Source organism: Streptomyces sp. NPDC036764, assembly GCF_055609385.1.
On sequence record NZ_JBVJPT010000001.1, the window covers coordinates 1,862,100 to 1,918,078 of the forward strand.

The window sequence follows — 55,979 nt, forward strand, 5'->3', positions numbered from 1 at the left end:
CCTGCTGCTCGTCGGGCTGACCCTGGCCAGCGTCTACGGCGGCTACTTCGCGGCCGCCCAGGGCATCATCTACGTCGCCCTGATGGGCATGCTCCTCGACGACGGCCTGCAACGCCTCACCGCGGTCAAGAACGTGCTCGTCGCCGTGGTCAATTCCGTCGCCGCGCTGTTCTTCCTCGTCGTCGCCGACTTCGACTGGACGGCCGTGGCGCTGCTAGCGGTCGGCTCCGCGGCCGGCGGCCACTTCGGAGCCACCCTGGGCCGCCGGCTGCGTCCCGCCGTTCTGCGCGCGTTCATCGTCGTGGTCGGCACGGTCGCGATCGTCCAGCTTGTGGTGCGCTAGGAGGAGCGGGGCTCGCGCGTGTGCACCACGCGGCTCAGCCGCCGTCCCAGCAGCAGGTAGCCGACCAGCGCACCGGTCGTGTTGAGAATGACGTCGTCGACGTCGAAGGCCCGCCCCGTCACCAGCGCCCCCTGCGCGAACTCGACGAGGAGCATCACCGTCGCCGTCAGCAGCAGCACGCGCAGGACGCCGCGCGTCCTCGGGGCCACAACGGGAACCAGGACGCCGAACGGAACGCCCAGCAGCACATTGCCGCCGATCTGCCGCACCGCGTCACGCAGTTCGGGCTGGTCCAGATAGGCCCGCAGCGTGCTTCCCGGCCGCAGGTTGGTGTGTGTCAGGGCCTCCGACGCGGGCGAGGGCTGAAGGGTCAGCTTCGCCAGTACGACGGCGAAGGCGACCATGAACGTGAAGGCGCACAGCATCGCCAGCGCACGCGCCACGAAGCGCAGCGGACCCATCCCGGAACGCCGGGCGGGCCGGGACTTGTCCGGGCGAGCGGACTTGGCCGAGGTTTTCGACGGCTTGGCGGCGCCCTTCGACGGCTTGGCGGAGGCTTTCGACCTGACGGGGCTCTTGGACTTCGCCGAGCCCTTCGGATCGGCCGAGCCCTTCGACTTGGCACCACCGCCCTTCGACTTCGTGCCGCCGGCGGACCTACGGCCTCCCGTGGACTTACGGCCACCTGCGGACTTGCCGCCCACCGAGGACGACTTGCCGATGACTGCGGACAGGAGAGTGCCGGGGTGCAACGCGGCACGCGAATGTGGGGTTCCACGGGCCATGCGATCCTCCAGTCTTCAACTTCCGTTAGTAGTAAGCGGGTTACCCCGGACTGGCGATGCGATGCCCGCCGGGTGCCCGGCCGCTCGTGTCCCTGTCCGGTTTCCCTTCATTCGGCACGGGTTCCTCTGCCTCGGCCCGCCCCCCCCGGAGACAGGTGGTCTCGCACGCCGTCAACGAGGCCGGGCTCCGGCGTGGTGCCGGCACCACGCCGGAGCCCGGCACGTGTGCTGTGGGTCCTGGTGGGCGCCACCGTGCTCGGCGCGCCGGCCCTGACCGGCCTCCCGGGATAGGGGTCAGGCCGCGTACGTCACCTTCACCTCCTTGAAGCCCAGGGAGTGCAGCAGCCCTTCGAGCATGTCGCTCGTGTTGGTCTCGGCACGCGCGGTCAGCCCGCTTTCCTTGGCCGCGTCGCCGATGTGCCGCACCGCCAGTTTCTGGACGGCCTGTTCGCTGTTCGGGTTGTCCGAGAAGAGGTCGCCGAGGCGGTCGAGCAGCCCGCGCTGCTTGGAGACGGCGTAGGAGCGGTCGGGGTCGAGGGACGGTTCGCCGAGGGCGGCGTGCGGCAGACGGAGTGTGGCGGACGTACGGTCGTCGTTGACCGAGACGTCGTCCTCGCCGACCTTTCCGAGGTCGACGTAGGCGTCCACGGTGCCCGCGCCGACATACAGCGTGCGGGAGCCGCGGATCGCGTCGGGCAGGAACTTGGCGTCCTTCTCCAGATCCACGACGATCTGGAAATTGCCGGAGGCGGCGTCGTAACGGCTCATGTCCTGGATGGACTGGAGCAGTGCCGGACCGGAGCGGTCGTTGGTCTCGGTGCCGAACAGGTCCTTGAGGCCGGGGAGCACGCTCAGCCGGATCCCGGCGAAGAAGACGACGAGCACGAGTACCAGGGCGCTCACCGCCTTCACCCAGCCGGGCATGCGCTTGTTGATGCGCTTGATGGAAGTCGTCATGTCGACGTTCCTCCTTCCCTACGTTTCGGAGTACCCCCAAATCCCTTGCCGGACCTGTCGGTTGGCCGATTGCCGCCCCTGACGGGAGCAGGGGCGGCGCACTGGCGGAGCAGCGGAGGGCGAGACGACGCGCGCATGCGTGGGCAGCAACGTTTCTGCTGAGGTAAGTAGCATGAGTCCGCCATCCGGAATGATCATGCGAGGAGCGGATCGTGCGAGAGATCGCCGTGTTCAGCGGTAGTGCCCACCCAGAACTGGCGGCGGAGGTCTGCGGCCATCTGGGGGTACCGCTCAGCCCGACCCAGGTCAGCCGGTTCGCCAACGACTGCCTGGAGGTGCAGCTCCAGGCGAACTGCCGGGAGCGGGACGTCTTCCTGATCCAGCCGCTGGTCAGGCCGGTCCAGGAGCACCTCGTAGAGCTGCTGCTGATGTGCGACGCGGCACGTGGGGCGTCCGCGAGCCGGATCACGGTCGTCATGCCGCACTACTCCTACGCCCGCTCCGACAAGAAGGACGCGCCCCGTATCTCCCTCGGCGGCCGCCTCGTCGCCGACCTGATGGTGGCGGCCGGCGCGAGCCGTGTTCTCGCCATGACCCTGCACTCACCCCAGGTGCACGGCTTCTTCACGGTGCCGGTCGACCACCTGCACGCGCTGCGCGAGCTCGCCGCGCACTTCCGGCGGTACGACCTGTCCCGCACGACCGTCGTCTCCCCGGACCTCGGCAACGCCAAGGAGGCCGCCGCGTTCGCGCGGCTGATCGGCGCCCAGGTCGCCGCCGGCGCCAAGCAGCGGTTCGCGGACGACCGGGTCAGCATCAGCTCCGTCATCGGAGAGGTGACCGGACGCGACGTCATCATCCTGGACGACGAGATCGCCAAGGGCAGCACCGTCCTGGAACTCCTCGACCGGCTGCGGGAGTTGGGCCCGCGCTCGATCCGCGTCGCCTGTACGCACGGTCTGTTCGCGGGCGGCGCGCTGAAGCGGATCGGCGAGCAGCCGGACGTACAGGAGATCGTGTGCACCAACACCGTGCCGATCGCGGCGGCGGAGCGCACCGGGAAGCTGAAGGTCCTGTCCATCGCCCCGGCGTTGGCCGAGGCCGTGCGCCGCATTCACAACGGGGAGTCCGTCAGCGCCCTGTTCGACGCGCCGGGAACCGAGTAGGCGGGCAGGCGGCGGAGCCGGGCTCGGCATCGCCCGGCCCTCATAACGTGCCGGAGGCCTCGGGCTGGCCGAGCGCCGCGTCCGGTGTCGGATGCGGCGGAAGCAGGCGGTTCAGGCCGGTGATCCTGAGCACGCGCAGGGTCAGCGGGTGGGTGCAGACCAGGTGAAGCTGCCCGCCGTGGTCGTGGGTCCGGCTGAGGGCTCGGTACAGCAGGCGCAGGCCGGAACAGTCGAAGAACTCGATGCTCCGCAGGTCGATCACGATCCGCGCCTCGGGATGCGCCGTCACCCGGTCCAGATAGGGGGCGATCTCCACTGCGGCCGCGATGTCGATCTCGCCGAGGAACTCCAGCACCGTATGGTCGCGGTGCCGGTGGACGCGCAGATGCCGGCTGAACGGAGCAGGATCCTGCTGCACGACGACATCGCCTCCAACCAACCCGTTCACATGCGTGGGGCACCTCAAATCCAGTCCCCGCACTGCAAGTTACCCTCGATTGAGCGAATCTGAGCATGTTCGATTGACATATGTCTTCGAATTGCGACAGATGCTTCGCGTGATGTGCGAGGCGTGATTACGACAGCGCGTGCCAGGCTCTGGAGAGTGCCTGGCGGAACTGCTCGGTCTGATGAGCCGTGAGGTCCCGCACCATCCGCTCCTCCAGTTCCCGCACCGGCCCTTCGTGCCGCGCCAGCAGCTCACGGGCGGTGTCGGTCAGCAGGATCAGCAGCTCGCGCCGGCTCTGCGGATTGCGCTCCCGGCGCACCAGCCCGCGGGTCTCCAGGCTCCGTACGAGATCGGCGATCGACTGCGCCGTGACGAAGGAGTCCCTGGCGAGCTGGGCGGCCGACAGTCCGTCGTGCCGCTGGAGCACGGTGAGTGCCGTGTACTGAAGCGCGGTGATCCCGGACGGCTTGACCAGCTCGTCCAGGTGCGAGCGCACCACGAGCTCCACCTGTTTAACCATGTAGAGGAGCGACGGCGGTGCCTTGGCTGCCTGGGCGTCGAGCATGAGTTCAGCTTAGAGCATTGACAGGAAACCTGTCCGTAAAGAGACTGCGGACAAACAGGAATCCTGTTGGTTGAAAACTTGGCGATGAGGCTGAGGAGTGGCGATGACCACCTTGGAGATCGAACCCGGTCGGCTGTTCATCGGGGGCAGGTGGCACGACGCCGCCGACGGAGCGCGCACCGAGGTGGTCGACCCGTCCCGCGGCACGGTCCTCACCACCGTCGCGGACGCCGGCGCCGCCGACGTGGACGCGGCCGTGCTCGCCGCTCGGGACGCCTTCGACGACGGCGCCTGGTCCGGGCTGAGCGGCCGGGAACGCGGCCGGGTGCTGCACCGGGTCGCCGAGCTGATCCGGGAGAACGCCGACCGGATCGCCGAACTGGAGAGCCTTGACGTCGGCAAGCCGATCACGCTCGCGCACGCCGTCGACATCACCAACGCGGCCAACGACTACGAGCACTTCGCCGCTCTCGCCCATGCCCTGGACGGCGCGGTGCGCGACACCCCCATGAACGCCCTCGCCTACGTCCGGCGCCGGCCGATCGGAGTGGTCGCGGCGATCACTCCGTACAACTTCCCGCTGATCCTCGCCGGATCGAAGATCGCCCCGGCGCTCGCGGCCGGCAACACGGTGGTCCACAAGCCGGCCGAGGAGACGCCGCTGAGCGCCCTGTACATGGCCGACGTCTTCAAGCGGGCCGGCGTCCCCGACGGCGTGGTCAACGTCGTCACCGGCGGGCCCGCGGCCGGTGAGGCGCTGCTGCGGCACTCCGGCGTGGACAAGATCGCCTTCACGGGATCGACCGCCGTCGGCCGGAAGGTCGCCGCCGTCGCCGGCGAGGCCCTCAAGCCGGTCACCATGGAGCTCGGCGGCAACGCGGCCCACGTCGTCTTCGAGGACGCCGACCTGGAGAAGGCCGTCGGCGCGATCATCAAGGGCTTCGTCTTCAACACCGGGCAGTTCTGCATGGGCGGACCCCGGCTGCTGGTGGCGCGCCAGGTCTACAGCACCCTGCTCGGCATCCTCGCCGACGCGGTGCCCGGCGTCCCGGTCGGCGACCCGCGCGCGGCCGGGACCGTGGTCGGCCCGATGGCGGGCGAGCGGCATCTGCGCAAGGTCGAGGAGTACGTAGAACTGGCCCGCAAGGAGGGCGGCACCATCGTCTGCGGCGGTGAACGGCTCGATCTCGACGGCGGCTACTACTACAAGCCCACCGTCATCGCCGACCTGCCGAACGACTCCCGGGTGATCCAGGAGGAGATCTTCGGCCCGGTCCTCACCGTCCAGCCCTTCGACTCCGAGGACGAGGCGGTCGAGCTCGCCAACTCGACGCCGTACGGCCTGGCCTCGGGCGTGCAGACTGGGAATCTGGCCCGCGCCCACCGGGTCGCCGACCGGCTGGACGCCGGGATCGTCTGGGTCAACGACTGGGCGATGCTCGACCCGGCGGTCCCCTTCGGTGGAGTCAAGGACTCGGGCTTCGGCCGCGAGTACGGGCCCGAGGCGCTGGACGCCTACACCACCACCAAGTCCGTCGTCGTCTCGCTCGACTGAGCGCACCGCCAAGGAGATTCACGCGATGTCCATCCCCACCCGCGCCGCCGTCGTCGAGTCGGGCGGAGCCCCGTTCACCCTTTCCGACGTGGAGCTCGACGAGCCCGGACCGCACGAGGCGATCGTCCGTATGGTCGCGACCGGCCTGTGCCACACCGACCTGGGCGTGGCGAGCGGAGCGCTGCCCTTCCCGCTGCCCGGCGTCCTCGGCCACGAAGGCGCGGGTGTCGTGGAGGCCGTCGGCCCCGCCGTGACCGGCGTCGCGCCGGGCGACCACGTCGTGCTGTCGTTCACCTCCTGCGGCGATTGCCGCGACTGCCGGGGCGGCCACCCGGCGTACTGCGCGACCTGGCTGCCGCTGAACCTCATCGGCGGCCGCCGGGCCGACGGCACCGGCACCATCAGCCGGTCCGGCGAGGAACTCGGCGGCCACTTCTTCGGCCAGTCCTCCTTCGCCGAGCGGGCGTTGGTGGACGAGCGCAGCCTGGTCAAGGTCGATCCGGAGGTGCCGCTCGCCTCGATCGCCCCGCTGGGCTGCGGAGTGCAGACTGGGGTCGGCGCGGTCTGGAACGTACTGAAGCCGGTCACCGGCAGCACGGTCGTCGTCCTCGGCGCCGGAGCGGTCGGCCTGTCCGCGGTCATGGCCGCCGCCCTGAGCCCCGCCACCAACATCGTCGCCGTCGACCGGGTCGGCGAACGTCTGTCGCTGGCAAAGGAGTTGGGCGCCACCCACACCGTCAACGCGGCCGAGGCCGACCTCGGCGAGGCGCTCGCCGACATCACCGGCGGCCGGGGCGCCGACGGCGTCGTGGAGACCACCGGCAACGTCGGTGTACTGCGCCAGGGCGTCGACGCACTCGCCGCCCGCGGCACCCTGGTCGTCGTCGGCGCCCCGCCGTTCGGCACCGAAGTCGCCCTGGACGTCAACGGGCTCCTCGGTGGCAAGCGGGTCGTCGGCCTCACCCTCGGCGACGCCGAGACGCAGACCTTCATCCCGGCCTTGGTCCGGCTGGTGAAGGAAGGGCGGCTCCCGCTGCACCGCCTGATCAGCACCTATCCGTTCTCGGACATCGACCAGGCGGTGCGGGACATGGGCGCGGGCAAGGCGATCAAGCCCGTGCTCACGTTCTGACGCGGTCGACCGTTCTGACGCGGTCGACCGCTCTGAACCGGTCGACCGTTCTGAACCGGTCGACCGTTCTGAACCGGTCGACCGTTCTGAACCGGTCTACCGTTCGGGCTCAGTCGACCGTACTGGCCCGGTCGACCGTTTCGGCTCAGTCGACCGTAAGGACCAGCTTCCCCGTCGTCCGGCCGGTGTCGCCCAGAGCGTGTGCCTCGGCGGCATCGGCCAGCGGGAAGGTCCCGGCGATCTCAGGGCGCAGCTTCCCCTGCTCGACCAGCTCCGCGATCGCCCGCATGCCGGCACGGTCGGCGTCCACGAGCATCCGCACGGCCCGCACCCCGAGCCGCTCGGCCTCCTGGCCGAACTCGTCCGACCCGACCGGCAGGATCGAGACGACGACGCCGCCCGGACGCAGCACGCGCAGCGAGCGCACCGAGGTCTCACCGCCCAGGGTGTCCAGGACGACGTCCACGTCCTTGACGGCCTCGGTGAACTCCGTCTCCCGGTAGTCGATCAGCTCGTCCGCGCCCAGGCCGCGCAGGAACTCGTGCTTGCCCGCGCTCGCCGTGCCGATCACATACGCGCCGCGCGCCTTGGCGATCTGCACGGCCACGTGGCCGACCCCGCCGGCCGCCGCGTGGATCAGCACCCGCTGCCCCGGCCGTACGTCGGCGTGCTCGGTCAGCGCCTGCCAGGCGGTGAGGGACACCAGCGGCAGCGCCCCCGCCTCCGTGTGGCCGATCGAGGACGGCTTGTGCGTGAGGGCCCGTACGGGGGCGATGACGTACTCGGCGTGCGAGCCGTGGCCGAACGGGTACGGCAGCATGCCGAAGACCTCGTCGCCGGGGCGGAAGGCGGCGACGCCGATGCCGACGGCCTCGACCACGCCGGAGACGTCCCAGCCCAGGACGAACGGCGGTTCACCCAGGAAGCCGCCGCTCTCGCGGTGCTTCCAGTCGGTCGGGTTGACGCCGGCGGCGCGGACCCGGACCAGTACCTCGTTCGGGCGCGGCGCCGGGCGCTCGATCTCCACTTCCTTCAGGACCTCGGGACCGCCGAGGACGTCCTGGCTGATGGCTCGCATCGTGTTCACAGTGCTCATGGTGGAACAGCCTGCCGGGGTCCGCCGCACTGGGAAATGGCACGATTGCCAACCTTCGATAGGATCGTGCCATGGATGGTGAGCGACAGGTGGAACGGGTCGTGGTGCTGGCCCTGGACGGCGTCTATCCCTTCGAGCTGGGCATCCCCAGCCGGATCTTCGGCGCCGCCGACGGCCGGTACGAGGTGCTGACGTGCAGCGTCGACGGCCGGCCGGTGCGCAGCAACGCCGACTTCACGATCGGTGTCGAGCACGGGCCGGAGATCCTCGCCACCGCCGACACCGTGGTGGTCGTCTCGGTCGGCGTCGCGTACATCCCCACGGAGCTGCCGCCCGAGGTCGTGGCCGCCCTCGCGCGGATCCGCCCGGACGCGCGCATCGTGTCGATCTGCACGGCCGCCTTCGTCCTCGCGGCGGCGGGCCTGCTGGACGGCCGGCGCGCGACCACGCACTGGCATGTGACCGACCTGTTCCGGCGCCGCTATCCGCAGGTCGACCTCGATCCGGACGTCCTGTTCGTCCACGACGGCCGCGTCCTCACCTCGGCCGGCGCCGCCTCCGGTGTCGACGTGTGCCTGCACATCGTGCGCACCGACCACGGCAGCGAGCTGGCCAACGCGGTCGCCCGGCGCTGCGTCGTGCCCCCCTTCCGGGACGGCGGGCAGGCCCAGTACATCGAGCAGCCCGTCCCGGAGAGCGGGGCCGCGAGCACCGCCGCCACCCGCGCCTGGGCCCTGGAACGCCTCGACGAGCCGCTCACCCTGACCGACCTCGCCGCCCACGCCCGGATGAGCCTGCGCACCTTCGCCCGCCGCTTCAACGACGAGGTCGGCCTCAGCCCCGGCCGCTGGCTGATCCAGCAACGCGTCGGCCGGGCCCGCCATCTGCTGGAGTCCAGCGACCTGCCGGTCGACCGGATCGCCATCGAGGTCGGCTTCGCCACCGGCGCCTCGCTGCGCCAGCACCTGCACGCCGCGATCGGGGTGTCACCGCAGGCGTACCGCCGCACGTTCCAGGCGGCCGGAGTCGGATAGCCGAGCGGTACGCGGGCTCAGGCCTCCTGAGCTGCGTACACTTGCGCGCCTCCGACGTAAGTCCGCGCGACCCGTGTCTCGGCGATCGCCTCCGTCGGTCCGTCGAACGGGTCGCGGTCCAGGACCACGAGATCGGCCAGCGCTCCGACGCGCACCTCGCCCGTGTCGTCGAGGTGGTTCGCATACGCCGAGCCCGCCGTGTACGCGGCGAGCGCCTCGGCGAGTCCGATCCGCTCGCCGGGCAGGAACACCGGCGTGCCGTCGCCGTCCGGCGTCACCCGGTTGACCGCCACATGGATGCCGTGCAGCGGATCGGGGCTGCTCACCGGCCAGTCGCTGCCCGCCGCGAGCCGAGCGCCGGAGCGCAGCAGGGCGCCGAACGGGTACTGCCACGCGGCCCGTTCGGGACCCAGGAAGGGAATCGTCAGCTCGTCCATCTGCGGCTCGTGCGCGGCCCACAGCGGCTGGATGTTCGCGATCGCCCCGAGCCGGGCGAAACGCGGCACGTCGACGGGCTGCACGACCTGGAGATGGGCCAGGTGAGGCCGCGTGTCGCTGGGCCCGTTGGCGCCGCGCGCGGCTTCGATCGCGTCCAGCGCGTCGCGCACGGCCCGGTCGCCCAGGGCATGGAAGTGGCACTGGAAACCGAGCGAGTCCAACTCGGTCACGTACTCGGGCAGTTGCTCCGGGTCGATGAAGCTGGTGCCCCGGTTGGCGGTGGCGCAGCCGCACTTGTCGAGATAGGGGTCCACCAGCGCGGCGGTGCCGGTCTCGGCGACGCCGTCCAGCATCAGCTTGACGCTGGTCGCCCTGAACCGGCCGTGACTCAACGCCTCGCGCCGCTCGACCAGTTCGGGAATCTGCTCAAAGCCGCGCTCGCGGTCCCACCACAGCGCGCCGACGACGCGCGCGGTGAGCGAGCCGTCCCGCGCCGCCTCGAGATACGCCTGTGCCGGGTCGTCCATGCCGAGGAAGTCCCCGACCAGAGCGTCCTGCCAGGCGGTGATGCCGAGCGCGTGCAGATGCCGCTGGGCGTGCAGCAGGGCCGCCACCCGATCGGCCTGTGTGGCGGGCGGGGTCAGCCGCCCCACGAGCTGCATCGCACCCTCCTGGAGGGTCCCGCTCGGCTCCCCCGAGGCGTCCCGGTCGATCCGCCCGTCGGCCGGGTCGGGAGTGTCGCGCGTGATCCCGGCGAGCGCGAGGGCGCGGCTGTTGACCCAGGCGCCGTGATGGTCACGGTTGGGCAGATACACCGGCCGGTCCGGCACCACCGCGTCCAGCAGTTCCTTCGTCGGCGTACCGCCCTCGAACGCCTCCATCGACCAGCCGCCGCCGCTGATCCACTCCCGCTCGGGGTGCGCGTCGGCGTAGGCGCGCACCGCCGCGAGGGTCTCGTCCGCCGTCCTGGTGCCCGTCAGATCGCACTGGGCGAGTTCCAGCCCGGCCGGCACCGGATGCACGTGCGCGTCCTGGAACCCGGGCAGCAGCAGCCGACCGGCGAGGTCCACCACCTCGGTCCGCGGTCCGGCGAGATCGTGCACCTCCTCCCGTCCTACGGCCGTGACGCGGTCGCCGGTGACGGCCACGGCGGTCGCGGTGCGGCCCTCGGGGGTGAGGACTGGGCCGCCGGTGAAGAGGAGATCTGCGTACATGTTCCTTTTCCTGGTCGGGGGTTATCGGGAGGTGGCGAGAAGCTGGGGCGCGTCGGCGTCGGTGCCCTTGCCGGTGCGGAAGTACGGCGACCTGCGCGCCCACCTGGCCCACGCGGCGGCCACGAAGCCGGACGTGATCATCGCCACGGGGGTGATGAGCAGGAACCACCCGTTGTCGGCGCTGACCTCGAAGTGGTCGGCGGAGGTGTAGAACGACCAGCCCAGATAGCCGCCGAGACCGAGCAGCGCGAACGCGCTCAGCGCGGGCAGGACCACCGCGCGCACCCCCTGCCACCAGTCCTCGCGCAGCAGGGCCCGGAACCGGACCGCGGCCGCAAGGGCGGTCAGCGCGTACGACAGGGCGACCACGATGCCCACGGCGCTCACCGTCGCCATGATCATGTCGGCGAGCCGCGGGATGACCAGTGCCAGCGCCGCGACGGCGGCCGCCAGCGTGCCGATCAGCACCGTGCCGGCCGCCGGAGTCCCGTACCGGGGGCTGACCTTGGACCACACCGGCCCGAGCGTACGGTCCCGGCTCATCGCGAACATCGCCCGGGCCGTCGGGATCACCCCGGCCTGGAGCGAGGCGACGGCCGAGAACATCAGCGCTATCAGCGGGAGCGCCGCCCACGGCTGGGAGGCCAGCCGCTCGCCGAAGAAGGCGAGGCCCTCGGGCCCGTGGCCGACCAACTCCTTCTCGGACAGCACACGTTGGAAGGCGACCGAGCCGAGCAGGAACAGCCCGAGCATGGTGAACAGGGTGATGACGCCGGCCCGGGACGCGTCGCGGGGCTCGCGCACCTCCTCGTTGACGCTGAACGCGGACTCGAAACCCCAGTAGCAGAACACCGACAGCAGCAGTCCCTGCGCGAGTGCGGTCGCCGACGGGATCGCGAACGGGTCGAACCAGCTCAGGCTGAAGTCGTGCGGGCCGGTGACGATGCCGTAGCCGCAAAAGCCCAGCAGGACGATGTACTCGAAGACCAGCAGTCCGGCCTGGAGCCGTGCGGCGGTGCGGATGCCGGTCACGGCGGTCAGCGTCACCGCCACCAGGACCACTATGCCGACCGACGTCGTCTGCGCGGTCGAACCGGGATCCAGCGCGAGGCCGGCCACCCGGTGCACCCCGGCGTCGCCCGCCAACTGGAGCAGGGCCGAGCCGGTGACCGCGGTGGTGTACGCGAGGAACGCCACCACGGCCACGATGTTCACCCAGCCGACCATGAAGCCCAGCCACGGGGTGAGCGAACGGCCCACCCACACATAGCCGTTGCCCGCGTTGGGCTCGACCTTGTTGAGCCGGGAGTAGGCGCCCGCGATGCCGAGGACCGGCAGGAACGCCAGCAGCATGATCGCCGGCAGGTGCAGGCCGACGACGCCCGCGGTGACCCCGAGGCCGATACCGATGCTGGTGGTCGCGGCCGTACTGGACGCGGCGATGGCGATGCCGTCCAGGACACCGAGGGACTTGCGCAGCTCGGGCCGCGCTGGAGGGTCGACGACGCTGGAGGGCTGCTGATCGGACATGGCCGGATCTCCGCTCGCATCGGGGGCCCGGTCGGCCCCGATGAGCGGACATGAAACTGAACGGGGGCTTAACAGGTCAACGGTGTTGTCGTAAGGTGCGGGGCACCGGTCCGAGGGAGGCAGTCCATGAGCGAACGCGTCGTCCCGCCCGGCGCCCGGCAGCGCAGGCGCCCCACCAAGCAGGGCGTGGTCCTGTCCGAGGGCCTGATCGTCGAGACGGCCCTGCGCCTCATCGAGGAGCACGGTGCCGACGCCCTGTCGGTGCGCCGCCTCGGCCGGGCCCTGGGCGCCGACCCCAGCTCGCTGTACCGGTACTTCCGGACCACCGACGACCTGATGCTCGCCATCGCCGACGAACTCATCGGCCGTACGCTGCGTACCTGGCGGCCCACCGGGGACTGGCGTGCCGACCTGCGGGACCTGGGCCTGCGCATGCACGCGGGTGCCCTGGCACACCCCCGCGCGGCGGTGCTCAGCTCCTACCGGGTGACCGGGCGGGTGTACGAGATCCAGGCCGTCGAGACCATCCTCGGAGTGCTGCGCCGCGCCGGCTTCCCCGACGTCGACGCGGTGCGGATCTACCACGTCTTCGTCGACCAGGCCCTCGCCCACGGCGCCCTCGACTCGGCGAGCGCGGCGATGCCGAAGGCCGCGCAGGACGCGGAGGCGGCGGTCTGGCGGGCGACGTACGCGCGGCTGCCCGCCGACACCCACCCGCACATCGCGGCCACGGCCCGGCATCTCGTGGCGGACATGGCGCGCAGCTCCTATCCGGCGGCCCTGGACCTGCTGCTCTGCGCCGCGGCGGGCCGGCTGACGGAAATCCGTTCCCGGTCCGCAGACCCGACGGACACACTGGAGCCGTCCGTCAAAACCGTTCCGTGAGGAGAGAGTTCGCCGATGACCCGGTCGTCCGCACGCCCCGCCGAGCAGCGCAAGCAGGACACCCTGCACCGTCTGGAGCACGACGAGGACGTGTGGGTCGCCACCGCCGACGCGGGCGGGGGAGTGCCGTTCCTCGTGCCTCTCTCCTTCCTCTGGGACGGCTCGACCCTGCTGCTGGCGACGCCCGCCACCAGTCCCACGGGACGGAACCTCAGGACGACCGGCAGAACGCGCCTGGGTATCGGCCCGACCCGCGACGTCGTCATGATCGAGGGCACGGTCGAGACGATCACGCAGGCCGAGCTGTCCGAGGAGGAGGGCGACCGCTTCGCGGCGAAGACCGGCTTCGATCCACGCCGGCTCAGCACGCCCTACCTGTACTTCCGCGTCCTGCCGACCCGGGTGCAGGCTTGGCGCGAGGCCGATGAGCTGGACGGGCGGGAGCTGATGCGGGACGGGAAGTGGCTGGTGGCGGACTGAAACGGCCTGACCTGGACACCCGTGGGGGACAGGGCGGCGGGGCAGGACCGTCCCGCGCCCAGGACCCCTGCGGAGGAACCATGCCAGTGGTGAAAGCGGGCTTCGTGGTGCTCGACTGCGCCGAGCCCGAGAAGCTCGCCGTCTTTTACACGGAACTCCTGGAAGGCGAGCAGACGGACGCGACCGCCAACCGCGTAGAGATCAGGGGCGCCGACGGCACCCGGCTCGCGTTCCGCCGCGACATGAACGCGACCCCGCCGAGCTGGCCACGCCCGGAGAACTCCTTCCAGGCCCATCTGGACTTCCTGGTGGAGGACCTGGACGAGGCCGAGCGCCGGATCGTCGGCCTGGGCGGCCGCCCCGTGGAAACGAAGGAGCCGGCGGGCCCGTACGAGGAACGCGGCTATTCCGACCCGTCCGGCCACTCCTTCACGCTCCGCCGGCTGTCCGCGACGGCACCGAAGCAGGGTTGAGTCTTCGGGGCGGCGGGCGCAGCGGCGCAGAGAGGCGGGCACCACGAGGGCGACCGGACCACGAGGGCGACCGGACCATGAGTCCGGTCGCCCGCGCGTCGCCAAGGTGGGCTCGGCGGCCCCGGTCTCCCGCGCCCCGGCAGAGTTGGCACCCAGAGATCGCCCGCGCCCTCGCAGGCCAGGCCTTTAGGCCGCCCCGCCGCCTGGTCTGGTGAGGACCGGCCCCGGATGGCCCCGGACCGGCCCGGCCCGCCCCGCCCCCGGCAGAGTCGACCGGAGTGCCGCCCGCCCGAAGCCCCAGGCGGGCGGTTTCTCAGTCGCGGCCGCCTTGGTCGGCGACCGGCCACACGCCCGTCGAGCGTTCGATCGCCTTCGCGCCCGTGCGGTCCGCCAGGCTCCGGGCCACCGCGAACAGGGCCCCCTGGACCGCGGCCGCGAGCAGGATCTCGCCCCAGCCGCGCTCCCGGTCCAGCGCGTCGGGGGCGTCCTCCTCGTGCCGGATCGCCATCCAGGTCTTGCGGAAGGCGACGCCCGCCAGCGCCCCGCTCGCCCACCCCAGGGCGAATCCCAGGGGTTTGTAGGCCAGGGGGAGTTTCAGCTTCTTCTGCTTGTTGTTCTTCTTCGCCATGCGCGCCTGCGCCTCCTTCGTCGATCAGGGCCGCCCGCCCGCCGGGACCCGCTCGGCCTCGGGCACCGGCCCGGGCGGAGTCCCGTCGCCGAACGGCCTGCCGCCCAGCTCCTCGCGGTGGTGCGGCGTCAGCCAGCCCGTCAGTTCCGGCCCGAGAGGCACGATTCCGGTCGGGTTGATGCCGCTGTGCACCTGGTAGTAGTGCCGTTTGATGTGGTCGAAGTCGACGGTGTCACCGAATCCCGGCGTCTGGTAGAGGTCGCGGACGTACGCCCACAGGACCGGGTTCTCCGTCAACTTCCAGCGGTTGCACTTGAAGTGGCCGTGATAAACGGCGTCGAAGCGCACCAGCGTGGTGAACAGCCGGATGTCCGCCTCGGTGATGGTGTCGCCGACCAGATAGCGCTGCCCGGCCAGCTTCTCCGCCAGCAGCTCCAGCCGCTGGAAGAGCCGAGCGTAGGCGTCCTCGTACTGTGCCTGACCGGTGGCGAAGCCCGCCCGGTACACACCGTTGTTGACGTCCGCGTAGACGTCGGCCATCACGGCGTCGATCTCGTCCCGCAGCGGCTTCGGGTACAGGTCGGGCGCACCCTCGCGATGCAACGCCGTCCACTCGGTGGCGAGGTCGAGGGTGATCCGCTGGTAGTCGTTGGTGACGAGCCGGCCGCTGGACACGTCCACGATCGCGGGGACGCTGACGCCCCCGGGATAGCCGGTCTCCCGCCGGTCGTACGCCTCGCTGAGGAAGCGGATGCCGAGCACCGGGTCGCGCTCCCCGGGGTCCAGCGTGAAGCGCCAGCTCCGGTCGTCCTGGATCGGATCGGCGATCGCCAGCGACAGGGCGTCCTCCAGACCGAGCAGCCGCCGCGACACCAGGGATCGGCTCGCCCACGGACAGGCACGGCTGACCACCAGACGGTAGCGGCCCGCCTCCACGGGCCAGCCGTCCCGCCCGTCCGCCGTGATCCGGTCCGTGAAGTGGGCCCTGGACCGCTGGAACGGCTTCCTCCCGTACGCGGTGTTGCCCCGGCCGCTCATGCCGGCGCTCCTCTCTGCCGTATGCCTGACCGTCCGGCGTACGCCTTTCACGGACGCCGCTGTACCGCAGTACCCCGAACTCCCTGGTCCCACCGAGTCCCCCGTTTCCCGCCGACGGCACTGCGTGAAGCCGATCGATCTGGGGATTCGGTGTGGGATGAGCAGCACGACCGAGGCACCGAAGACGGACCGCCGGACGCGGGTCACCGTGCTGGTGGCGCTCACCGCCAACCTCGTCATCGCCGTCGCGAAGGCCGTCGGCGGGATCTTCGCCCACTCGCCGGCCCTGCTGTCGGAGGCGGCGCACTCCGTGGCGGACAGCCTGAACGAGGTCTTCCTGCTGGCCGCGCTGCGCCGCAGCCGCCGCCCCGCCGACGCCCGCCATCCCTTCGGCTACGGCAAGGAGCGCTTCTTCTGGTCGCTGCTCGCGGCCGTCGGCATCTTCGTGATGGGCGGCTGCTTCTCATTCTTCCAGGGCTTCGAGGCGCTGCGCGGCGGAGGCGAGGAGCAGTTCGACGGCTATGTGGTGGGCATGATCGTGCTGGGGGTCGCGTTCGTCGCCGAGGGGCTGTCGCTGCTGCGGGCGCTGCACCAGGTGCGCCGGCAGGGCGGCCTCGCGAGCGGCCTGCGTGACCCGGCCCTGCGCACGGTCGTCGCCGAGGACGCCACGGCGGTGCTCGGCGTGACGCTCGCCTTCGCGGGCATGGCGCTGCACATGATCACGGGGCAGGTGGTGTGGGAGGCGTCCGCCTCGCTCGCGATCGGCGCGCTGCTCGTGTACGTCGCCTTCCGGCTGGGCCGCGACGCCCGCGACCAGCTCATCGGGGAGGCCGCCGACCCCGAGGCCGACGCCAAGATCCGCGCGCTGCTGGCGGCGCAGCCGGAGATCGACAGCGTGGAGGCGCTGTTCACCATGAAGACGGGCCTGGACACGGCTCTGGTGGCGGCCCGCGTCGATCTGGTGCCCGGGCTCGACAGCGAACAGGTCGAGGAGGTCGCCGTCCGCATCAAGCGCTCCATCGGCGAGGCGGTGGCCGAGGCGGACCAGATCTTCCTCGACATCACCGAACGCTCCGCCCGGGAGGCATACGGAAGCCCCGCCGCGACGGGGGAGCGCGGCGGGGCCTGACGCACGTGTGCCCGACGAATGCGGGTTCATGCCTCCCGGTGGAAAAAAATCTAGGGAGCCCGGATCAGTCCTCGTCGAAGGGTTCCAGCACGAACAGCGGGATCACCCGGTCCGTCTTCTCCTGGTACTCCGCGTAGGGCGGGTACGCCGCGACGGCCCGCTCCCACCACTCGGCCTTCTCCGCGCCGGTGACCTCGCGGGCCTTCATGTCCCACAGCTCCGTGCCGTCCCTGAGCTCGACGTGGGGATCGGCCTTGACGTTGTGGTACCAGACCGGGTGCTTGGGCGCCCCGCCCAGCGAGGCCACGGCGGCGTAGCGGCCGTCGTGCTCGACGCGCATCAGGGGCGTCTTGCGGATCTTGCCGCTCTTGGCGCCCCGGGTGGAGAGCAGGATCACGGGCATCCCCGTGTTCATGAGGGTCGTGCCCTGCGTGCCGCCGGAGCTCTCGTACAACTCGACCTGCTTGCGGACCCAATCGGTCGGGCTGGGCTCGTACTCGCCCTCAAGAGGCATGACATCGGTCCCATCGTCGTGTCCTGTGCTGACTGACACCGTTCTTCAACACCGGCCGGTGCGTGATTCATCCTGCCGGTCCTACAGCGGCATTCTCACAGCGAGCAGCAGGATCACGCCGCTCGACACCAGCGCCGTCACCAAACGCCCCCGACGCCCCGTCAGCAGCCGTCCCAGCAGCGCCCCGCCGCCGGCGAGCAGGAGCTGCCAGCTCGCCGACGCGGCGAAGGCGGCCAGGACGAACACGCCCTGTTCCAGGGCAGAGACGCCATCCGTCGTGCGAGTGCCGAGGACCAGGGCCGCGAAGTAGATCACGGTGGTCGGGTTGAGCAGGGTGATGCCGAGCAGCGCCAGATAGGCGCGCGCCGGGCTCGGGGGAGGAGGAGTGGAGCGGGTGGCGAGCCGGCGGCCGCGGTAGTGACGTACGGCGGTGACCGCGCCCCGTATCGCGAGGACCGCCAGCACCAGGGCGGAGGCCCAGCGCAGCGGCACCAGCACCGGACGCAGTGCACCGGCCGGCGCCGAGCCTCCGAGGGTGGCCACGAGCGCGTAGAGCCCGTCGGCGGTCGCGACGCCGAGTGCGGCGCAGACCCCGGTCCGCAGGGACGTACGGGCGGTGAGGGAGACGAGATAGGTCGCGACCGCGCCGACCGGGACGGCGATGCCGTAGCCCGCGATCAGCCCCGCGACGAGCGCGGCGGTCACGACGTGGGAAGCGAGGGCCTCCACGGCCGGCCGGGCTGCTGCTGGGACCGCACCGGACGAGCGGCGGCGGTCAGCGGCAGGAAGGCGAGGATCGTAGGCATGGCCGGATTCTGGGGGTGGCGGCGGCCCCCGAACAAGCGAATTTCGCGGGCAGGCCACGCGGCACGGGTCCGACGGCCGCGGGACCGAAGCTCTGAGCGACGATCCCCGGCCAGATTGCCCGCGATCCCGATCTGGCCGAACTTTGCGTCGCCAGGTAGATGCCCCAGGCATCTAATGAAGATCGGCACGACGCACTCTTCGGCTGCGAGGTCTTCCATGACGGACATGACGGAACCCCACACCGTCGCCTTCCCCCAGAACCGCACCTGCCCCTACCACCCGCCCACGGCCTACGACCCCTTGCGCGACACGCGCCCCCTGGCCCGCATCACCCTCTACGACGGCCGCCCGGCCTGGCTGGTCACCGGACACGCCCTCGCCCGCACCCTGCTCGCCGACCCGCGGCTGTCCTCCGACCGCACGCGATCCGGCTTCCCCGCGCCCACGGAACGGTTCGCGGCGGTGCGCGACCGTAAGTCCGCCCTGCTGGGCGTCGACGATCCCGAACACCGGGTCCAGCGGCGGATGATGGTTCCCAGCTTCACGCTGCGGCGCGCCGCCGAGCTGCGCCCGCAGATCCAGCGGATCGTGGACGAACGGCTCGACGCGATGATCGCCCAAGGGCCGCCCGCCGATCTGGTGACCGCCTTCGCGCTGCCGGTGCCCTCGATGGTCATCTGCGCCCTGCTGGGCGTGCCCTACGGCGACCACGAGTTCTTCGAGGGGCAGTCACGACGCCTGCTGCGCGGTCCCGAGGCCGCCGACACGATGGACGCCCGCGACCGGCTGGAGGCGTATTTCATCGAGCTGATCGACCGCAAGCAGAAAGAGTCCGAGCCCGGTGACGGCGTCCTCGACGAACTCGTCCACCAGCAGTTGCGCGACGGCGAGCTGGACCGCGAGGAGCTCGTCGCCCTCGCGACCATTCTGCTGGTCGCCGGCCACGAGACGACGGCCAACATGATCTCACTGGGCACCTTCACCCTGCTCCAACACCCCGAAGCGCTGGCCGAGTTGCGCGCCGATGCCGGGTTGCTGCCCGCGGCGGTCGAGGAACTCATGCGGATGCTGTCGATCGCCGACGGGCTGCTGCGCGTCGCCGTCGAGGACATCGAGGCGGGCGACGAGACGATCCGGGCGGGCGACGGCGTCGTCTTCTCCACCTCGGTCATCAACCGCGACGAGGCCGTCTACTCCGACCCCGACGCCCTGGACTGGCACCGCCCCACCCGCCACCACGTCGCCTTCGGGTTCGGCGTCCACCAGTGCCTCGGCCAGAACCTGGCCCGCGCAGAGATGGAGATCGCCCTGCGCACCCTCTTCGAGCGCCTGCCGACCCTGCGGCTTGCCGTCCCCGGGGAGGAAATCCCCTTCAAACCCGGCGACACGATCCAGGGGATGCTGGAACTCCCCGTGACCTGGTAAGAGGCTCCGGTCATGCACAACGAAAAGCACGAATCAGGCCATATCCACATCGACATCGATCACGACGTCTGCGTCGGCGCCGGTCAGTGCGCCCTGGCCGCCCCGTCCGTGTTCACCCAGGACGACGACGGCTTCAGCGCCCTGCTTCCCGGCCGGGAGGACGGCGGCGGCGACCCGATGGTGCGGGAGGCCGCCCGGGCCTGCCCGGTCAGCGCCATCACCGTGTCCGAAGAGGGGAGTTGACGGCGATCAACCGCGCCTGACGCCGGCGTCCGTGGGCGGGCCCGCACCTGGGCCCGCCCATCGGCGAGAGCTCGCCCGGCCTCCCCTGTTCCGCCGACCGCCGGCAGGGCCTGCCCGCTGAGTCGGCCGACCGGAGCACCCGCCCGGTCAGCGAGCCGCGGCCACCAGTGACCGTGCCGCCTCCCGCGCCTCGGCCGCCGGTCGCGTGCCGCCCGTTATCCCCGCTGTGACCATCGCGCCCTCGGCCAGCAGATAGAGGGGCCCGGTAAGTGCGTCGGGCAGTCCGGCGCCGGCCACCAGCGCGGCGAGGTAGTCGCGGAACGCCCGCTTGTGCGCCCGGACCTGGTCCGCCACCCGTTCCGAGCGGGCGCCGAGCTCGCCGTAGGAGTTGATCCAGGCGCACCCGCGGAAGTCCTCCTCGGCGAACCACTCCTCCAGCCAGTCGAAGACCGCGAGGATCCGCCGCTCGGGGTCCGGCTGCCGCTCCGCGTAGGCGGCGAGCCCACCGCGCCAGCGCACGTCGCGCCGCTCCAGATACGCCTCGACCAACTGCTCCTTCGCCGGGAAGAGCTGATAGAGCCGCTTGAGCGAGACCCCGGACGCGCCCCGGATGTCGTCCATGCCGACGGACTGGATGCCACGCCCGTAGAACAGCCTCTCCGCTGCGTCCAGTGCCTGATCCCGGGCGGTTGCGCTGTCCATGTACGACCTCTCCTTGACGCGAGAACGTGCGTTCTCCTACGGTAGCAGCCAACCGGAGAACGCACGTTCTCCCGTTCGCTCACCGTCGATACGGCCCGGAGGAAGACATGACCGACCGCCCGCCCCTGCCCCCCTTCACCCACGAGAGCGCCGTGCGGAAGGTGCAGGCCGCCGAGGACGCCTGGAACACCCGCGACCCGCACAAGGTGTCGCTCGCCTACTCACCGGACTCGGTGTGGCGCAACCGCGACACCTTCGTCACCGGCCGAGCCGAGATCGTCGAGCTCCTCACCGCGAAGTGGGCGCGCGAGCAGGAGTACGCGCTGCGCAAGGACCTGTGGGCCTTCGACGGCAACCGCATCGCGGTGCGCTTCCAGTACGAGTGCCGGGATGCCGACGGCCAGTGGTGGCGGTCGTACGGCAACGAGCTGTGGGAGTTCGACGAGCACGGCCTGATGACCCGCCGCGAGGCGAGCATCAACGACGTGCCGATCGAGGAGAAGGAGCGCCGCATCCTCGGCCCGCGGCCGGAGAACGAGCGCGGGCTGACCTTCCCCGTGCGCTAGGGCTGTTGAGTAGGGTTCCCGGGTGACCGAACAGGCCCGGAAACCCTTCCTCTACGTCGTCGTCTGCGCCGCCGGGATCGCCGTGGACGTCAGCAAACTGATCAGCGCCGCGCAGGAGCGGGACTGGGAGGTCGGGGTCATCGCGACGCCGGTCGCCATGAACGGCTTCTTCGACACCGCCGCCGTTCAGGCCCTGACCGGCCGCCCGATCCGCTCGGCGTGGCGCACCCCCGCCGATCCGCGTCCCTTCCCGCCGCCGGACGCCGTCGTCGTCGCCCCGGCCACCTTCAACACGATCAACAAGTGGGCCGCCGGCATCTCCGACACCCTCGCGCTCGGCACCCTGTGCGAGGCGTACGGTCTCGGCGTCCCGATCGCCGTCCTGCCCTGTGTCGCCGACGCGCTCGCCGCCCACCCCGCCTACGGCGACAGCCTGATACGGCTGCGCGGGATGGGCGTGCTCTTCGGGGACCCGTACACCGGCGAGGCGGGGAAGGACGGCAGACGGCCGGAGTTCGGCTGGGAGCGGGCGCTCGACCTGGTGGAGCGCGGGCGGGCAGCCGCCGGTTGACGAGAACCGGTGGGGCCCGGGGCAGGGAACCGGTCTGGAGCGCGCACGACGACGTACGCTCCCCTGGTACCCCACCCCGAAGGCAGGAGCAGCAACGATGCAGTACGTGAAGCTCGGTTCGACGGGCCTGGACGTGTCGCGGATCTGTCTGGGTTGCATGACCTACGGGCTCCCCGACCGCGGCACGCACGAGTGGACCCTCGACGAGGAGGCGTCGCGGCCGCTGATCCGCCAGGCGCTGGACGCCGGGATCAACTTCTTCGACACCGCCAATGTCTACTCCGACGGCACCAGCGAGGAGATCGTGGGCAAGGCGCTGCGGGACTTCGCGAGCCGGGACGAGATCGTGCTCGCGACGAAGGTCAACGGCCGTATGCGGCCGGGCCCCAACGGTGCCGGGCTCTCACGCAAGGCGATCATGACGGAGATCGACCACAGCCTCGCCCGCCTCGGCACCGACTACGTCGACCTGTACCAGATCCACCGCTTCGACCCGCACACCCCGGTCGAGGAGACGATGGAGGCGCTGCACGACCTGGTGAAGGCGGGCAAGGTGCGCTACATCGGGGCGAGTTCGATGTACGCCTGGCAGTTCTCCAAGATGCAGTACACCGCCGAGCGGCACGGCTGGACCAAGTTCGTCTCGATGCAGAACTACTACAACCTCCTCTACCGCGAGGAAGAGCGCGAGATGCTGCCGCTGTGCTCGGACCAGGGCGTGGGCATCCTGCCGTGGAGCCCGCTGGCCCGCGGCAGGCTCACCCGGGACTGGGGCACGGTCACCGACCGCAGCGCCAATGACAACTTCGGCAGCCGCCTGTACGTCGACAGCGACCGGGTCGTCGTCGAGTCCGTCACCCGCGTCGCGAACGAACGCGGTGTGCCGCGCGCCCAGGTCGCTCTCGCCTGGCTGCTGCACCAGGACACGGTGACCGCCCCGATCATCGGCGCCGGCCGGCCGCAGCACATCGAGGACGCGGCGGCGGCCGTCGAACTGGAGCTGAGCGAGAAGGAGTTGGAGGAACTGGAGCGGTCCTACGCTCCCCATCCGGTCATCGGTCACTGAAGCACTAGTGAGGCCCCCGCGGCGCGAATTCGCTGCCGCACGGGCCCGCCCCCTCGCTCTCGGCCAACGGCACAGGGTCGCCGCTCATCGAGACCGTCCGGTAGTACGCCCCGATCCGCTCGGCCGAACGCCCCACGTAGTGACCGATGAACGACCGGCGGAAGCGGTCCTGCGTACGGTTGGGCTGCGACCCGTGCACCAGACTGCCGTTGAAGAACAGCACGTCTCCCGACCGCATGTCGACGGGCACCGCCTCAAGGCCGGGAGGCGGTGCGACGTACTCCCGCGCGAAGGACACCTCGACGTCCGCGAGCTCCGGGCAGAACAGGTCCATCGCATGCGTGCCGGGGACGACCTCCAGACCGCCGTTGTCCCGGTCGATCACATCGCAGGCGATCCACGCCGCCACGCACGTGCCCGGCTCGACCCGCAGATAGAAGTTGTCCTGGTGCAGCGCCTGTCCCCGGGCTCCCGGCGGCTTGAAGTAGAACATGCTCTGCGCGGCCAGCACCTCCTCCCCGAGCAGCACCTCCAGCACGCCGCGCAGCCGGGCGTCGAGCAGTACCCGCAGCGACAGTTCGTCGATCTCGTGCGGCTGCATCACCCGCGGATACACCCGCAGCGGATCGCCCTGCTCCGGCCGCGGCTCGAAGTGCCCGGCCACCGGCCCGGCCGCGTGCAGCGCCGCGAACCGCTCGCACAGCCGGTCGATCTCGTCGTACTCGAACAGCCCGCGTACGACGGTGAAACCCTCCTCCCCGAACTGGCGGAGCCCGCCCTCGGGCAGGATGGGAGCGCCGTCGGCGCCGATGTCCGTGGCTGTCATGCGTCCACTCCTGACTCGGGTGTCCTGTGCCTGTCACGCTAGGCCGAGGCACGTTCCAGGAGGATGACCGTGAGCGCTGACGGATTGCCCGAGACTGCTGCCGAGCCCGGCGCTCCCGCCCCGCCGCCCGGCCTGGTCGTGGTCGGGCACTTCGACCAACTGCCCGGGTACCGGGTCGAGCGGCCGCGCGGCGCGGACACCTGGCTGTTCACCTGGACCACCGGCGGCCGGGGCCGACTGCGGCACGGCAGCGCCGAGGCGCGGGCCGGGGCGGGAGACCTGGTCGTGCTCGCGCCAGGTGTGCCGCACGGCTACGGGGTCGAACCGGGCGCGCCCCACTGGGAGTTCTGGTGGGCACACTGCCAGGCCCGTCCCACCTGGCGGTCGTGGCTGCGCCCGTACGACGCCGGCCAGGGGCTGTACGTCGTCACGCCGACGCCGGACGCGGTGCACGGCCGTGTCGAGGCGGCGTTCCGGCGGATGCTCGCGGACGCCCGCTGGACCGGCACGGATGCGCCGCCCGTACCGGCGGCGGGGGAAGAGCCGGTCGCCGTGGCCCATGGCGCCGCTGCCCGCGAACTCGCCCTGTGCTCGCTGGAGGAGGCCGTCCTGCTCACCGCAGGCACCGCGCGGACGGCACCGGTCCACCCCGGAGTCGACCCCCGGGTGGGTCGTGCGCAGGCGCTCATCGACGCCGACCCGGCCGCCCCGCACACCGTCCGCTCGCTCGCGGAACACGTCGCGCTCTCGCCCTCGCGATTCGCCCACCTCTTCACCGGGCAGCTCGGCCAGTCGCCGATGCGCGCTTTGCGCGCGGCACGACTGCGTCACGCCGCCCGGCTGCTGGAGAGCACCGGCCTGTCCGTGGACCGTGTGGCGGCCGCTTCGGGGTTCGCCAGTCCCTATCACTTCAACCGGGCGTTCCGGGAGCGGTACGGCAGGCCGCCGGGCGCGTACCGGTCGGGTGGTCCAATGGTTGGCATCTGACTTGTGAAGGCCTGGTGAAGGCGAGTGCGCCCGCATGACCAGGCATGAAAGTCACGCAGTGGCTGTTCAATGGTTTGTGCCGGGGCTCGGGTCGCGATGAGTGAATACCGTTTCCAATTGTCCCCGTCGCTATTTCGAATGATCGAGGCGCGTTATTGACCACTCGTCAAACAGTGATCGGTGCGCAAGCAATGCACAAAAGACGGAGTCGCTTGTTCTCTGCCCCTGACCTGTGCAAAGGTGTGCCTCGCTCCCTTACGCACCACACTTCACAAGAGCTGTGCCGGAGCATACTCATTGGTATGGACCTTCAATGCCGCATGCCCTCCGGAGGAATGCCGCCGTGCATGACGCAGGCCTGTCGAATTCCCCGAACGACGCCCGCATCTTTGAAGTCACGGACGCTCAACTGAGCGCCGAACTCAAGAAGTGGACAGGGGTGTCACCGGCGCTGCACCCGGTCGGTGAACTTCTCGACCGGCACTGGGAAGCGGGCTTTGCCTACGCCCGGCTGTGCACGGCGGACGCCCGGTCGGCGGGCATGCTCACCACCGCGGCGTTCACCCGGCTGTTCGGCGAGACCCTGCGGCAGACCGGCCCGACGGCCGCGTGGCGCCCCCAACTTCTCGTGACCGTGCGCCGAATCGCGGCGGAGTGGGACAACGACCGCAGACGGGAGCTGCTCCACCCGGCGCTGCGGTCCGAGGCGGAGGGCGCGGAGCGCGTCGCCGCCCGACTGCTGCCGCCGGCCGACCGCAGGCTGCTGTCCGGCGCCTTCCAGCGGCTTCCCCAATCGGCCCGCTGTCTGCTGTGGCACACCGAGGTCGAGGCCGAACCGCTGTCCGTGCCGGCCGGACTCCTCGGCCTCGACGAGGAGTCCGCCCGCCTCGAACTCGACCGGGCCTGCAACCGTTTGCGCGAGGAGTGCCTCCAGGTCCACCGCGAGCTCGCCCCCGAGCAGGAGTGCCGCCAGTACCTGCGGATGCTGGACGTGACCTACCGGCGGGGCGGCATCGACGTCGACCCCGATCTGCGCGAGCACCTGAACCGCTGCGAGCACTGCAGCGACACCGCCTGCCAGCTCGCCTTCTTCAACCATGGACTCGGCGTCGCACTGGCCGAGGCGGTGCTCGGCTGGGGCGCGAGAGACTACCTCGTGTCGAGAGCCGGCCTGGCCGACGGGACGGCCGAGGCCGAGTCGATGGCGCCGCCCGCCCCGACGCCGTCAGCGGCTGCGAGGACGATGATCGCGGGCGAGTCCTTCTTCTCCGACGCCCCCGCCCCCACCCGGCCGCGCCACGCGCCCGCCCCCACGGGGGAGGGGGCCGCTCCCGCGGCTGAGACCTTCGGCCACGCGGGCGAGTCCTTCGGCCAGGCACCCGAGTCCTTCGGCCGCGCGGGGGAGTCCTTCGGCCAGGCACCCGAGTCCTTTGGCCGCGCGGGGGAGTCCTTCGGCCATGCGCCCGAGCCGTTCGGCAAGGCAGGGGAGTCCTTCGGTCCCTCGGCGGAGTCCTTCGCCGCCGCTGAGGCGTTCGCTCCTGTGGGAGAGACGTCGGCCCCCGCGAACCAGCCCTTCGCCGCCCCTGCGAGGCAGTCCCTCACCGCCCCCGCGACCCGGCCCTTCTCCGCCGAGTCGAACCAGCCTTCCGCCCCCGCCGACCACATAGCCTCGCCCACGCAGCCCGGCCCCCGAAGGTCACGCCGGGCCCCTCGCCGACCCGAAACCGGCACGCCCACAGAGACGGCCACCGGCACCGCCCGCGCCTGTTCCGGCCGAGCTGCTCTGAAGGCGGCCCGCCGGGCCACCCGGCGCCGTAATCTCACCGCCGCCGTCGCGACCGTCAGTGCCCTCGTGGTCCTGCCGCTGGTCATCTGGTCCGTCGCCGGATCCGGCGACGATTCCTCGCCGGCGGCCGGCGACCGCCCCTCCGAGGCTCCCGACACCGACGCGGGCAACGCCACCAGGAACCCCTCCTGGGCAGGCGCCGCCGAGGCCGCGAAGGGCGATCTGCGGGGCCGGCTGCACAACATCGGTTCGGGGCTGTGCGTCGGCATCGTCGGCGGGAAGGCCGTGGCGGGTGCCGAGACCGAACTCGCCAAGTGCTCCTCGTCGCCGGGCCAGCAGTGGGCGTACGAGACCGACGGACTGATCCGCAGCGGCGCCGACCCGGGCCTCTGCCTCGACTCCCAGCTCGGCTACTCGGTGCGGCTCGCCCGGTGCACGGGCACCGCCGAGTCCGAGGCCGACAACATCCGCTACGACTTCAGCCTCCAGGGCACGCTGGTGCCGCGCTTCGACCAGGACCTGGCCCTCAGCCCCGCCGCCACCGACGGCTCCGGCGCCCTGGTCCTCAAGACCCGCGAGGACGAGGGCGACGCCCAGCACTGGGCCATCGACACGTCGCAGACGGAACTCCAACTCGAGGTCGTCAACTGGGACTCGGCGGCCGAGACGCCGAAGACGGCCACGCCGGCCCCGACTCCCACCCCCGAGGCGTCGAGGACGCCCACGGCCACGCCGACCCCCTCCGCGACGCCCTCGACCTCGCAGCCGGCCTCCGTCGCCGCGTCCCCGTCCGACGACTCCTGCTACTACAACCCGTACTCCTGCTCGTGGGACGGCGACGACGGCTGGTCCGGGGGCGGCGGCTACGGCGGCGGTTACGGAGGAGGCTACGGCCACGGCGGCGGCCGCCACTGAGCGGACGGATCAGCCCCCGGTGCCCGGCTGGACCACCGTCAGGAACACCGACGACTCGTTACCGGCCACGGGCACCTCACCGGCCGTCCACGCCACCTTCAGCGGGTCCCGCTCGTCGGGCGGCGTCACGAGCAGCGCCTGCGGCAGTGCCGTACGGGCCCCGCTGATCTCGGGGCTGGCGAAGGTCAGCCCCGCCCAAGCACTGCGCCCCGGCTTCAGCGTGACGGTCGTGGACGTGTCGGGGGAGCGCTTCGGATCCGGGCCGAGCTGCTTGCCGGCGGCGTCCACGAAGGCGGCACCGGGGTACCCGCGCACCGTGCAGGTGCGGTCGCCGGTGTTGGTCAGCACGATCGGGAAGTTGCGCTGTCCGGCGCCGGGACTGGGGCGGCCGATCGACGCGCGAAGCTGGGAGGTGTGGCAGCGCGTGCCGGAGCCGCCCGGCCGGGTCGCGGGGCCGGAGGTGTCGACGGACGGCGGCCCGGTCGTCCCCGGTGGCTCGCTGGACGGCGGCCCGGTCGTCGGGCTCGCGGTGCCGGTCGTGACCGGTGTGGTCGTGGTGCTCTCGCTGCCGGACGGACTCCGTACGGCGCCCGTGGAGTCACCGCCGCTGTCGCACGCCGTGAGCAGGAGGCCGAGCAGCGCGACGGCGCTGACGAGGGGAGTTGCTCGGTGTAACGAGGGGAATACCCGTGCACGTCCCATGAATCACGACTCCCCGTTTTGACGCCGGCTATTCACTCCTCGTCGAGCAGCCCGATCTCCGCCCAGATGGTCTTGCCGTCCGCCGTGTGCCGGCTGCCCCACCGCTGCGTGAGCTGGGCGACCAGCAGCAGCCCGCGGCCGCCCTCGTCGAAGGTCTTGGCGCGGCGCAGGTGCGGCGCCGTGTGGCTGGTGTCGGACACCTCGCAGATCAGCGTCGCCGCGTCGTGGATCAGCCGGAGCCGGATGGGCTGGGCGCCGTAGCGGATGGCGTTCGTGACCAGCTCGCTCACCACCAGCTCGGCGGTGAACGACGCCATGCTCAGGCTCCAGACCTCCAGTTGCTCGACGACCTGCTTGCGGATGGGCGCGACGAGCGCCGGGTCCGCCGGGATGTGCCAGGTCGCGACCCGGGAGGCGGGCAGGCCCTGGGTGCGGGCCAGCAGCAGGGCCACGTCGTCCGCGACGCCGCCGGGCGGGAGCAGGGCGTGCAGGACACGGTCGCAGGTCTCGTCCAGCGAGTCGGACGGGGACGACAGCGCGTCGCACAGAAGCGCGTGGCTGGCGTCGACATCGCGCTCCCGGGTCTCGACCAGGCCGTCGGTGTAGAGGGCGAGCACGGTTCCCTCGCGCAGTTCGATCTCGGCGGACTCGAAGGGCAGCCCGCCCAGGCCCAGCGGCGGCCCGGCCGGCAGCTCGATCTCCCGCGGCTCGCCGCCCGGCGCGACCGTCACCGGCGAGGGGTGCCCGGCCCGGGCCAGCGTGCAGCGCCGGGAGACCGGGTCGTACACCGCGTACAGACAGGTGGCGCCGACCTCGCCGGGCCCGGCCTCGGCGCCCGCCTCCTCGGACAGCCGCACCACCAGGTCGTCGAGGTGGGTGAGCAGTTCGTCGGGTGCGAGGTCGATGTCGGCCAGGGTGCGCACGGCCGTTCGCAGCCGTCCCATGGTGGCCGACGCCTGGACGCCGTGCCCGACGACGTCCCCGACGACCATCGCCACCCGCATCCCGGACAGCGGGATCACGTCGAACCAGTCGCCGCCCACCCCGGAGCGCGCCGCCGGGAGGTAGCGGGAGGCCACTTCGAGGGCGGCGGTGCGCGGCAGGGACCGGGGGAGCAGACTGCGCTGGAGCGCGAGGGCGGTCTCGCGTTCGCGCGAGTAGCGGCGGGCGTTGTCGATGCAGACCGCCGCGCGGGCCGTGACCTCCTCGGCCAGCAGCGCGTCGTCGGGCGTGAACGGGTGGCGGTTCTTGAACCGGGTGAGCACGGCGACGCCGAGCGTGGTGCCACGGGCCTGGATCGGGACGGACATGGTCGTGTGGATGCCGTACTCGCCGATCCGCTCGGAGCGTGCCGGGTCCCAGGAGAGCCACTCCTGGAGGTCGCCGGTCGACATCGAGGCCACGATGGTGTGGCCTGCCAGCAGCGCGTCGGCCTGGGGCGACGGGGTGGGATACACATCCAGGTGGCCCGGCTTGACCACCGCCTCGGGGCTGCCCGGATTGACGGAGCTGTGTGCGGCCCGGCGCAGGGCGATCGGTGCGGACGGGCGGCCGGTGGGTGCCTCGCCGCCGTGCTCCGGCGGGTCCAGCAGATCGACGCTGACGAAGTCGGCCAGGGCGGGGACGCAGACGTCCGCCAGCTCCTGCGCGGTGCGGGTGACGTCGAGGGTGGTGCCGATGCGCACGCTGGCCTCGTTGACCAACTGGAGCCGCTCCTGCGCCAGATACTGATCGGTGAAGTCGTGCGCGGCGACGGAAACGCCGCGCACCCGCCCCTTGGCGTCGGTGATCGGCGCCATCCGGGCCAGCCAGGCATGGGTTCTGTCGCCGCCGACGGGGATGTACGTCCGTACGTCGGTGCCCCGGCCCGTGGTGAGCACGCGAAGGAGCTGCCGCTCGATGTCGAGGCTCTGCCGGCGGCCGGTCAGTTCGGGTGCCCGCAGCCCGCGCACGTTCTCCTCGGAGAGGCTGAGGATCTCGGCCATGACGGGGTTGATCCTGCGCAGCCGGAGCCGCTCGTCGTAGATCGCGATGGCGCAGGGGGACGCCAGCAGGCCGACGTCCTCCAGCGGATCGCCGGGCGGACGCGGGTCGTCGCCCTCGATCGGCGTGACCACGAGCCAGTGTTCGGGGCCGTCCGCATGGGGGCGTACGCGATGGGCGAGCAGCCACACGGCCACCGTGCCGCCGTCGCGATGGCGCAGGGTGAGGACGCCGTCCCAACGGTCGCCGTCCGGGGTGAGGGTCCCGCGATCGACCTCGTCGGCCAGCAGACTCGCGGCCGGGCGGCCCACGACCTCGTCCGCCGGATGGCCCAGCAGCCGTTCCGCGCCGGCGTTCCACTCGACGAGTACGCCGCTGTCGTCGATGACCGCCCGGGCCGTCGCGGCCTCGTCGAACGGATAATCCGGGCTCATGGTCGCCACTCCAACGCGCACACACGGTGATCAAGCGTGCTCACTCGGGCTCCAGCCTAGTGCTTCGGCGCCATTCACGGAGCGAACTCGTGTCTGCACTCTTGACTGCTCCGCGTGCCGCAGCGTCAGAATCTGTTTGTTCACGATCAGTTCTGAGTGCTTCTGGGCCCTGATGAGGGAGAGCCGCCATGACAGTCTCTCGAAGATCGTTACTGCTCGCCTCCACGGCCGCCCCGGCGGCCGGAGCGCTGACGGGCACCCCGACGGCGCGGGCCGCGCAGGCCGCCGGCGCCGGGTCGGGACGGCACACCGTTCCCCTGCGTGACGGCTGGCGCTTCGCCCTGGTGAACCCGGGCGGCATCACCGACCCGACCGGCGCCTTCGCCGGCGCCGCCGACCCCGGCTACGACGACTCGGGCTGGCGGGAGGTGGCCGTGCCGCACGACTGGAGCGTCGAGCTCGCCCCGACCACCGAGCACGGCACCACCAGCGGCACCGGCTTCTTCCCCGGCGGCCTCGGCTGGTACCGCGTCGCCTTCACCCTGCCGGCCTCCCTCGCCGGTAAACGGATATCGGTGGAGTTCGACGGCGTCTACATGGACGCCTACGTCTTCTGCAACGGCGCCGAGGCCGGCCGCCACCCCTACGGCTACACCGGCTTCGCCCTCGACCTCACCGATCACCTGCACACCGACGGCAGCACCGAGAACGTCCTCGCGGTCAAGGTGCAGAACCGTCTGCCCAGCAGCCGCTGGTATTCGGGCAGCGGCATCTACCGCGAGGCCCGCCTCGTCGTCACCGAGCCGGTGCACGTGGAGCGCTGGGGGACGTACGTCACGACGCCGGAGTTCACCGAGGACCGCGGCGTCGTCCGGGTGCGGACATCCGTGGTGAACGCCTCCGGCGTCGGCACCGACGTCGAGGTCGTCTCACGGATCGTCGACCCCCGGGGCCGTACCGTCGCCCGTACGTCCTCCACGGTCGCCGTCACCGACAGGGCCACCGAAACCCATGAACTCGCCGTCCCCGATCCGAAGGTGTGGGACCTCGCCACCCCGCACCACCGCTACACCCTGAACACCGAGTTGCGCGTCGCAGGCAGGACGGCCGACACCCACCGCACCACCTTCGGCTTCCGCACCTTCCGCTTCGACCCGGACGAGGGCTTCCACCTCAACGGCGTCCACCACAAGATCAAGGGCGTCGACCTGCACCACGACCTCGGCGCGCTGGGCGCCGCCGTCAGCGTCGACGCGATCCGGCGGCAGATGACCATCATGAAGTCGATGGGCGTCAACGGCTTCCGCACCTCCCACAACCCGCCCTCGCCGGAGACGATCCAGGTCTGCGAGGAACTCGGCATCGTGATGCTGGTGGAGGCGTTCGACTGCTGGCGGACCGGCAAGACGCGCTACGACTACGGCCGCTTCTTCGACGAGTGGGCCGAGCGGGACGCCACCGAGATGGTGCTGGCCGCCCGCAACTCGCCCGCGGTCCTCATGTGGTCGATCGGCAACGAGATCCCCGACTCCACGTCCACTGCCGGACTCGCCATGGCCGACCGGATCATCGATGCCATCAGGGCCGCCGACGACACCCGCCCGCTGGTCATCGGCTCCGACAAGTACCGCCGGCTGCCCGCCAAGGGCTCGCCGGCCGACCTGATGCTGGCCAAGCTGGACGGGCTCGGCCTGAACTACAACACCGCCAAGTCGGTGGACCAGCTCCACGCCGCCTACCCGCATCTGTTCCTCTTCGAGTCCGAGTCGTCCTCCGAGACCTCCACGCGCGGCACCTACCAGGAGCCCGAGCACCTCAACACCGGCGAGAACCACACGCCCGGCCGTCGGGCCACCTCGTCGTACGACAACAACCTCGCCTCCTGGACCATGAGCGGCGAGTACGGCCACAAGAAGGACCGGGACCGGAAGTGGTTCGCCGGGCAGTTCCTGTGGTCGGGCATCGACTACATCGGCGAGCCCACCCCGTACGACGTGTTCCCGGTGAAGGCGTCCTTCTTCGGCGCGGTCGACACGGCCGGCTTCCCCAAGGACATGTACTACCTGTTCCAGAGCCAGTGGACCGGGGAACCCATGGTCCATCTGCTGCCGATGACCTGGAACCACCGGGAGGGCGACACGGTCGAGGTGTGGGCGTACTCCAACGTCCACACCGTGGAGCTGTTCCTCAACGGCAAGTCCCTCGGCACGCGCACGTTCGACACCAAGCAGACCGTCGACGGCCGCGCCTACCTGGAGACCACCGAGGCCACCGGCGACGACAAGACCTTCACCGACGGCCCCTACCCCGGCAGCTACACCAGCCCCAACGGCAGCGCGGGCAAGCTCCACCTCACCTGGAAGGTGCCGTACCGGCCGGGGGAGTTGAAGGCGGTGGCCCGCCGGGACGGCGAGGCGGTCGCCACCGATGTGCTGCGCACGGCCGGGCCGGCGAGGGCCCTGCGGCTGACCGCCGACCGCGAGTCTCTTGCCGCCGACGGCCGTTCACTGCTCTTCGTGACCGCGGAGGTCGTCGACGCGCACGGTGTCGTGGTGCCGGACGCCGAGGACCTGATCTCCTTCGACGTCCGGGGTGGCTCGCTCGCCGGACTCGACAACGGTCGCCAGGAGAGCGCCGAGCGCTACCAGGCGAGCACCCGTACGGCCTTCCACGGCAAGGCGCTCGCGATCGTCCGGTCCGGCACGAAGACCGGCACCCTGAAGGTCACCGCACGGGCCGAGGGTCTGCGGGCGGGCAGCGTGAGCGTGCGGACGACGCCAGCGAGGTCGGCCGCGCTCACCCCGGCCGAGGTGTTCGAGCCTGAACATCCCGCACCCCTGAACTACCCCTACACGGACGCCAGTTACTCGGGACGGCCCGACACCCTCCCCACCGCGATGCTCGACGGCGACCCCGCCACCGGCTGGTCCAACGGCTTCACCAAGGCCGCCACGGCCCTGCTGCCCGCCTTCGGCGGTGCCCGGCCCGAGGACTGGGTCTCCGTGGACTTCGGGCGGGTGCGGACCTTCGGCCGAGTGGAGGTCTCCTTCACGGCGGACGCCACGCACACGCGGCCGGTCTCGGTCGTGGCCGAGGTATGGGACGGGCGCAGGTATGTGCCGGTGAAGGGGGCGGCCGTGGAATGGGCCACGGCCTCGGACGCGCCGACGGTCGTCACCTTCGAGGCAGTACGCGGCTCCCGGCTGCGACTCACTCTGACCAGCGCACACCCGGGGGAGCCTCGAGGGGCAATACGCATCAGCAGACTGGAGGCACCGGCCGCCTGACCCACGTCACGGTCCGGACGCCGGGCTCACCCGCGCCCCTTCAGGGGCGCGGGGAACTGCGCGACCAGCCACAACGGAGCCGCAGCCGAAAGCCACCTGTCAGGACCGTTGACGGACTGTCATGTCGCCAACAACCATGGGCTGCATCCGCCTCTGGGAGCGCTCCCATCATCGAGCGTCACCCGCACCTCACCCGAGGAGCCCAGACGTGAAACGACGCAGAACCACCCTGCTGTCCCTGACGGCCCTGCTGGCCGCAGGCCTCACCGCACTGCCGGCCGCCCCCGCAGGCGCCGAAGAGGTCGAGCAGCTCAAGAACGGGACCTTCGACACCACCACCGAGCCGTGGTGGACGAGCAGCAACGTCACCGCGAGCCTGTCCGACGGGCAGCTCTGCGCCGATGTGCCGGGCGGCACCACCAACCCCTGGGACGCCGCCGTGGGCCAGAACGACATCACCCTGACCAAGGGGGAGTCGTACCGTTTCTCCTTCACCGCGAACGGTTCGCCCGAGGGACATGTAGTGCGGGCGGTCGTCGGTCTGTCGGCGGCCCCGTACGACACCTACTTCGAGGTCACTCCGGAGCTGAGCGTCTCCGGGAACTCCTACTCGTACACGTTCACCTCACCGGTCGACACCCCGCAGGGCCAGGTCGCCTTCCAGGTCGGCGGCAGCGCGGACGCGTGGCGGTTCTGCATGGACGACGCCTCGCTGCTGGGCGGCGTCCCGCCCGAGGTGTACGAGCCCGACACCGGCCCGCGGGTGCGGGTCAACCAGGTGGCCTATCTGCCCGCCGGACCGAAGAACGCCACGCTGGTCACCGACGCCACCGGGAAACTGCCCTGGAAGCTGAAGAACGCCTCCGGGGCCGTCGTCGCCCACGGCTGGACCGTGCCGCGCGGCACCGACGTCTCCTCCGCGCAGAACGTCCACTCCATCGACTTCGGCGCCTACCGCAGGCAGGGCAAGGACTTCACGCTCGTCGCCGACGGTGAGGCGAGCCGCCCCTTCGACATCGGGACGGCCGCCTACGAGCGGCTGCGCCTGGACGCCGTGAAGTACTACTACACGCAGCGCAGCGGTATCCCGATCCGCGACGACCTGCGTCCCGGCTACGCCCGCCCCGCCGGACACGTCGACGTCACACCCAACCAGGGCGACGGCGCGGTGCCCTGCCAGCCGGGCGTGTGCGACTACAAGCTCGACGTGACCGGCGGCTGGTACGACGCCGGCGACCACGGCAAGTACGTCGTCAACGGTGGCATCTCCGTGTGGGAGCTGCTGAGCACCTACGAGCGCGAACTGCTCGCCCGCACCGGCGAGTCGGAGCGGCTGGGCGACGGCACGCTCGCCATTCCCGAGAGCGGCAACAAGGTGCCGGACATCCTGGACGAGGTGCGCTGGGAGCTGGAGTTCCTGCTGAAGATGCAGGTGCCCGCGGGGCAGCCGCTGGCCGGCATGGCACACCACAAGATCCACGACGAGCAGTGGACGGGCCTGCCGCTGCTGCCGAGTGCCGATCCGCAGAAACGTGAACTGCACCCGCCGTCCACCGCCGCGACCCTGAACCTCGCGGCGACGGCCGCGCAGGCGGCGCGCCTGTACAAGCCGTACGACAGACAGTTCGCGGCGAAGGCGCTGGCCGCCGCCCGCAAGGCATGGTCGGCGGCGCTCGCGCACCCCGACCGGTACGCCTCCGAGAGCGACGGCATCGGCGGCGGCACCTACGCCGACAACAACGTCACCGACGAGTTCTACTGGGCCGCGGCCGAGCTGTATCTCAGCACGGGGGAGCGGGAGTTCGCGCAGCACGTCCTGAACTCGCCCGTCCACACGGCCGACATCTTCGGCGCCCTCGGCTACGACTGGGCCAGGACGGCCGCCGCGGCCCGACTGGACCTGGCGACCGTGCCGAACAGGCTGCCCGGCGGGGACAAGGTCCGCCAGTCCGTGATCAAGGGTGCCGACAGCTACCTCGCCACGCTGAAGGCACAGCCGTACGGCATGCCGTACGCCCCGGACGGCAACCTCTACGACTGGGGCTCCAACCACCAGATCCTGCACAACGCCGTCGTCATCGCCACCGCGTACGACATCACCGGGGCCTCGAAGTACCGTGACGGCGCGGTGCAGAGCATGGACTACCTCTTCGGGCGCAACGCGCTGAACATGTCGTACGTGACCGGCTACGGCGAGGTCAACTCCCATAACCAGCACGCCCGTTGGTACGCCCACCAGCTCGACCCGGACCAGCCGAACCCGCCGGCCGGCACGCTCGCGGGCGGGCCGAACTCAGGCATCCAGGACCCCTACGCACAGAGCAAACTCCAGGGCTGCGTCGGTCAGTTCTGCTACATCGACGACATCCAGTCCTGGTCGACGAACGAGCACACGATCAACTGGAACTCCGCCCTGACCCGGATGGCCTCCTTCGTCGCCGACCAGGGGTGAGGGCCGGACCCCGACGGACGGGAGGCCCGCTGCCGAGGGTGCGGCAGCGGGCCTCCCCGCGCCGGGCGCCCGGGTCACGGATTGACGTTCTTGACCGGCAGGTTCTTGCTCGCGCCCGCCAGGTAGTAGTCCCCCGGCGCCGAGAAGACCACGAACTCGTTGTCGTAGTCCCGGATCTTGGCGCGAACGGTGAAGTTGCCGCGCGCGTCGGTGGTGGTCCGGGCGTTGTACGAGCTCTCGTAGTACGTCCGCAGGAACACTCGGGTGCCCGCGATCGGGCCGTGCCCGGCCGGCCAGGAGACCCGGCCCTTCACGACGAGGGTGTCGCCCTTGCGCACGGTGGTCTTGTTGACCCGGTAGGAGATGGCGCTGGTCACGGGTCGCACCTTGACCGTGGTGTCCGCGAACGCCATGTGGTTGTCGGTGGGATCGGTGTCGTAGATCGCCCGGAACATGACCTGGTGACGCGGGAAGAGGTACGGGCTGGGCCGGTCCTCGACGCGGTCCGCGGGGACATCCTGGAGGGTGAAGTTGCCCTCGGCGTCCGTGCGGACGGTACCCACGTCGCGGGTCTCCCACTCGGTGGGGTCGATGGGGTCGCCCCACGGGTTCCAGGTGTCGAACAGCACCGATTCCTCCAGTTTGACCGGTGCGTCGGCGACGGGAGTGCCGTCGGTGCGGGTCAGCGTGCCGGTCAGGTCGACCGTGCGGTGGGTGTAGTCGGTCGTGGCGGTGGCGCTGTCGAGGGTCACCGCATAGTCGTCGCCGTCCGCCGCGTGGGCGGGCGGCACAGCGACGACGGTGGCCGCCGCGACGGCGGCAAGGGCGAGAGCGGCGACGGCGGTCGGCCGGACGGCCGTTGAGCGCTTGTACACGTGAACTCCGTTGATAAGGTGAGCCGTTGGGGTGCCCGGAACACCAGTGGTGTCGGTACCGGGTCTGACAGCGGGCCCTCACCCGGGGTTGTAGGGGCCGTAGCGCCGATACGGCCCCGGTACACCTCGTTCGACCGCTCGTTACCGTGAGTTGCCCCGCGGTTCGTGCTCCACGAGCTCGCCGGGGCGTTCATGGGCGGTGAGCGTGTGGAGCCGCGCCGGGCTCAGCGGCTCGTGCACCTCGACGTACTCGCCGTGCGGAAGGCGCTTGATCACACCGGTCTCGCGGCCGTGCAACACCCTTGCCCTGTCCTGGAGTTGCAGGCCCAGGCAGATCCGGCGGGTGACGACGAAGACGGCCACCGGGACGACCAGGGCCGCGATCCGGATCGACCATGTCACCGTGTTGATCGACAGATGGAGCCGGGTCGCCACGATGTCGTTGCCGCCGCCCGCCAGCAGCACCAGATACAGGCTGATCCACGCCGCGCCGATCCCGGTGCGGACCGGGCGGTTGCGAGGGCGGTCCAGGAGGTGGTGCTCGCGCCTGTCGCCCGTGACCCGGGCCTCCAGGAACGGATACACCCCGATGAAGACCAGCAGGAGCGGGAAGACCACGACGGGGATCAGCACACCGAGGACGAGCGTGTGGCCCCACAGCGTGATCTCCCAGCCCGGCATGATCCGGACCAGGCCCTCGGCGAAGCCCAGATACCAGTCCGGCTGGGCGCCGGTGGAGACCTGGTCGGCACGGTAGGGGCCGTACGACCAGACCGGGTTGATCGTCGCCACGGCGGCCATCAGGGCGAGGGCGCCGAAGACGAGGAAGAAGAAGCCGCCCGCCTTCGCCAGGTACACCGGCATGAACGGCGCGCCGACGACATTGCGTTCGGTGCGCCCGGGCCCCGCGAACTGCGTGTGCTTGTGGTACACGACCAGCAGGAGGTGCGCCACGACCAGCGCCGCCATGATGCCGGGGATGACCAGGATGTGCAGCGAGTAGAAGCGGGCCACGATGTCGTGGCCCGGGTACTCGCCGCCGAACAGGAACATCGACAGATACGTCCCGACGACCGGGACGGACAGCAGCGCCCCGTTCACGAATCGCAGGCCCGTCCCCGACAGCAGGTCGTCCGGCAGCGAGTAGCCGAACAGGCCCTCGAACAGGCCGAGGAACAGCAGGGTCCAGCCGAACAGCCAGTTGATCTCCCGCGGCCTGCGGAACGACCCCGTGAAGAAGTGCCGCATCATGTGCGTGAGCATCCCGGCGACGAAGACCAGCGCCGCCCAGTGGTGCACCTGCCGCATCAGCAGCCCGCCGCGCACGTCGAAGCTGATGTCGAGGGTGGAGGCGTACGCCTCGGACATGCGCACGCCGTTGAGCGGCACATAACTGCCGTGGTACGTCACCTCGTTCATCGACGGATGGAAGAACAGGGTCAGGTACACGCCGGTCAGGATCAGCACGACGAAGCTGTACAGACAGATCTCGCCGAGCAGGAAGGACCAGTGGTCCGGGAAGACCTTGCGCAGATACTTCCGGCCGAGCGTGTGGATGCCGAGCCGGCCGTCGAACCAGTCCGCGATCCGCTCACCCCGGCCGGGCAGCTCCCGGGCGGCGCTCATGCCTGCCCCCGGCGCACATGCGTGAGCTTCTCGGGGTTGCTCACCACGTAGACGCCCGACACCCGCTCGCCGTCCGGCGTGAGGTCCAGGACCAGGACGGCGTACGGCTCCTCGCCCTGGAACAGCACCGCCGCGTCGTCGCCGTTGACCTGCCGGTAGCGCAGGTCCAGATGGTCGCCTCCCGCGCCGCCGCGGCGTGCGAACGAGTCGAAGAGCCGGACCGCCTTGTCCCGGCCGTGCACCGGACGCAGCCCCGCCCGCTTCCGCTTGCCGCCGCCGTCCGTCCACACCGTCACGTCCGGCGCGAGGATCTCCATCAGCTCGGCGATGTCCCCGCCCACCGCGGCACGCACGAACCGCTCGGTCGCCTCCCGCCGCGCCCGCGGATGCGCCTCGTACAGCGGCCGCCGGGCGTGCACATGCCCGCGTGCGCGATGCGCCAACTGCCGTACGGCGGCCGGGCTGCGGTCGATGATGTCCGCGATCTCCGTGTGCGGGTAGCCGAACACCTCGTGCAGCACGAACACCGCGCGCTCCAGCGGGGTCAGCGACTCCAGGACCACCAGCATCGCGAGCGACACCGACTCGCTGCGCAGCGCCGGGCCCTCGACGTCGGCGTCCTCGTCCTCCGTGACCAGCGGCTCCGGCAGCCACGGGCCGACGTACGTCTCGCGCCGCCGGGTGATCGCGGCCTGCCGTGTCAGGGCGTGGTTGACCGCGATCCTCACCAGGTACGCCCGCGGGTTCTCGACCCCGTCGAGCGGCGCGCCGCCGCCCCGCGCCGTCCACGACAGCCAGGTCTCCTGAAGGACGTCCTCGGTGTCGGCGACACTGCCGAGCATGTTGTAGACGACGCCGAACATCAGCTCACGGTGCTGGACGAAGACGACGGTCGCGTCGTCGGTGACGGTTGCGGGGATGTCGGACATGCGTGGGGCCTCCCGGGTGCGCGCTCACTACTGCGAGGCCCGACGGAGGTCGGAATGTGACACCCCACGGCCGAATGTGACCTACGTCTCGGGGGCATCGGCGCGCGGTCGCACGCCGGGAGGCCTGGCTCGGCACCCCTGGGTACCGGCGTACATCACACCTGACCTGCTCGTATTTACGCCTGAGTACCCGAGCGGTACCGTGAGGAGCATGCCAGCTCTCAATGTGGAGTTCAGCGACCGCGAGCTAGAGGACCTGCGGCAGATCGCCAAGGAGCGCGGTACGTCGATGAAGGCGCTCGTGCGGGAGGCCGCCGCGGCGGACATAGCCCGGCACCGCGCGCTACAGGAGGGCGCCGAGGCGTTCCGCCGGTTCTTCTCGTCGCACGCCGACGAGTTCGCGGCCGCCTTCCCCGACGACGAACCGCCCGCCAGGGGCGAGGGACGAGCCGCCTGACCGATGGCACCCGTCATCCACATCGACGTGCCCTGGCTGCTCCAGCGGCACGAAGAGGTCCTGCCCGACCAGCCCACGATCAACGACTTCTCCGCGTTGGTCGCCGCCGTCGCCCGCCATCGTGTGGATCCGCCCCGACTGGGCGTCGACTCCGACCCGGCCTGGCGGGCCGCCGCGCTGCTGCACACCCTCGCCCTGCTCAAGCCGCTGCCCTCGGCCAACGCCCGCTTCGCCTGCTCGGCGGCGGTGGCCTACATGTTCGTCAGCGGTGTCGGTATCGACCCGCCCTACGGCACCCTCGTCGACCTCGCCCGCGACCTGATCTCCGGCAAGGTCGACGTGTACGGCGCGGCAGACCGCCTGCGTTCCTGGCAGATCTAGGAGCCTTCACGCCCGCCCTCGAATCCGCCGTCGCGGCGGTCCCCGTTCCTTCCGCCCCGGGGCCGCCGACCGAGGGCGGGAGGAACGGGGTCGCCGGCCCATGACGCGCAGGAGTCCTGCGCCGGGCCTTCCGAGAGGGCCGGTCCCAGTGGACTACGCCGGAGCGTGCGCCGGGGAGCGTGCGTGGTGATCCGGCGCGTGCGGTGGTTTCACACGGGGCGCATGGAATGCGTAAAGGTGGCGCGGGTGCGGCGAGTTGCCGACGTATCTGACTTTCTTTCAATGGGGCTCATGTTGCCCAAGTGCCTTGTTGGTCATCAGTGCGCTGTGCAAGGGTGAAGTACCCGTGGGGGGTGGAAAATTCCGTAGCTCATTCGTTCCGCGGGGGAACCGGTGCGGATGGGCGTCGGTGAATTCGTGCTCCCCGCGCACGCGTCGAAGAGGTACACACCAAGTCACCGCTCCTTTTCGGCGATCAGAACTTCTGTGTCTTGCGCGTGGGAAGGAATCCGTTCAGTGCCCACCCCCCACCCCCCTCGCCCTCCTTACCCCCCGCCCGGCGGGGTTCCCGAGGAATCCGACGAAGGTCTCGCCGCCAGACTTCGGGGCCGGCCGGACGGTGAGGCCGCCCCGTCCGTCGCGCTCCTCATGGCCCGCCACTGGCAGCCCGCCCGCGAATACGCGGTGATCTGCCTCGCCTCGCCGGCCGATGTCGTGGATTTGGTCACCGCGGCCGCGTTCCATCAGGTCCTCGACCGTCTGGCGCTCGGCGAGCCCGCCGTCGCACTGCGTCCCCGGCTCCTCGTCGCCGTCCGGGACACGGTCCGCCAGTGGTCCTCCGACGACCGAATAGCGGGCGTTCTGCCGGAGTTGGGGAAACCCGCGGGCGGTCGCGGTATGCGTACCGCGAAGTCCATGACGCCCGAAAATCGGAAGCTTGCCGATCGGTCATTCCAGGCGCTTCCGGGACTTGCCCGATGTCTCCTGTGGCACACGGAGGTCGAAGCAGAGCCGTTAAGCGTCCCCGCCGGTCTGCTGGGCATGGATACCGTTACCGCCTCGGCCGCACTCGAACAGGCGCGTGATAAATTCCGCGAAGGTTGTGTACATGCCCATCGGGAACTCGCGCCCACGAAGGATTGCCGGTTCTACAACCGTCTCCTCGACGTCCCGATTCGCCGTGGCGGGGCCCTGCTGCCGGATGTCCAGCAGCATCTGACGGAGTGCCGCTACTGCCGTAACGCCGCCGAACAACTGAGTCATTTCGAGGGCGGGTTGGGCGTGCTCATCGCCGAGTCGGTGCTCGGCTGGGGCGCACGCCGCTATCTGGACACCCGGCCCGGCCGCGCCCAGGAAGGCGCCGCCCGGACGCGCGGGGCGGCCCGGCACGGCGCCGGCCGCCGTCGTCTGCTGTCGCGGATCCCCGCACAGATGCGCCGACCGGCCGGCGGACCGCGCTCCTCACGGACGCTGATGACCGGGGTGGGCCTGGCCTCGGCGGGCCTGATCGCGATCATGCTCGCCGGGGGCCTGTCGGACGACGACGGCGTCGACCCGGCCGCCTCGGCCACCGGCGGCGACACGGCGACGCAACCGCCCCCGGCCGTGTCCTCCTCGCCCCCCAGCACAGCCCAACTCCCCAACGCCCCTCGCCGGACCAGCCTGCGCAATGCCGAGGCCGGCCTCTGTCTCGACATTCGAGGCACGGCCGAGGCCGGGGCCGGCACGGAGTTGGCGAAGTGCTCGGACGACGACACCCAGCAGTGGTCGTACGAGAAGGACGGCCTGCTGCGCAGCGTGGCGGAGCCCGATCTGTGCCTGGATTCGCACATCGACGCCGGTGTCGTGATCCTCGGCAAGTGCGTCGACGACGACGCGGAGCGGGCCGACGATGTGCGCTACGACCTCACCGTCCAGGGCGAGTTGCTGCCCCGCTGGGACGAGCAGCTCGCCCTCGCGGCCACCACGGCGGACGTGGGCGCCGACATCGTCGTCAAGGTCCGCGACGGCTCCGACGGACAGCGCTGGCTGACCGATCCGACGACGTCGGCGAGCCCCGGGTCCCTGTCCGACGCGGAAGTTGAGACGCCGGGGGCGCGGGCGGTGAGGCTGGGGGAGGAGGACGCGTAGTCCCAGCCCGACGGGCCCGAGCGGGTCAGGCTAAGTCGACTGCGGTTCCCAGCGCCGCCCAGGGGCGCGGGGAACCGCGCGACCGGCCACGACGGCGCCGCGGACGAGCGACAAGTGATGCGGCACTTCCAGCTTGCGGCACTTCCGGCTGAGCGCTCAGTTCACGACGTCCCGCGGTGTCCCGCCCGCCACGTAGTCCGTCACGTTCTGCACGGCGGCGAGGGCGATGCGGACCAGGGTCTCGCGGGTGACGCCGCCGGCGTGCGGCGACAGCACCACGTTCGGGGCGCGGAGCAGACGCAGTGCCGGGGTGGGCGGTTCGGGGTCGAAGACGTCGATGCCCGCCCCGGCCAGGGCGCCCTTCTCCAGTGCGTCGGCGAGGGCGTCCTGGTCGATCAGGGCGCCGCGCGCGGTGTTGATCACGAACGCCGTCGGCTTCAGCAGCGCCAGCCGCTCGGCGTCGAGCAGGTGCCGGGTCTCGTCGGTGAGCGGGGTGTGCAGGGAGACGTAGTCGGCGGTGCTCAGGAGTTCGTCGAGCGGGACGTGGCGGGCCGAGCCGAACTCGGCCTCCGTCTCCGGCGGCAGCCGGCGGCGTCCGGCGTAGACGACGCTCATGTCGAAGGCGACCGCCCGCCGCGCGACCTCCCGCCCGATCTGGCCCAGGCCCACGATGCCGAGCGTCTTGCCGCACAGCTCCGTCAGCGAGTTCTGGAGGCGGGGGAGTGCCCAGTCGGCCTCGACCAGCGCGGTGTGCGCGGGCACGAGCTGCTTGGCGAGCGCGAGCATCAGGGCGAAGGTCTGCTCGGCCACGTTCTGCGCCTCTGCGCCGCTGGACCCGATGTTGCACACCCGTACCGTGCGTTCGTGGGCCGCGTCGACGTCGACGTAGTCGAAGCCGTGGCTCGCGCACTGCACAAGCCGCAACTGCGGTGCGGCGGCGAGGTGTTCGGCGGTCACGGGCGCGAGCGCGGTGATGACGACGTGCGCCGAGCGAAGGGCGGCCGGGTCCTCGTCGGCCGCCTCCACGACGGTGACGTTCACGTCCGTGGGGAAGAGCGTGGCGAGGCCGGCGCCGATGCCACGGCCCCCCACATGGGGCGAGACGACGGCGAGGACGTTCTGCTGGGCGGTCATGCGGTTTCCTCGATGAGGTCGGCGGGGCCGAGTGTGGCGGGGCCGGCGTGCCCGGACAGGGCGAGGGTCAGGTCGAGTTCGGCGAGCAGACAGCGGATGACGTGCTCGACGCCCGCCTGTCCGTCGAGGCCGAGCCCATAGGCGTACGGCCGTCCGACGAGCACCGCCTTCGCGCCGAGGGCGAGCGCCTTGAAGATGTCGTCGCCGGTGCGGATGCCGCTGTCGAACAGGACGGTCAGCCGGTCGCCGACCGCCTCCACGACTCGGGCCAGGGCGTCGGCCGCACCGACGGAGCCGGCGACCTGGCGGCCGCCGTGGTTGGAGACGACGACCCCGTCCATCCCGGCGTCGGCGGCGGCGCGGGCGTCGTCCGGGTGAAGGATGCCCTTCAGGACGATCGGGCCGTCCCAGTTCTCCCGCAGGAACGCCAGGTCCGGCCAGGTCTTCGCGGGATCCGAGAACATGCCGACGAAGTGCATGACGGCCGCGTTCGGATCCTCGTGGACCGGCTTGGCGAGGCCCGCCTGGAAGGCCGGGTCGGAGAAGTAGTTGGCGGTGCCCACGCCGTGCAGGAACGGCAGATACGCCTGGTCGAGGTCGCGGGGCCGCCAGGCCAGCATGGGCGTGTCCAGCGTGACGACGAGCGTGCTGAACCCGGCCGCCTTCGCCCGGCCCAGGAAACTCCTGGCCACCTCCGGGTCCTTCGGCCAGTAGAGCTGGAACCAGCGCTCCGCGTCGCCCATGGCCTGCGCGACCTGCTCCATGGGGGTGCTGGACGCGGAGGACAGGGTGAACGGCACACCTTGCGCGGCGGCGGCCCGGGCGGCCGCGCACTCCGCGTCCGGGTGCATGATCGACAGCACACCGATCGGTGCCAGGGCCAGCGGGGCGGGCAGGGCGCGGCCCAGGACCTCGACGGACAGGTCGCGTTCGTGCACGTCCCGCAGCATGCGGGGCACGATCCTGCGCCGCCGCAGGGCCGCCCGGTTGGCGCGGGCGGTGCTGCCGTCGCCCGCGTTGCCCGCCACATAGCCGACGGGGCCCGGACCGAGCCGCTGCTCGGTGAGCTCCTCCAGCCGCGTCAGATCGGTGGGCAGCCGCGGGACGGCCCCCGACATCCCGTTCAGATAGATCTCGTACTGGAAGTCCGCCCAGTGCTTGCCCATGCGTACGCCCCGCCTCTCGTCACTGAGAACGCGCTGTACGCAGACCATACCGACCGGTAGGCGTGCGAGTGGATCAGGGGGCGGTCGCCGACTGGTGCAGGATGCGGGCCAAATCGTGCGGCTGGGAGAACATCGGCCAGTGGCCGGTGTCCATGGTCACCAGGTTCCAGTGGTCGCCCTTGAGGAGCTCGGCCGCGGCGCCCCACGGTTCCTCGCCGTCGAGGAGGCACTTGATGTAGGTGCCCGGGACCTCACTCAACGGGCGCGGCATGACCGCCGGTCCGGTGAGCGTGGCGCCCGGGTGCGGGGTCGAGCCGTCGACGAGGCGGACGGTCTGTTCCTCCGTCAGGCCCTGGCCCGCGCACTCGTCGGCAGTGAGCGGCGGCCAGAAGCCGTCGTTCTTCGCGATCGCCGCCCGCACCTCGTCGCTCGGCCAGCCCGCCAGGAACGACTCCCCGTTCACGGGGGCGTTCGCGTCCACCAGCACCACGCGACTCAGCCGGTCACCGATCCGCACGGCCGCCTGCCCGACCGGCACGCCCGAGTAGCTGTGCCCGACCAGGACGACGTCCCGCAGATCGAGGCGCTCGACCTCGGTGACGATGTCCTCGACATGGGTCTGCTGCCCCGGCGCCGGCTCGCCCTGTCTCTCGGCGACGCCGGTGAGCGTCAGCGGATGGACGCCGTGGCCGGCCGTGCGCAGTTCGGCGGCCACCTCGTCCCATGCCCACGCCCCGAGCCACGCCCCCGCCACCAGTACGAAATTGGTCATGCCCGCAACGTAGCCGACGGCGCTGACAACGCCCCCGGCCCGGTGATCGGCGGCACCGGCACCTCGACGGTCCGCGCCAGCCGTGGGCCGTCGGGCCCGTAGACGGCCCGCGGTTCGGGGAACAGCCGCAGCAGCGCCAGGAACAGCACGGCCGCCACCGCCAGCGACAAGGGCAGGCTGATGTCCACCCCGTCGGCCAGATCGCCGAGCGGGCCGACGAACTGTCCGGGGATGTTGGTGAACAGCACGCCGATCACCGCGGCCACCCACCAGGCGGTCATGCCCCGCCAGTTCCAGCCGTGCGCGAACCAGTAACGGCCGCCGCGCTGACGGCGGTTGAAGACCTGGAGGGCGTCGGGGTCGTACCAGCCGCGCCGGGTCCAGTAGCCGAGCATCATCACGACCATCCACGGCGTGGTGCAGGTGATGATCATGGTGGCGAACGTCGAGATCGACTGCACCAGGTCGAGCCCGAACCGTCCGACGAAGATGAACGCGATCGACAGCGCGCCGACCAGCAGGGTGGCCTGCACCCGGGTGAGCCGCGGGAACACCGAGGAGAAGTCGAGGCCGGTCCCGTACAGCGCGGTCGTGCCCGTCGCCATGCCGCCGATCAGCGCCAGCAGACACACCGGCAGGAAGTACCAGCCGGGCGAGATCGCAAGCAGGCCGCCCACGAAGTCGGGGGCCGCCGGATCGACGTACTCGGGGACCTTGGTGGCGATGATGCTCGCGGTCGCCAGGCCGAACACGAACGGCAGCAGCGTCGAGATCTGCGACAGGAACGCGGCGCCGATCACCTTGCGGCGCGGGGTGCTCGCCGGGATGTAGCGGGACCAGTCGCCGAGGAACGCCCCGAACGAGACGGGGTTGGACAGCACGATCAGCGCCGCGCCGATGAACGACGGCCAGAACAGCGACCGGGTCGCCGCGTCCGCGGAGTCGGTGAACACGCCCGCGTAGGACGGGTCGAAGTCACCGGCGAAGGCGACGGCGCCGATCAGGAACAGCACGCTCGCCGAGGGGACGGCGATCTTGTTGACGAACAGCATGAAGCGGAAGCCGTACACGCACACCGCGAGGACCAGCCCCGCGAACAGCGCGTACGCGACGACGTACGACAGGTTGCCGCGGTCCAGGCCGAAGAGCCGGTGTGCGCCGCCGACCAGGGCGTCGCCGGAGCTCCACACCGAGATCGAGAAGAACGCGACGGCCGTGAGGAGAGACAGGAAGGAGCCGACCACGCGGCCGTGCACGCCGAGGTGCGCGGAGGACGAGACGGCGTTGTTGGTGCCGTTGACCGGTCCGAACACGGCCATGGGGCACAGGATCAGGGCGCCCGCGACGACGCCGAGCAGCGTGGCGGCGAGGCCCTGCCAGAAGGAGAGGCCGAACAGGATCGGGAACGCACCGAGGACGCAGGTGGAGAAGGTGTTGGCGCCGCCGAAGGCGAGGCGGAACAGATCCAGCGGGCTCGCGGTGCGTTCGGCGTCCGGAATGCGGTCGACGCCATGGGACTCGACCTCCGTCAAGGAGGGAGCGGGGGAGGGGAGTTCGGGCTGAGGGGACACGGGGGCTCCAGCGGGGGCGGGGCGGTGGAGCGCGTTGTGGCGCGGCGTGGGTGACGGCCGGTGCCTGCCGCTGGGGTGTGCGGGCAGCGCGGATGTCCGTCCTCTCGGGGATCAGCAGACGGTACGGCGGTTGTGAAGATCCGCACCAGAGGACGGTTCATCCATCTTCGCTGCCGTGACTGGACGATTCCTCCATCACTCGGTGTCTGTGGACGTGTCCGTGGGTGTGTCCTCCGGTTCGGTGTCCGGTCCCTGGGCGCGCACCCGGTGGACGTTCTCCAGGGACTCGCGCAGTTCGCTCAGCCAGTCGTCCGTGTGCCGCTGGACCAGCCGTACGCACCAGGCGAGGGCCTCGCTGCGGCTGCGGGCGACCCCGCCGGCGATCAGCGTGTCCAGGACCTGGCGTTCCGGCTGCCGCAGCCGGGTCATCACGGGCGCGGCCACATGCGTGAACAGGGCCCGCTGGCCGTCGCACTCCACGCCCCAGGAGACCTTCCTGCGGAACCGGTGCTCCGCCTCGCGGGCCACCTCGATCCGGGACTCCCGGGTGCGCTCCCGGAACTCCTGGATCCGGCCCTCCACGGCCGCCTCCCGCTCGGTGGCCGAGACGCCCTCGGCCAGTTGGGGTGCGGGAATGCGGCCGATCACGGTGACCTCCTCGCGGTCGACCGTCACCTCGGTCAGCTCCTCGAAGAGGTCGTCGGGCAGCCGGCCGGCGAACCAGCCGCGCAGCTTCTCTCGTTGTTCGCTGGTAATCATGTAATCACCATTACTCCGCCGCGAGGCAAACGCAAGGGTGTGGTGGTCGTGTCAGCCGAGGGCTCAAGCGGAATGTTTCAGGCCTATTAATCAGCGTGCGAGATCCAGCCACTTGGTCACTTGGAACGATCAAGAGCCGCCAAGTTACGGCGTTGGAACGTTCGAATTCCGTTACTTCACGCCACTGATTCAATACGCAAGGTTACTGAAACCGGTGGTGTCGATGTGAGTTTCGGAGCAGGACTCGGCAGACTCCCGCTCGTCGTCCGGCACCGATCGCGCCGGATCCGACGCACCCTCAACTCAAGCGGAAGGATGCACACAATGCGGAACACCGCGCGCTGGGCAGCGACCCTCGCTCTCACGGCCACCGCCGTCTGCGGACCCCTCACGGGATCCGCGCTCGCCGCCCCCGACGCCGCCCCCGCCTCTCTCTACGCCCCCTCGGCCCTGGTGCTCACCATGGGCTACGGAGACAGCGCCACCCTGTCCACCCCGGCTCGCGCCGTCACCCTGAGCTGCGCCCCGACGGCCTCGGGCACGCACCCCGCGGCCGGCTCGGCCTGCGCCGAACTGCGTGGGGTGAACGGCGACTTCGAGGCCCTGAGAGGTAGAGAGGGTGCCCTGTGTACCAAGCAGTACGACCCGGTGGTCGTCACGGTCGACGGGGTCTGGCAGGGCAAGCGCGTCTCCTATGAGCGCACCTTCGCGAACGAGTGCGTGAAGAGCTCCTTCGGAGCGAGCCTCTTCGCGTTCTAAGGACCGGGATGGCACGGTCCCCGTGCAGTTCGGCGCGGGCTCGCGGATGGGGAGTGCGAGTCGTGCCGAGGAGGACCCTGCGATCTCGTATCGGGGGTCGGCCGGGCGGAGTGGGGCCGCCCGGTCGGCACCTCGTGGCAACGTCATCACATGTCCTCTCCGGGGATCCCGGGGAGGAGGGGGAAGCGCCCCAGCAGGCCCGCACCGCGCATCAGTCGCCGTATCCGCGGAGTGTCCGAGACGACGCGCAGGCGGCCGCCGTGGTCCCTGGCCCGTGTCTCGGCCCGGCACAGCACGCGCAGCCCCGAGCAGTCGAAGAAGGCCACCTGCCGCAGATCGACCAGCACGTCCGCCGCCGGCCCGACCGCCGCGGCGTTCAGATGCTCGGCGAGCAGCGCCTCCGAGGCCAGATCGATCTCGCCCGTCACCTCGACGACCGTGAACGGACCGCAGGTGCGGGTACGGGCATGGGGATTCGCCGGGGGCGGCTCGGGCCGGGTGGGGTCCAGGGCCGGGTTCTCGGTCGGATGGGGGGCGCGGTCGTCGGCGTCCGGCGTCATGTCCGCTCCACCTCGGCAGGGGGCGCATTTGATCCGGGTTGTTACCCGTGGTCGGGGTTGAGCATCCCTGCGGCGGCATGCACAAGATCTAGTTCACTCGGGCAGGTGAATTTCGCCCGTAAGGGATTGACGCCTTGCCGAAAGTGCAACCACCGCCCAGCCATCGTCCTTGTGTATTCCTTGACGAGCATATAACCGTCGAGGCATATTGGGTTGCATGTCCGACGACGCCTCCCTCTGGAGCGCCCTCGCCGATCCCCATCGGCGGGCCATCGTCGCGCTGCTCCTGGAGCGGCCGCGGTCCGTCGGGGAGATCGTGGAGGCATGCGGGCTCAGCCAGCCGAGCACCTCGAAGCACCTGAAGGTGCTGCGGGAAGCCGGCCTGGTGCGGGTACGGCAGGACGCGCAACGCCGCGTCTACGCCCTCGATCCCGTACCGATCGCCGCGCTCGACGCCTGGCTCGCCCCGTACCGAAAGCTGTGGAACCGCAGCCTGGACGCCCTGGGCCGCCGTCTCGACGAGACGGCGCGAACGGCGCCGCAGGACACCTCGTACGACCCCGAGGGACCCACCACGAAGGACTGATCCACCATGACCGCCGACCTCACCGGCACCTACCTGACCCTCGACGACGGCCGCCCAGCCATCCGCTTCAGCCGCATCTACGACCATCCCGTCGAGCGCGTCTGGCGGTTCGTGACCGACGTCGACGAACTGGCCCACTGGTTCCCGTCCCGCGCCGAGATCGAGCTGCGCCCCGGCGGCACCATCAAGTTCGGCGGCGACCCGAACATGCAGGACTCCACGGGCCGGGTCATCGCCGTCGACGAGCCTCGCCACCTGTCCTTCGAGTGGGGCGGCGACGAGCTGCGCTTCGACCTGGAGGCACTCGACGAGGGGCGCACCCGCTTCACCCTCACCAACGTCCTCGACGCCGAGAACACCGCCGCCCGCAACGGCGCCGGCTGGGAGGTGTGCCTCGCCGCGCTCGACGCGCACGCGCGCGGGGAACGCGGCGAGGAGCCGCACGCCGGGGCCGAGGCCCCCTGGAAGGGGCTCTACGACGGCTATGTGGCCGCCGGATTCCCCTCCGGCGCCCCCATCCCCGGCGTGGACGCCTGACGGTTCAGGCCATCTGACGCCGCACCAGCTCGTGCAGCCGCCCGCCCGTGTCCGCGAGCAGATGCGCGGGCGGCCCCTGCTGGGCGACCTTGCCGTCCTCCATCACGATGACGCGGTCGGCGTCCAGCACCGTGGACAGCCGGTGCGCGATGACGATGCGGGTGGCGTTGAGGGCCCGGGTGGACTCGATGACCGTGCGCTGCGTCTCGTTGTCGAGGGCGCTGGTCGCCTCGTCGAAGAAGAGGATGCGCGGCCGCCGGATCAGCGCCTGGGCGATCATCAGGCGCTGGCGCTGCCCGCCGGAGATCGCGCCGCTGCCCGAGACGATGGTGTGCAGTCCCATCGGCATCCGCTTGATGTCCTCGGCCAGCCCCGCCATCTCGGCCGCCGCCATCGCCTCCTCCGGCGTGTACGGCTCGGTGCCGCAGATGACGTCCAGGATCGACCCGGTGAACGGCTGGGCGTGCTGGAGCACGACCCCGCACTGGCGGCGCACGGCCGACTGGTCGAGCGCCGCCAGGTCCTGCCCGTCGTACAGCACACTGCCCGACACCGGCTTGTCGAAGCCGATCAGCAGCCTCAGCAGTGTCGACTTGCCGCAGCCACTGGGGCCGACGATCGCCACGAACTCGCCCGGCCGGATGTCGAAGGAGACGTCGTCCAGGACCAGGGGACCGTCGTCGGAGTACCGGAAGGACAGTCGGCGCGCCTCGATCGAGCCGGTCAGCGGGCCCGGCCTGGTGCTGGCCGTGCGCACCTCCGGCGTGGCCTCGAGGACCGGCTTGATCTCCTCGAACAGCGGCAGCGCGGCCACCGCGGAGACGAACGCGCCGGTGAGCTGGGTGACCGAGGTCAGCAGCATCGTCACCGAGGTGTTGAAGGTGAGGAACGCCGCCGCCGACATCGACCCGCGGGCCGGCCCCGCCAGCAGCATGAACATCAGCAGGGTGCACAGCGGCAGATACACCGCGCCCATCACCGTGGTGAGGTTCTTGATCCGCCCCACCCTCTGCTGGAGCTCACGGCTGTGCGCGAACTGCGACGCCCACGCCGCGTACGCGTAGTTCTCGGCAGCCGCGACCCGGAGCTTCGGCAGCCCGCGCAGCGTCTGGAACGCCTGGTTGTTGAGCTTGTTGTTCAGCACCACCAGCCGTCGCTGCCAGCGCACCTGCCACAGCCCGAGCCCCAGGAACACGGCGGCGATGACGACCAGCATGCCGATCGCCGCCAGCGCCATCGGCACGCTGTACCAGAACAGCAGCGCCAGGTTCATCGCGCCCACCGTGACCGACGAGGCCACGACGGGACCCACTCCGGCCATCAGCCGGCGGATCGCGCTGATGCCCATCGCCTGGCTGGCCAGCTCACCCGTCGAGCGCTGCGTGAAGAACTTCGTGGGCAGCCGCAGCAGCCGGTCCCACAGGGCCGGTTGCAGCGTCGCCTCGATACGTCCTTCCAGGCGCAGGATCGTCAGGTTCTGCAGCAGCATGAACGCCGCCGCCACGACACCGCTGATCATCACCGCGAGACAGAACTGCACGATCAGCCCGGTCTGCGCCTTCGGCACGAACTCGCCGAGCACCTTGCCGGTCGCGATCGGCACCAGCGCACCGATCGTGACGGTCACCAGGCCACTGACCATCAGGTTGGTGATGTCCGCGCCCGTGCCCTGCATGCTGAACCGCAGCAACCTCAGGGGGCTCAGCGCGCGGTCGGGCAGCGGGCGGTAGAACATCACCGCGCGCGGCTCGAACTCCTCCGCGTTCGCCTTCTCGATCGGCGTTTCCCGGCCGGTCGCCGGATGCACGGCGACATAGCCGCCGCGCCGCCACAACAGGGCGACCGGCGCACCCGACAGCGCCCGGTGACCGACGAGCGGTCCGACGTTGTCCCGCCACCACCGTCCGTCCAGGCGTACGGCCCTGGTGCGCACCCGCGAGGCGATGGCCACGCGCTCGACCGGGTCGAGCCGGTCGCTCTCGGTGCCGCTCTGCGCGGGCTCGGCCAGCGTGATCCCGGCCGCCTCGGCGGCCAGCTTGCAGGCGGCGTAGCTGGCGTCGGCGTCGGCGGCCGTCGTCCGCTTGTCACCGCGCTTGCCGATGGACGCCAGCAGCGTCCGGTCGGCCTGCGCGCGCACCGCCTCGCCGGCCTTGATGCCCTCGGCGGTGCGTGTCTCGTGACTGCGCTCGAGCTGCTCGATCCAGCGGTCCAGCGTGGTCAGCAGGCGGTACTGCTGGTCGACCATGGACTGCCAGACCGCCGGGTCCATCAGCAGGTCGGCGGCCGCCTCCGCGCCGTACAGCGAGCCGTACTGCACGCTGCCGGGCGGTACCTGCATCCAGAAGACGTCGTCGTCTGTGACCTCCGCCGCCCGCTCGGTGGCCATCGGCGCCTGGAAGAGGATGGTGAGGCTGCGGCCGACGCCCAGGGCGAGGGCGTACTCCAGGGGGCTGGTCTGCGGCGGGACGTACTGCGGGTTGCCGTACTCGTCGTAGGACCAGGTCTGGGTGTTCGCGGGCTGGTACAGCTCGCGCAGCCCGATGCGGTGCACGACGCAGTCCCTGAGCGGGCGGGCGACCAGCGTGTGCTGCGGTCCCGGTACCGGGCCGAGGAGCAGCGAGCCCGCCTCCAGGCGCCCGAGGTGGTGCCAGTGGCCCTGCTGCCCGGCGTCGACCGCGAACAGGTCCACGGCGCCGGACGCGACCAGCCACAGCACCTGCGGGCCTTCGAGGTCGATGCGGTTGAAACCGGCGCAGTCGATGCGCGTGCCCATCTGGCCGAGCGCGTTGAGGACGAGGTCGCCCTCGTGGACGGAGGTCATCTCACCGCTCCCTGACCAGAGCCGCGTACGCGCCGCCGCGCGCCACCAGCTCCTCGTGCCGCCCGCGTTCCACGATCGTGCCGTGCTCGAGTACGACGATCTCGTCGCTGTCGCGCACGGTGCTGAGCCGGTGCGCGATCACCACACAGGCGCAGCCTCGCTTGCGCAGGTTGTCCATCACGACCAGTTCGGTCTCCGCGTCCAGAGCGCTCGTGACCTCGTCGAGGACGAGGATGCTCGGGCGGCGCACCAGCGCCCGCGCGATCTCCAGGCGCTGGCGCTGCCCGCCGGAGAAGTTGCGCCCGTCCTGCTCGACCTTGCTGTGGATGCCGCCGGGGCGGCGCGTCACCACGTCGTACAGCGCCGCGTCGCGCAGCGCGTCCACCACCGCGTCGTCGGAGATGGAGGGGTCCCACAGCGCGACGTTGTCGCGGACGGTGCCCTCGAAGAGGAACACCTCCTGGTCGACGAAGGAGACGGAGGAGGCGAGCGCGCCGCGGGGGATGTCGTCGATGCGCTGGTCGTCGATGCGGATGACGCCCTCCCAGGGGGCGTACAGACCCGAGATGAGCCGGGAGACCGTCGACTTGCCGCTGCCCGAGCCGCCGACCAGCGCCACCTGCTGGCCCGGGCCGACGGTCAGGTCGAAACCGGTGAGCAGGGGCTTGTCGAGGGGGCTGTAGCCGAAGGTGATGTTCTGGAGCTCGACGTGGCCCTGCAGCCGGCGGGTGGACTCGCCGGTGCCGGGGCGGCCGTAGAGCGGGTCGGCCTCGAAGTTCTCGACGTCTTTGAGGCGGGCCACGTCGGCGGCGAAGTCCTGGATGCGGCCCGCGACGCCGTTCAGGCGGGTGATCGGGGCGGTGAAGCGGGTGACCAGGGCCTGGAAGGCGACCAGCAGACCGACGGATATGCCGCCCTCGATCGCGCGCATGCCGCCGATCCAGAGGATGAGCGCGCTGTTCAGCGTGGCGAGCGTCGGGGCGACGACGCCGAGCCAGGCGCTGGGCACGCCGAGCCGCTGCTGTTCCTCCAGCGTGGTGGCGTGCTGTCCGGCCCACTTGCGGAAGTAGCCATCCTCACCGCCGGTGGCCTTCATCGTCTCGATGAGCTGAAGGCCGGTGTAGGCGGTGTTGGTGAGCCGGGCGCTGTCCGCGCGCAGCTTCGCGGTGCGGGTGGCGCGCAGGCGGATGACGACCCGCATGGCGACCACGTTCAGGAGCGCCACGCCTATGCCGACGAACGTGAGCTGCGGGTCGTAGGTGTAGAGGAGGATCGCGTACAGGACGACGACCACCGCGTCCACGCCCGCCGCCGCGAGGTCACGGGCCAGGGTCTCGGCGACGGCGTCGTTCGACTGGAGACGCTGCACCAGGTCGGCCGGGCTGCGCTGGGAGAAGAACGTCACCGGCAGCCGCAGCAGATGGCGCAGGAACCTGGCGCTGGACAGCGTCGAGGAGATGATGCGGCCGCGCAGCAGGTTCGCCTGTTGCAGCCAGGTCAGCACCACCGAGAGCGCGACACAGGTCCCCATCGACGCGAACAGCACGCCCAGCAGCGAGGTCTGGCCGCCGATGAGGAACATGTCGATGTAGGTGCGGCTCAGCGCGGGCACCGCGGCGCCGACCACCACCAGGAGCAGGCTCGCGAGAACGGCGGCCGGCATCGTGCCGGCGGTGCCGCGCAGCCGGGCCGGCATCGCGCCGAGCACGCCCGGTTTGCGCCCGCCCTTGGCGAAGTCCTCGCCGGGCTCCATCACCAGGACGACGCCGGTGAAACTGCCGTCGAAGTCCTCCATGGGCACGAAACGGCGGCCCTTGGCGGGATCGTTGATGTAGACGCCGCGGCGGCCGAAGCGGCGGCCCATGCCGTCGTAGACGACGTAGTGGTTGAACTCCCAGAACAGCACCGCCGGCGTCTTCACCTCGGCGAGGGCGGCCGTGTCCATCTGCATGCCCTTGGCGGTCAGACCGTAGCTGCGGGCCGCCTTCAGCAGGTTGCTGGCACGCGAGCCGTCGCGGGAGACACCGCACGCGATGCGCAGTTCCTCCAGCGGGACATGGCGGCCGTAGTGACCGAGCACCATCGCGAGCGAGGCGGCGCCGCACTCCACGGCCTCCATCTGGAGCACGGTGGGTGTGCGGACGGTCTTCACTCTGCCCTTGGGCACGGGGCGCTTCGGCGGGGCGGAGCGGCGCCTGCTCCGCGTCTCCTGTGCGGCGCTCACGGCAGCAGCCAATCGACGGGACGCTGGTCGGCCAACTGGATCGAGGCGTCGGCCACGGTCATGGAGGTGAGGGAGAACGGCGGTCCGTCCGCGGAGGACCACTTGTAGCCGCTCTCGGTGCTCGACCTGCGGTCCAGCTTCACCAGTACGGCGACCGGCCTGCCGTTCTTGGTGAACTGCTCGCCGAGCTGGCTGTCCCCGAGGAACGCGGCGATCTGCTGCGCCGACTGCGCTGAGCGGTCCACCGACTTCACATGGCCGCGCAGCACGCCGTACTCCTGCGTGGGCACGGAGGAGACGGTGAGGTCCACGGCGGCCTTGTCGGGGATGGACGCCGCGTTCTCGGCGGGCACGTACACCGTCGCGTACAGCGGGTCCTTGGTGTGGGCGACCTTCTCGACGGCGGCGACGTTCGCGCCGGTGGAGATGATCTGCCCGATGGTGGCGGCGAGCCCGGTGACCCGGCCCGCGGCGACCGAGCGCACGACCCGCTCGCCCTCGGCGGTACGGACCTTCAGCACGGGTGCGTC

51 protein-coding genes (2 of these 51 cut by a window edge) are annotated in these 55,979 nt (G+C 71.0%); 24 read left to right on the plus strand and 27 right to left on the minus strand.

Annotated features, from left to right (window positions below; all coding sequences use genetic code 11):
- Positions 1-343: the 3' end of a sulfite exporter TauE/SafE family protein gene (locus tag ACZ69Q_RS07385; protein WP_471037798.1), read on the plus strand. Its footprint begins 434 nt before the window's first position; 343 of the gene's 777 nt are visible here — the last part of the coding sequence; its start codon lies beyond the left edge, outside the window; it ends in the stop codon at positions 341-343.
- Here ACZ69Q_RS07385 and ACZ69Q_RS07390 read toward each other — a convergent pair.
- Both ACZ69Q_RS07390 and ACZ69Q_RS07395 read right to left on the minus strand, forming a co-directional pair.
- Positions 340-804, minus strand: coding sequence for a VanZ family protein (locus tag ACZ69Q_RS07390; RefSeq protein ID WP_471040127.1), 465 nt, complete (start codon positions 802-804; stop codon positions 340-342). The two genes, ACZ69Q_RS07385 and ACZ69Q_RS07390, sit on opposite strands and share 4 nt — an antisense overlap.
- Before the next feature lie 618 nt (positions 805-1,422).
- Positions 1,423-2,085 carry a DUF4230 domain-containing protein gene (locus ACZ69Q_RS07395; protein ID WP_471037805.1) on the minus strand — a complete coding sequence of 221 codons (663 nt, stop codon included), beginning with the start codon at positions 2,083-2,085 and terminating at the stop codon, positions 1,423-1,425.
- Positions 2,086-2,297: 212 nt separating this feature from the next.
- Between ACZ69Q_RS07395 and ACZ69Q_RS07400 the strand changes: the two genes are divergently transcribed.
- A complete protein-coding gene (locus ACZ69Q_RS07400) occupies positions 2,298-3,251 on the plus strand; it encodes a ribose-phosphate diphosphokinase (protein ID WP_471037811.1) in 954 nt (317 codons plus the stop codon).
- A 40-nt stretch (positions 3,252-3,291) separates the two neighbouring features.
- Here ACZ69Q_RS07400 and ACZ69Q_RS07405 read toward each other — a convergent pair whose 3' ends face one another.
- Together ACZ69Q_RS07405 and ACZ69Q_RS07410 are read right to left on the minus strand one after the other, a co-directional pair.
- Complete coding sequence (locus ACZ69Q_RS07405) at positions 3,292-3,669, minus strand: anti-sigma factor antagonist (protein WP_471037817.1); 378 nt, start codon at positions 3,667-3,669, stop codon at positions 3,292-3,294.
- Positions 3,670-3,826: 157 nt separating this feature from the next.
- Positions 3,827-4,264: a MarR family winged helix-turn-helix transcriptional regulator gene (locus ACZ69Q_RS07410; protein WP_471037822.1), complete on the minus strand. Its 438-nt coding sequence runs from the start codon at positions 4,262-4,264 to the stop codon at positions 3,827-3,829.
- Between the two features lie 103 nt (positions 4,265-4,367).
- On the opposite strand from ACZ69Q_RS07410, the gene ACZ69Q_RS07415 reads away from it, so the two are divergent.
- Together ACZ69Q_RS07415 and ACZ69Q_RS07420 are read left to right on the plus strand one after the other, a co-directional pair.
- Positions 4,368-5,819, plus strand: a complete 1,452-nt coding sequence (locus tag ACZ69Q_RS07415) for an aldehyde dehydrogenase family protein (protein ID WP_471037826.1) — start codon at positions 4,368-4,370, stop codon at positions 5,817-5,819.
- 25 nt (positions 5,820-5,844) lie between these two features.
- Positions 5,845-6,951: an NAD(P)-dependent alcohol dehydrogenase gene (locus tag ACZ69Q_RS07420; protein WP_471037830.1), complete on the plus strand. Its 1,107-nt coding sequence runs from the start codon at positions 5,845-5,847 to the stop codon at positions 6,949-6,951.
- Between the two features lie 145 nt (positions 6,952-7,096).
- Here ACZ69Q_RS07420 and ACZ69Q_RS07425 read toward each other — a convergent pair whose 3' ends face one another.
- On the minus strand, positions 7,097-8,047 hold the full coding sequence (locus ACZ69Q_RS07425; RefSeq protein ID WP_471037837.1) for an NADP-dependent oxidoreductase: 951 nt from the start codon (positions 8,045-8,047) through the stop codon (positions 7,097-7,099).
- Positions 8,048-8,118: 71 nt separating this feature from the next.
- Here ACZ69Q_RS07425 and ACZ69Q_RS07430 point away from each other — a divergent pair, with 71 nt between their 5' ends.
- Positions 8,119-9,081, plus strand: a complete 963-nt coding sequence (locus tag ACZ69Q_RS07430) for a GlxA family transcriptional regulator (protein ID WP_471037842.1) — start codon at positions 8,119-8,121, stop codon at positions 9,079-9,081.
- Between the two features lie 17 nt (positions 9,082-9,098).
- On the opposite strand, the gene ACZ69Q_RS07435 is transcribed toward ACZ69Q_RS07430, so the two are convergent.
- Positions 9,099-10,733: an amidohydrolase gene (locus ACZ69Q_RS07435; RefSeq protein WP_471037845.1), complete on the minus strand. Its 1,635-nt coding sequence runs from the start codon at positions 10,731-10,733 to the stop codon at positions 9,099-9,101.
- 21 nt (positions 10,734-10,754) lie between these two features.
- Complete coding sequence (locus ACZ69Q_RS07440; protein ID WP_471037849.1) at positions 10,755-12,263, minus strand: APC family permease; 1,509 nt, start codon at positions 12,261-12,263, stop codon at positions 10,755-10,757.
- 126 nt (positions 12,264-12,389) lie between these two features.
- Here ACZ69Q_RS07440 and ACZ69Q_RS07445 point away from each other — a divergent pair, with 126 nt between their 5' ends.
- From ACZ69Q_RS07445 to ACZ69Q_RS07455, 3 genes are all read left to right on the plus strand, one after another.
- Complete coding sequence (locus ACZ69Q_RS07445; RefSeq protein WP_471037852.1) at positions 12,390-13,148, plus strand: TetR/AcrR family transcriptional regulator; 759 nt, start codon at positions 12,390-12,392, stop codon at positions 13,146-13,148.
- Positions 13,149-13,163: 15 nt separating this feature from the next.
- Positions 13,164-13,628 (plus strand): pyridoxamine 5'-phosphate oxidase family protein, encoded by a 465-nt coding sequence (locus tag ACZ69Q_RS07450; RefSeq protein ID WP_471037856.1) that lies wholly within the window; start codon positions 13,164-13,166, stop codon positions 13,626-13,628.
- Positions 13,629-13,708: 80 nt separating this feature from the next.
- Entirely contained in the window at positions 13,709-14,101 is a 393-nt protein-coding gene (locus ACZ69Q_RS07455; RefSeq protein ID WP_471037859.1) for a VOC family protein, read from the plus strand.
- A gap of 313 nt (positions 14,102-14,414) precedes the next feature.
- Here the strand turns inward: ACZ69Q_RS07455 and ACZ69Q_RS07460 are convergent, their stop codons facing one another.
- The gene (locus tag ACZ69Q_RS07460; protein ID WP_471037864.1) at positions 14,415-14,729 is read right to left on the minus strand and encodes a DUF4235 domain-containing protein; all 315 of its coding nucleotides are present in this window, start codon (positions 14,727-14,729) and stop codon (positions 14,415-14,417) included.
- Between the two features lie 24 nt (positions 14,730-14,753).
- The gene (locus ACZ69Q_RS07465; protein WP_471037871.1) at positions 14,754-15,767 is read right to left on the minus strand and encodes a glutathione S-transferase family protein; all 1,014 of its coding nucleotides are present in this window, start codon (positions 15,765-15,767) and stop codon (positions 14,754-14,756) included.
- A 157-nt stretch (positions 15,768-15,924) separates the two neighbouring features.
- Here ACZ69Q_RS07465 and ACZ69Q_RS07470 point away from each other — a divergent pair, with 157 nt between their 5' ends.
- Positions 15,925-16,896, plus strand: a complete 972-nt coding sequence (locus ACZ69Q_RS07470) for a cation diffusion facilitator family transporter (protein ID WP_471037876.1) — start codon at positions 15,925-15,927, stop codon at positions 16,894-16,896.
- Positions 16,897-16,960: 64 nt separating this feature from the next.
- Here the strand turns inward: ACZ69Q_RS07470 and ACZ69Q_RS07475 are convergent, their stop codons facing one another.
- Entirely contained in the window at positions 16,961-17,410 is a 450-nt protein-coding gene (locus ACZ69Q_RS07475; protein ID WP_471037881.1) for a nitroreductase family deazaflavin-dependent oxidoreductase, read from the minus strand.
- 81 nt (positions 17,411-17,491) lie between these two features.
- The gene (locus ACZ69Q_RS07480; protein ID WP_471037885.1) at positions 17,492-18,115 is read right to left on the minus strand and encodes a LysE family transporter; all 624 of its coding nucleotides are present in this window, start codon (positions 18,113-18,115) and stop codon (positions 17,492-17,494) included.
- Between the two features lie 318 nt (positions 18,116-18,433).
- Between ACZ69Q_RS07480 and ACZ69Q_RS07485 the strand changes: the two genes are divergently transcribed.
- Both ACZ69Q_RS07485 and ACZ69Q_RS07490 read left to right on the plus strand, forming a co-directional pair.
- Positions 18,434-19,642, plus strand: a complete 1,209-nt coding sequence (locus ACZ69Q_RS07485) for a cytochrome P450 (protein ID WP_471037888.1) — start codon at positions 18,434-18,436, stop codon at positions 19,640-19,642.
- A 42-nt stretch (positions 19,643-19,684) separates the two neighbouring features.
- Positions 19,685-19,885, plus strand: a complete 201-nt coding sequence (locus ACZ69Q_RS07490; RefSeq protein WP_471040129.1) for a ferredoxin — start codon at positions 19,685-19,687, stop codon at positions 19,883-19,885.
- A 147-nt stretch (positions 19,886-20,032) separates the two neighbouring features.
- Here ACZ69Q_RS07490 and ACZ69Q_RS07495 read toward each other — a convergent pair whose 3' ends face one another.
- Entirely contained in the window at positions 20,033-20,587 is a 555-nt protein-coding gene (locus ACZ69Q_RS07495) for a TetR/AcrR family transcriptional regulator (RefSeq protein WP_471037892.1), read from the minus strand.
- Between the two features lie 107 nt (positions 20,588-20,694).
- Between ACZ69Q_RS07495 and ACZ69Q_RS07500 the strand changes: the two genes are divergently transcribed.
- The 3 genes from ACZ69Q_RS07500 to ACZ69Q_RS07510 all read left to right on the plus strand — a co-directional run bounded on the left by ACZ69Q_RS07500 (position 20,695) and on the right by ACZ69Q_RS07510 (position 22,790).
- On the plus strand, positions 20,695-21,153 hold the full coding sequence (locus tag ACZ69Q_RS07500) for a nuclear transport factor 2 family protein (protein ID WP_471037894.1): 459 nt from the start codon (positions 20,695-20,697) through the stop codon (positions 21,151-21,153).
- A 22-nt stretch (positions 21,154-21,175) separates the two neighbouring features.
- Positions 21,176-21,724: a flavoprotein gene (locus ACZ69Q_RS07505; protein ID WP_471037896.1), complete on the plus strand. Its 549-nt coding sequence runs from the start codon at positions 21,176-21,178 to the stop codon at positions 21,722-21,724.
- A 97-nt stretch (positions 21,725-21,821) separates the two neighbouring features.
- Positions 21,822-22,790 (plus strand): aldo/keto reductase, encoded by a 969-nt coding sequence (locus ACZ69Q_RS07510; protein ID WP_471037898.1) that lies wholly within the window; start codon positions 21,822-21,824, stop codon positions 22,788-22,790.
- 4 nt (positions 22,791-22,794) lie between these two features.
- Here ACZ69Q_RS07510 and ACZ69Q_RS07515 read toward each other — a convergent pair whose 3' ends face one another.
- The gene (locus ACZ69Q_RS07515; RefSeq protein ID WP_471037899.1) at positions 22,795-23,616 is read right to left on the minus strand and encodes a phytanoyl-CoA dioxygenase family protein; all 822 of its coding nucleotides are present in this window, start codon (positions 23,614-23,616) and stop codon (positions 22,795-22,797) included.
- A 63-nt stretch (positions 23,617-23,679) separates the two neighbouring features.
- On the opposite strand from ACZ69Q_RS07515, the gene ACZ69Q_RS07520 reads away from it, so the two are divergent.
- Both ACZ69Q_RS07520 and ACZ69Q_RS07525 read left to right on the plus strand, forming a co-directional pair.
- Positions 23,680-24,603 (plus strand): helix-turn-helix domain-containing protein, encoded by a 924-nt coding sequence (locus ACZ69Q_RS07520; RefSeq protein WP_471037902.1) that lies wholly within the window; start codon positions 23,680-23,682, stop codon positions 24,601-24,603.
- Positions 24,604-24,946: 343 nt separating this feature from the next.
- Positions 24,947-27,304 (plus strand): ricin-type beta-trefoil lectin domain protein, encoded by a 2,358-nt coding sequence (locus ACZ69Q_RS07525; RefSeq protein ID WP_471037906.1) that lies wholly within the window; start codon positions 24,947-24,949, stop codon positions 27,302-27,304.
- Between the two features lie 9 nt (positions 27,305-27,313).
- Here ACZ69Q_RS07525 and ACZ69Q_RS07530 read toward each other — a convergent pair whose 3' ends face one another.
- Positions 27,314-28,006, minus strand: coding sequence for a DUF4232 domain-containing protein (locus ACZ69Q_RS07530; protein WP_471037910.1), 693 nt, complete (start codon positions 28,004-28,006; stop codon positions 27,314-27,316).
- Positions 28,007-28,038: 32 nt separating this feature from the next.
- Positions 28,039-30,423 carry a SpoIIE family protein phosphatase gene (locus ACZ69Q_RS07535; RefSeq protein WP_471037914.1) on the minus strand — a complete coding sequence of 795 codons (2,385 nt, stop codon included), beginning with the start codon at positions 30,421-30,423 and terminating at the stop codon, positions 28,039-28,041.
- 188 nt (positions 30,424-30,611) lie between these two features.
- On the opposite strand from ACZ69Q_RS07535, the gene ACZ69Q_RS07540 reads away from it, so the two are divergent.
- Both ACZ69Q_RS07540 and ACZ69Q_RS07545 read left to right on the plus strand, forming a co-directional pair.
- Positions 30,612-33,710: a glycoside hydrolase family 2 TIM barrel-domain containing protein gene (locus ACZ69Q_RS07540; RefSeq protein ID WP_471037916.1), complete on the plus strand. Its 3,099-nt coding sequence runs from the start codon at positions 30,612-30,614 to the stop codon at positions 33,708-33,710.
- A 208-nt stretch (positions 33,711-33,918) separates the two neighbouring features.
- Complete coding sequence (locus ACZ69Q_RS07545; protein ID WP_471037920.1) at positions 33,919-36,162, plus strand: glycoside hydrolase family 9 protein; 2,244 nt, start codon at positions 33,919-33,921, stop codon at positions 36,160-36,162.
- A gap of 74 nt (positions 36,163-36,236) precedes the next feature.
- Here the strand turns inward: ACZ69Q_RS07545 and ACZ69Q_RS07550 are convergent, their stop codons facing one another.
- The 3 genes from ACZ69Q_RS07550 to sigJ form a co-directional block, all read right to left on the minus strand.
- The gene (locus tag ACZ69Q_RS07550; protein WP_471037923.1) at positions 36,237-37,037 is read right to left on the minus strand and encodes an acyl carrier protein; all 801 of its coding nucleotides are present in this window, start codon (positions 37,035-37,037) and stop codon (positions 36,237-36,239) included.
- 141 nt (positions 37,038-37,178) lie between these two features.
- Complete coding sequence (qcrB, locus tag ACZ69Q_RS07555) at positions 37,179-38,663, minus strand: cytochrome bc1 complex cytochrome b subunit (RefSeq protein ID WP_471037927.1); 1,485 nt, start codon at positions 38,661-38,663, stop codon at positions 37,179-37,181.
- Complete coding sequence (gene sigJ, locus ACZ69Q_RS07560; protein ID WP_471037931.1) at positions 38,660-39,592, minus strand: RNA polymerase sigma factor SigJ; 933 nt, start codon at positions 39,590-39,592, stop codon at positions 38,660-38,662. The genes qcrB and sigJ overlap by 4 nt, the downstream gene beginning before the upstream one ends.
- Positions 39,593-39,803: 211 nt before the next feature.
- Here sigJ and ACZ69Q_RS07565 point away from each other — a divergent pair, with 211 nt between their 5' ends.
- The 3 genes from ACZ69Q_RS07565 (at position 39,804) to ACZ69Q_RS07575 (ending at position 42,560) form a co-directional block, all read left to right on the plus strand.
- Entirely contained in the window at positions 39,804-40,049 is a 246-nt protein-coding gene (locus ACZ69Q_RS07565; protein WP_471037933.1) for a hypothetical protein, read from the plus strand.
- 3 nt (positions 40,050-40,052) lie between these two features.
- Positions 40,053-40,430 carry a toxin Doc gene (locus ACZ69Q_RS07570; protein WP_471037936.1) on the plus strand — a complete coding sequence of 126 codons (378 nt, stop codon included), beginning with the start codon at positions 40,053-40,055 and terminating at the stop codon, positions 40,428-40,430.
- 516 nt (positions 40,431-40,946) lie between these two features.
- On the plus strand, positions 40,947-42,560 hold the full coding sequence (locus ACZ69Q_RS07575; RefSeq protein ID WP_471037938.1) for an RICIN domain-containing protein: 1,614 nt from the start codon (positions 40,947-40,949) through the stop codon (positions 42,558-42,560).
- 156 nt (positions 42,561-42,716) lie between these two features.
- On the opposite strand, the gene ACZ69Q_RS07580 is transcribed toward ACZ69Q_RS07575, so the two are convergent.
- The 5 genes from ACZ69Q_RS07580 to ACZ69Q_RS07600 form a co-directional block, all read right to left on the minus strand.
- Positions 42,717-43,694 (minus strand): 2-hydroxyacid dehydrogenase, encoded by a 978-nt coding sequence (locus tag ACZ69Q_RS07580; protein ID WP_471037940.1) that lies wholly within the window; start codon positions 43,692-43,694, stop codon positions 42,717-42,719.
- Positions 43,691-44,860, minus strand: coding sequence for a lactate 2-monooxygenase (locus ACZ69Q_RS07585; protein ID WP_471037943.1), 1,170 nt, complete (start codon positions 44,858-44,860; stop codon positions 43,691-43,693). The genes ACZ69Q_RS07580 and ACZ69Q_RS07585 overlap by 4 nt, the downstream gene beginning before the upstream one ends.
- Positions 44,861-44,933: 73 nt before the next feature.
- Positions 44,934-45,632 carry an alpha/beta fold hydrolase gene (locus tag ACZ69Q_RS07590; RefSeq protein ID WP_471037945.1) on the minus strand — a complete coding sequence of 233 codons (699 nt, stop codon included), beginning with the start codon at positions 45,630-45,632 and terminating at the stop codon, positions 44,934-44,936.
- A complete protein-coding gene (locus ACZ69Q_RS07595; RefSeq protein WP_471037947.1) occupies positions 45,629-47,203 on the minus strand; it encodes a purine-cytosine permease family protein in 1,575 nt (524 codons plus the stop codon). The genes ACZ69Q_RS07590 and ACZ69Q_RS07595 overlap by 4 nt, the downstream gene beginning before the upstream one ends.
- 195 nt (positions 47,204-47,398) lie before the next feature.
- Positions 47,399-47,962, minus strand: a complete 564-nt coding sequence (locus ACZ69Q_RS07600; protein WP_471037952.1) for a hypothetical protein — start codon at positions 47,960-47,962, stop codon at positions 47,399-47,401.
- A 324-nt stretch (positions 47,963-48,286) separates the two neighbouring features.
- Between ACZ69Q_RS07600 and ACZ69Q_RS07605 the strand changes: the two genes are divergently transcribed.
- Positions 48,287-48,721, plus strand: coding sequence for a protease inhibitor (locus ACZ69Q_RS07605; RefSeq protein ID WP_471037954.1), 435 nt, complete (start codon positions 48,287-48,289; stop codon positions 48,719-48,721).
- 146 nt (positions 48,722-48,867) lie between these two features.
- Here the strand turns inward: ACZ69Q_RS07605 and ACZ69Q_RS07610 are convergent, their stop codons facing one another.
- Complete coding sequence (locus ACZ69Q_RS07610) at positions 48,868-49,281, minus strand: STAS domain-containing protein (protein WP_471037957.1); 414 nt, start codon at positions 49,279-49,281, stop codon at positions 48,868-48,870.
- 217 nt (positions 49,282-49,498) lie between these two features.
- Here ACZ69Q_RS07610 and ACZ69Q_RS07615 point away from each other — a divergent pair, with 217 nt between their 5' ends.
- Both ACZ69Q_RS07615 and ACZ69Q_RS07620 read left to right on the plus strand, forming a co-directional pair.
- On the plus strand, positions 49,499-49,867 hold the full coding sequence (locus tag ACZ69Q_RS07615) for an ArsR/SmtB family transcription factor (protein ID WP_471037961.1): 369 nt from the start codon (positions 49,499-49,501) through the stop codon (positions 49,865-49,867).
- Between the two features lie 6 nt (positions 49,868-49,873).
- Positions 49,874-50,404 carry an SRPBCC family protein gene (locus ACZ69Q_RS07620; RefSeq protein ID WP_471037964.1) on the plus strand — a complete coding sequence of 177 codons (531 nt, stop codon included), beginning with the start codon at positions 49,874-49,876 and terminating at the stop codon, positions 50,402-50,404.
- Positions 50,405-50,408: 4 nt separating this feature from the next.
- Here the strand turns inward: ACZ69Q_RS07620 and ACZ69Q_RS07625 are convergent, their stop codons facing one another.
- The 3 genes in view from ACZ69Q_RS07625 to ACZ69Q_RS07635 are tightly spaced (at most 1 nt apart) and all read right to left on the minus strand, a layout consistent with a single transcriptional unit that may run on beyond the window.
- Positions 50,409-53,225 carry an NHLP bacteriocin export ABC transporter permease/ATPase subunit gene (locus ACZ69Q_RS07625; protein WP_471037967.1) on the minus strand — a complete coding sequence of 939 codons (2,817 nt, stop codon included), beginning with the start codon at positions 53,223-53,225 and terminating at the stop codon, positions 50,409-50,411.
- A gap of 1 nt (position 53,226) precedes the next feature.
- A complete protein-coding gene (locus ACZ69Q_RS07630) occupies positions 53,227-55,449 on the minus strand; it encodes an NHLP family bacteriocin export ABC transporter peptidase/permease/ATPase subunit (RefSeq protein WP_471037971.1) in 2,223 nt (740 codons plus the stop codon).
- Positions 55,446-55,979: the 3' portion of a hypothetical protein gene (locus ACZ69Q_RS07635; protein WP_471040131.1), read on the minus strand. Its footprint extends 273 nt past the window's final position; the window shows 534 of its 807 coding nt (coding positions 274-807); its start codon lies beyond the right edge, outside the window — the gene reads right to left on this strand; it ends in the stop codon at positions 55,446-55,448. Before ACZ69Q_RS07635 ends, ACZ69Q_RS07630 begins: the two co-directional genes overlap by 4 nt.

Bases quoted from the DNA above. Each gene is read 5' to 3' on its own strand.
- ACZ69Q_RS07390 (WP_471040127.1), bottom strand. From the start codon at position 804: ATGGGTCCGCTGCGCTTCGTGGCGCGTGCGCTGGCGATGCTGTGCGCC.
- ACZ69Q_RS07395 (WP_471037805.1), bottom strand. From the start codon at position 2,085: ATGACGACTTCCATCAAGCGCATCAACAAGCGCATGCCCGGCTGGGTG.
- ACZ69Q_RS07410 (WP_471037822.1), bottom strand. From the start codon at position 4,264: ATGCTCGACGCCCAGGCAGCCAAGGCACCGCCGTCGCTCCTCTACATG.
- ACZ69Q_RS07415 (WP_471037826.1), top strand. From the start codon at position 4,368: ATGACCACCTTGGAGATCGAACCCGGTCGGCTGTTCATCGGGGGCAGG.
- ACZ69Q_RS07420 (WP_471037830.1), top strand. From the start codon at position 5,845: ATGTCCATCCCCACCCGCGCCGCCGTCGTCGAGTCGGGCGGAGCCCCG.
- ACZ69Q_RS07425 (WP_471037837.1), bottom strand. From the start codon at position 8,047: ATGAGCACTGTGAACACGATGCGAGCCATCAGCCAGGACGTCCTCGGC.
- ACZ69Q_RS07430 (WP_471037842.1), top strand. From the start codon at position 8,119: ATGGATGGTGAGCGACAGGTGGAACGGGTCGTGGTGCTGGCCCTGGAC.
- ACZ69Q_RS07435 (WP_471037845.1), bottom strand. From the start codon at position 10,733: ATGTACGCAGATCTCCTCTTCACCGGCGGCCCAGTCCTCACCCCCGAG.
- ACZ69Q_RS07440 (WP_471037849.1), bottom strand. From the start codon at position 12,263: ATGTCCGATCAGCAGCCCTCCAGCGTCGTCGACCCTCCAGCGCGGCCC.
- ACZ69Q_RS07445 (WP_471037852.1), top strand. From the start codon at position 12,390: ATGAGCGAACGCGTCGTCCCGCCCGGCGCCCGGCAGCGCAGGCGCCCC.
- ACZ69Q_RS07450 (WP_471037856.1), top strand. From the start codon at position 13,164: ATGACCCGGTCGTCCGCACGCCCCGCCGAGCAGCGCAAGCAGGACACC.
- ACZ69Q_RS07455 (WP_471037859.1), top strand. From the start codon at position 13,709: ATGCCAGTGGTGAAAGCGGGCTTCGTGGTGCTCGACTGCGCCGAGCCC.
- ACZ69Q_RS07460 (WP_471037864.1), bottom strand. From the start codon at position 14,729: ATGGCGAAGAAGAACAACAAGCAGAAGAAGCTGAAACTCCCCCTGGCC.
- ACZ69Q_RS07465 (WP_471037871.1), bottom strand. From the start codon at position 15,767: ATGAGCGGCCGGGGCAACACCGCGTACGGGAGGAAGCCGTTCCAGCGG.
- ACZ69Q_RS07470 (WP_471037876.1), top strand. From the start codon at position 15,925: ATGAGCAGCACGACCGAGGCACCGAAGACGGACCGCCGGACGCGGGTC.
- ACZ69Q_RS07475 (WP_471037881.1), bottom strand. From the start codon at position 17,410: ATGCCTCTTGAGGGCGAGTACGAGCCCAGCCCGACCGATTGGGTCCGC.
- ACZ69Q_RS07485 (WP_471037888.1), top strand. From the start codon at position 18,434: ATGACGGACATGACGGAACCCCACACCGTCGCCTTCCCCCAGAACCGC.
- ACZ69Q_RS07495 (WP_471037892.1), bottom strand. From the start codon at position 20,587: ATGGACAGCGCAACCGCCCGGGATCAGGCACTGGACGCAGCGGAGAGG.
- ACZ69Q_RS07500 (WP_471037894.1), top strand. From the start codon at position 20,695: ATGACCGACCGCCCGCCCCTGCCCCCCTTCACCCACGAGAGCGCCGTG.
- ACZ69Q_RS07510 (WP_471037898.1), top strand. From the start codon at position 21,822: ATGCAGTACGTGAAGCTCGGTTCGACGGGCCTGGACGTGTCGCGGATC.
- ACZ69Q_RS07515 (WP_471037899.1), bottom strand. From the start codon at position 23,616: ATGACAGCCACGGACATCGGCGCCGACGGCGCTCCCATCCTGCCCGAG.
- ACZ69Q_RS07520 (WP_471037902.1), top strand. From the start codon at position 23,680: ATGACCGTGAGCGCTGACGGATTGCCCGAGACTGCTGCCGAGCCCGGC.
- ACZ69Q_RS07530 (WP_471037910.1), bottom strand. From the start codon at position 28,006: ATGGGACGTGCACGGGTATTCCCCTCGTTACACCGAGCAACTCCCCTC.
- ACZ69Q_RS07535 (WP_471037914.1), bottom strand. From the start codon at position 30,423: ATGAGCCCGGATTATCCGTTCGACGAGGCCGCGACGGCCCGGGCGGTC.
- ACZ69Q_RS07540 (WP_471037916.1), top strand. From the start codon at position 30,612: ATGACAGTCTCTCGAAGATCGTTACTGCTCGCCTCCACGGCCGCCCCG.
- qcrB (WP_471037927.1), bottom strand. From the start codon at position 38,663: ATGAGCGCCGCCCGGGAGCTGCCCGGCCGGGGTGAGCGGATCGCGGAC.
- sigJ (WP_471037931.1), bottom strand. From the start codon at position 39,592: ATGTCCGACATCCCCGCAACCGTCACCGACGACGCGACCGTCGTCTTC.
- ACZ69Q_RS07565 (WP_471037933.1), top strand. From the start codon at position 39,804: ATGCCAGCTCTCAATGTGGAGTTCAGCGACCGCGAGCTAGAGGACCTG.
- ACZ69Q_RS07570 (WP_471037936.1), top strand. From the start codon at position 40,053: ATGGCACCCGTCATCCACATCGACGTGCCCTGGCTGCTCCAGCGGCAC.
- ACZ69Q_RS07580 (WP_471037940.1), bottom strand. From the start codon at position 43,694: ATGACCGCCCAGCAGAACGTCCTCGCCGTCGTCTCGCCCCATGTGGGG.
- ACZ69Q_RS07585 (WP_471037943.1), bottom strand. From the start codon at position 44,860: ATGGGCAAGCACTGGGCGGACTTCCAGTACGAGATCTATCTGAACGGG.
- ACZ69Q_RS07590 (WP_471037945.1), bottom strand. From the start codon at position 45,632: ATGACCAATTTCGTACTGGTGGCGGGGGCGTGGCTCGGGGCGTGGGCA.
- ACZ69Q_RS07600 (WP_471037952.1), bottom strand. From the start codon at position 47,962: ATGATTACCAGCGAACAACGAGAGAAGCTGCGCGGCTGGTTCGCCGGC.
- ACZ69Q_RS07605 (WP_471037954.1), top strand. From the start codon at position 48,287: ATGCGGAACACCGCGCGCTGGGCAGCGACCCTCGCTCTCACGGCCACC.
- ACZ69Q_RS07610 (WP_471037957.1), bottom strand. From the start codon at position 49,281: ATGACGCCGGACGCCGACGACCGCGCCCCCCATCCGACCGAGAACCCG.
- ACZ69Q_RS07615 (WP_471037961.1), top strand. From the start codon at position 49,499: ATGTCCGACGACGCCTCCCTCTGGAGCGCCCTCGCCGATCCCCATCGG.
- ACZ69Q_RS07620 (WP_471037964.1), top strand. From the start codon at position 49,874: ATGACCGCCGACCTCACCGGCACCTACCTGACCCTCGACGACGGCCGC.
- ACZ69Q_RS07625 (WP_471037967.1), bottom strand. From the start codon at position 53,225: ATGACCTCCGTCCACGAGGGCGACCTCGTCCTCAACGCGCTCGGCCAG.